The sequence below is a fragment of the Halococcus sp. AFM35 genome (assembly GCF_051195015.1).
In the GTDB taxonomy this organism is placed as follows: domain Archaea; phylum Halobacteriota; class Halobacteria; order Halobacteriales; family Halococcaceae; genus Halococcus.
On the sequence record NZ_JBNTJU010000002.1, the window covers coordinates 1 to 56,463 of the forward strand.

General features: G+C 65.1%; 53 protein-coding genes (1 of these 53 only partly in view). 25 read left to right on the top strand and 28 right to left on the bottom strand.

What is annotated here, in order from left to right:
- Positions 1–228: 228 nt before the first annotated feature.
- Positions 229–741, top strand: coding sequence for a DMT family transporter (locus tag ACQUQO_RS01695; protein ID WP_435076211.1), 513 nt, complete (start codon positions 229–231; stop codon positions 739–741).
- 251 nt (positions 742–992) lie between these two features.
- Entirely contained in the window at positions 993–1,139 is a 147-nt protein-coding gene (locus ACQUQO_RS01700; RefSeq protein ID WP_435076212.1) for a hypothetical protein, read from the top strand.
- 534 nt (positions 1,140–1,673) lie between these two features.
- Here ACQUQO_RS01700 and ACQUQO_RS01705 read toward each other — a convergent pair.
- Positions 1,674–1,952, bottom strand: coding sequence for a hypothetical protein (locus tag ACQUQO_RS01705; protein ID WP_435076213.1), 279 nt, complete (start codon positions 1,950–1,952; stop codon positions 1,674–1,676).
- A 337-nt stretch (positions 1,953–2,289) separates the two neighbouring features.
- Here ACQUQO_RS01705 and ACQUQO_RS01710 point away from each other — a divergent pair, with 337 nt between their 5' ends.
- The 4 genes from ACQUQO_RS01710 (at position 2,290) to aglF (ending at position 5,217) form a co-directional block, all read left to right on the top strand.
- Entirely contained in the window at positions 2,290–2,547 is a 258-nt protein-coding gene (locus ACQUQO_RS01710) for a hypothetical protein (RefSeq protein ID WP_435076453.1), read from the top strand.
- A 21-nt stretch (positions 2,548–2,568) separates the two neighbouring features.
- Entirely contained in the window at positions 2,569–2,823 is a 255-nt protein-coding gene (locus ACQUQO_RS01715; RefSeq protein WP_435076214.1) for a hypothetical protein, read from the top strand.
- Positions 2,824–3,640: 817 nt separating this feature from the next.
- Positions 3,641–4,084, top strand: a complete 444-nt coding sequence (locus ACQUQO_RS01720; RefSeq protein WP_435076215.1) for an alpha/beta hydrolase — start codon at positions 3,641–3,643, stop codon at positions 4,082–4,084.
- Between the two features lie 350 nt (positions 4,085–4,434).
- Positions 4,435–5,217 (top strand): UTP--glucose-1-phosphate uridylyltransferase AglF, encoded by a 783-nt coding sequence (gene aglF / locus ACQUQO_RS01725; protein WP_435076216.1) that lies wholly within the window; start codon positions 4,435–4,437, stop codon positions 5,215–5,217.
- On the opposite strand, the gene ACQUQO_RS01730 is transcribed toward aglF, so the two are convergent.
- From ACQUQO_RS01730 to ACQUQO_RS01750, 5 genes are all read right to left on the bottom strand, one after another.
- On the bottom strand, positions 5,218–6,189 hold the full coding sequence (locus ACQUQO_RS01730; protein WP_435076217.1) for an NAD-dependent epimerase/dehydratase family protein: 972 nt from the start codon (positions 6,187–6,189) through the stop codon (positions 5,218–5,220). It abuts the gene before it with no gap.
- Positions 6,186–7,112 carry an NAD-dependent epimerase/dehydratase family protein gene (locus ACQUQO_RS01735; protein ID WP_435076218.1) on the bottom strand — a complete coding sequence of 309 codons (927 nt, stop codon included), beginning with the start codon at positions 7,110–7,112 and terminating at the stop codon, positions 6,186–6,188. The genes ACQUQO_RS01730 and ACQUQO_RS01735 overlap by 4 nt, the downstream gene beginning before the upstream one ends.
- Entirely contained in the window at positions 7,109–8,275 is a 1,167-nt protein-coding gene (locus ACQUQO_RS01740) for an NAD-dependent epimerase/dehydratase family protein (RefSeq protein ID WP_435076219.1), read from the bottom strand. The genes ACQUQO_RS01735 and ACQUQO_RS01740 overlap by 4 nt, the downstream gene beginning before the upstream one ends.
- Before the next feature lie 159 nt (positions 8,276–8,434).
- A complete protein-coding gene (gene glmS, locus ACQUQO_RS01745) occupies positions 8,435–10,222 on the bottom strand; it encodes a glutamine--fructose-6-phosphate transaminase (isomerizing) (protein ID WP_435076220.1) in 1,788 nt (595 codons plus the stop codon).
- Entirely contained in the window at positions 10,222–11,421 is a 1,200-nt protein-coding gene (locus ACQUQO_RS01750) for a sugar phosphate nucleotidyltransferase (protein WP_435076221.1), read from the bottom strand. Before ACQUQO_RS01750 ends, glmS begins: the two co-directional genes overlap by 1 nt.
- 95 nt (positions 11,422–11,516) lie before the next feature.
- Here ACQUQO_RS01750 and ACQUQO_RS01755 point away from each other — a divergent pair, with 95 nt between their 5' ends.
- Positions 11,517–13,025 (top strand): lipopolysaccharide biosynthesis protein, encoded by a 1,509-nt coding sequence (locus ACQUQO_RS01755; protein WP_435076222.1) that lies wholly within the window; start codon positions 11,517–11,519, stop codon positions 13,023–13,025.
- Here the strand turns inward: ACQUQO_RS01755 and ACQUQO_RS01760 are convergent, their stop codons facing one another.
- Positions 13,026–14,567, bottom strand: a complete 1,542-nt coding sequence (locus ACQUQO_RS01760) for an aldehyde dehydrogenase family protein (protein WP_435076223.1) — start codon at positions 14,565–14,567, stop codon at positions 13,026–13,028. It abuts the gene before it with no gap.
- A 110-nt stretch (positions 14,568–14,677) separates the two neighbouring features.
- Between ACQUQO_RS01760 and ACQUQO_RS01765 the strand changes: the two genes are divergently transcribed.
- From ACQUQO_RS01765 to rnhB, 3 genes are read left to right on the top strand one after another with little or no spacing between them, the layout of a single operon-like run.
- Complete coding sequence (locus ACQUQO_RS01765; protein WP_435076224.1) at positions 14,678–15,979, top strand: tRNA pseudouridine(54/55) synthase Pus10; 1,302 nt, start codon at positions 14,678–14,680, stop codon at positions 15,977–15,979.
- A 39-nt stretch (positions 15,980–16,018) separates the two neighbouring features.
- Positions 16,019–16,159, top strand: coding sequence for a hypothetical protein (locus ACQUQO_RS01770; RefSeq protein ID WP_435076225.1), 141 nt, complete (start codon positions 16,019–16,021; stop codon positions 16,157–16,159).
- A 49-nt stretch (positions 16,160–16,208) separates the two neighbouring features.
- Positions 16,209–16,838, top strand: coding sequence for a ribonuclease HII (gene rnhB / locus ACQUQO_RS01775; protein WP_435076227.1), 630 nt, complete (start codon positions 16,209–16,211; stop codon positions 16,836–16,838).
- 699 nt (positions 16,839–17,537) lie between these two features.
- Here the strand turns inward: rnhB and ACQUQO_RS01780 are convergent.
- The 4 genes from ACQUQO_RS01780 to ACQUQO_RS01795 form a co-directional block, all read right to left on the bottom strand.
- Positions 17,538–19,175, bottom strand: a complete 1,638-nt coding sequence (locus tag ACQUQO_RS01780; RefSeq protein WP_435076228.1) for a preprotein translocase subunit SecD — start codon at positions 19,173–19,175, stop codon at positions 17,538–17,540.
- Complete coding sequence (secF, locus tag ACQUQO_RS01785; RefSeq protein WP_435076229.1) at positions 19,172–20,035, bottom strand: protein translocase subunit SecF; 864 nt, start codon at positions 20,033–20,035, stop codon at positions 19,172–19,174. The genes ACQUQO_RS01780 and secF overlap by 4 nt, the downstream gene beginning before the upstream one ends.
- A 100-nt stretch (positions 20,036–20,135) precedes the next feature.
- Positions 20,136–20,603 (bottom strand): DUF5812 family protein, encoded by a 468-nt coding sequence (locus ACQUQO_RS01790; protein WP_435076230.1) that lies wholly within the window; start codon positions 20,601–20,603, stop codon positions 20,136–20,138.
- A 50-nt stretch (positions 20,604–20,653) separates the two neighbouring features.
- Positions 20,654–21,205 carry a hypothetical protein gene (locus ACQUQO_RS01795; RefSeq protein WP_435076231.1) on the bottom strand — a complete coding sequence of 184 codons (552 nt, stop codon included), beginning with the start codon at positions 21,203–21,205 and terminating at the stop codon, positions 20,654–20,656.
- 75 nt (positions 21,206–21,280) lie between these two features.
- Between ACQUQO_RS01795 and ACQUQO_RS01800 the strand changes: the two genes are divergently transcribed.
- The gene (locus ACQUQO_RS01800) at positions 21,281–22,564 is read left to right on the top strand and encodes a glucose-6-phosphate isomerase (RefSeq protein ID WP_435076232.1); all 1,284 of its coding nucleotides are present in this window, start codon (positions 21,281–21,283) and stop codon (positions 22,562–22,564) included.
- A 52-nt stretch (positions 22,565–22,616) separates the two neighbouring features.
- A complete protein-coding gene (locus ACQUQO_RS01805) occupies positions 22,617–23,411 on the top strand; it encodes a CPBP family intramembrane glutamic endopeptidase (RefSeq protein WP_435076233.1) in 795 nt (264 codons plus the stop codon).
- Here ACQUQO_RS01805 and ACQUQO_RS01810 read toward each other — a convergent pair.
- Both ACQUQO_RS01810 and ACQUQO_RS01815 read right to left on the bottom strand, forming a co-directional pair.
- Positions 23,406–23,864, bottom strand: a complete 459-nt coding sequence (locus ACQUQO_RS01810; RefSeq protein ID WP_435076234.1) for an NOB1 family endonuclease — start codon at positions 23,862–23,864, stop codon at positions 23,406–23,408. The genes ACQUQO_RS01805 and ACQUQO_RS01810 overlap by 6 nt on opposite strands.
- Positions 23,864–24,106, bottom strand: a complete 243-nt coding sequence (locus ACQUQO_RS01815) for a PRC-barrel domain-containing protein (protein WP_435076235.1) — start codon at positions 24,104–24,106, stop codon at positions 23,864–23,866. The genes ACQUQO_RS01810 and ACQUQO_RS01815 overlap by 1 nt, the downstream gene beginning before the upstream one ends.
- Positions 24,107–24,241: 135 nt before the next feature.
- Between ACQUQO_RS01815 and infB the strand changes: the two genes are divergently transcribed.
- Both infB and ACQUQO_RS01825 read left to right on the top strand, forming a co-directional pair.
- Complete coding sequence (gene infB / locus ACQUQO_RS01820; protein ID WP_435076236.1) at positions 24,242–26,056, top strand: translation initiation factor IF-2; 1,815 nt, start codon at positions 24,242–24,244, stop codon at positions 26,054–26,056.
- Between the two features lie 57 nt (positions 26,057–26,113).
- Positions 26,114–26,356, top strand: a complete 243-nt coding sequence (locus ACQUQO_RS01825) for a hypothetical protein (RefSeq protein WP_435076237.1) — start codon at positions 26,114–26,116, stop codon at positions 26,354–26,356.
- Positions 26,357–26,460: 104 nt separating this feature from the next.
- On the opposite strand, the gene ACQUQO_RS01830 is transcribed toward ACQUQO_RS01825, so the two are convergent.
- The 4 genes from ACQUQO_RS01830 to pepF form a co-directional block, all read right to left on the bottom strand.
- On the bottom strand, positions 26,461–26,805 hold the full coding sequence (locus ACQUQO_RS01830; RefSeq protein ID WP_435076450.1) for a DUF5811 family protein: 345 nt from the start codon (positions 26,803–26,805) through the stop codon (positions 26,461–26,463).
- Positions 26,806–26,920: 115 nt separating this feature from the next.
- Positions 26,921–27,385 (bottom strand): pyruvoyl-dependent arginine decarboxylase, encoded by a 465-nt coding sequence (locus ACQUQO_RS01835; RefSeq protein ID WP_435076238.1) that lies wholly within the window; start codon positions 27,383–27,385, stop codon positions 26,921–26,923.
- Between the two features lie 42 nt (positions 27,386–27,427).
- The gene (gene pan2 / locus ACQUQO_RS01840; RefSeq protein WP_435076239.1) at positions 27,428–28,645 is read right to left on the bottom strand and encodes a proteasome-activating nucleotidase Pan2; all 1,218 of its coding nucleotides are present in this window, start codon (positions 28,643–28,645) and stop codon (positions 27,428–27,430) included.
- Between the two features lie 53 nt (positions 28,646–28,698).
- Entirely contained in the window at positions 28,699–30,489 is a 1,791-nt protein-coding gene (gene pepF, locus ACQUQO_RS01845) for an oligoendopeptidase F (protein WP_435076240.1), read from the bottom strand.
- Positions 30,490–30,588: 99 nt separating this feature from the next.
- On the opposite strand from pepF, the gene ACQUQO_RS01850 reads away from it, so the two are divergent.
- Entirely contained in the window at positions 30,589–31,008 is a 420-nt protein-coding gene (locus ACQUQO_RS01850) for a DUF7575 domain-containing protein (RefSeq protein ID WP_435076241.1), read from the top strand.
- Positions 31,009–31,015: 7 nt separating this feature from the next.
- Here ACQUQO_RS01850 and truA read toward each other — a convergent pair whose 3' ends face one another.
- A complete protein-coding gene (truA, locus tag ACQUQO_RS01855; RefSeq protein ID WP_435076242.1) occupies positions 31,016–31,816 on the bottom strand; it encodes a tRNA pseudouridine(38-40) synthase TruA in 801 nt (266 codons plus the stop codon).
- Between the two features lie 174 nt (positions 31,817–31,990).
- On the opposite strand from truA, the gene ACQUQO_RS01860 reads away from it, so the two are divergent.
- On the top strand, positions 31,991–33,277 hold the full coding sequence (locus ACQUQO_RS01860; RefSeq protein ID WP_435076243.1) for an MFS transporter: 1,287 nt from the start codon (positions 31,991–31,993) through the stop codon (positions 33,275–33,277).
- A 4-nt stretch (positions 33,278–33,281) separates the two neighbouring features.
- On the opposite strand, the gene hisS is transcribed toward ACQUQO_RS01860, so the two are convergent.
- The 8 genes from hisS to lipA all read right to left on the bottom strand — a co-directional run bounded on the left by hisS (position 33,282) and on the right by lipA (position 42,639).
- Entirely contained in the window at positions 33,282–34,556 is a 1,275-nt protein-coding gene (gene hisS / locus ACQUQO_RS01865) for a histidine--tRNA ligase (protein ID WP_435076244.1), read from the bottom strand.
- Between the two features lie 91 nt (positions 34,557–34,647).
- Positions 34,648–34,995 (bottom strand): DNA-binding protein, encoded by a 348-nt coding sequence (locus ACQUQO_RS01870; RefSeq protein WP_435076245.1) that lies wholly within the window; start codon positions 34,993–34,995, stop codon positions 34,648–34,650.
- 86 nt (positions 34,996–35,081) lie between these two features.
- On the bottom strand, positions 35,082–36,506 hold the full coding sequence (gene lpdA, locus ACQUQO_RS01875) for a dihydrolipoyl dehydrogenase (protein ID WP_435076246.1): 1,425 nt from the start codon (positions 36,504–36,506) through the stop codon (positions 35,082–35,084).
- A gap of 50 nt (positions 36,507–36,556) precedes the next feature.
- Positions 36,557–38,065, bottom strand: coding sequence for a dihydrolipoamide acetyltransferase family protein (locus ACQUQO_RS01880; RefSeq protein ID WP_435076247.1), 1,509 nt, complete (start codon positions 38,063–38,065; stop codon positions 36,557–36,559).
- On the bottom strand, positions 38,066–39,076 hold the full coding sequence (locus ACQUQO_RS01885) for an alpha-ketoacid dehydrogenase subunit beta (RefSeq protein WP_435076248.1): 1,011 nt from the start codon (positions 39,074–39,076) through the stop codon (positions 38,066–38,068).
- On the bottom strand, positions 39,073–40,176 hold the full coding sequence (gene pdhA, locus ACQUQO_RS01890; protein ID WP_435076249.1) for a pyruvate dehydrogenase (acetyl-transferring) E1 component subunit alpha: 1,104 nt from the start codon (positions 40,174–40,176) through the stop codon (positions 39,073–39,075). Before pdhA ends, ACQUQO_RS01885 begins: the two co-directional genes overlap by 4 nt.
- 425 nt (positions 40,177–40,601) lie before the next feature.
- Positions 40,602–41,453: a VOC family protein gene (locus ACQUQO_RS01895; RefSeq protein ID WP_435076250.1), complete on the bottom strand. Its 852-nt coding sequence runs from the start codon at positions 41,451–41,453 to the stop codon at positions 40,602–40,604.
- Positions 41,454–41,475: 22 nt separating this feature from the next.
- A complete protein-coding gene (lipA, locus tag ACQUQO_RS01900; RefSeq protein WP_435076251.1) occupies positions 41,476–42,639 on the bottom strand; it encodes a lipoyl synthase in 1,164 nt (387 codons plus the stop codon).
- Here lipA and ACQUQO_RS01905 point away from each other — a divergent pair.
- From ACQUQO_RS01905 to ACQUQO_RS01935, 7 genes are all read left to right on the top strand, one after another.
- Complete coding sequence (locus ACQUQO_RS01905) at positions 42,536–42,967, top strand: CBS domain-containing protein (RefSeq protein ID WP_435076252.1); 432 nt, start codon at positions 42,536–42,538, stop codon at positions 42,965–42,967. The genes lipA and ACQUQO_RS01905 overlap by 104 nt on opposite strands.
- A gap of 80 nt (positions 42,968–43,047) precedes the next feature.
- Positions 43,048–44,457, top strand: coding sequence for an MATE family efflux transporter (locus ACQUQO_RS01910; protein ID WP_435076253.1), 1,410 nt, complete (start codon positions 43,048–43,050; stop codon positions 44,455–44,457).
- Positions 44,458–44,497: 40 nt separating this feature from the next.
- Positions 44,498–44,941, top strand: coding sequence for a hypothetical protein (locus ACQUQO_RS01915; protein ID WP_435076254.1), 444 nt, complete (start codon positions 44,498–44,500; stop codon positions 44,939–44,941).
- A 202-nt stretch (positions 44,942–45,143) separates the two neighbouring features.
- Complete coding sequence (locus tag ACQUQO_RS01920) at positions 45,144–47,471, top strand: DEAD/DEAH box helicase (protein ID WP_435076255.1); 2,328 nt, start codon at positions 45,144–45,146, stop codon at positions 47,469–47,471.
- Positions 47,472–47,510: 39 nt separating this feature from the next.
- Positions 47,511–48,242, top strand: coding sequence for a topoisomerase DNA-binding C4 zinc finger domain-containing protein (locus tag ACQUQO_RS01925; RefSeq protein WP_435076451.1), 732 nt, complete (start codon positions 47,511–47,513; stop codon positions 48,240–48,242).
- Positions 48,243–48,311: 69 nt separating this feature from the next.
- Positions 48,312–49,337 (top strand): tRNA-intron lyase, encoded by a 1,026-nt coding sequence (gene endA / locus ACQUQO_RS01930; RefSeq protein WP_435076256.1) that lies wholly within the window; start codon positions 48,312–48,314, stop codon positions 49,335–49,337.
- Positions 49,334–50,896: a tryptophan--tRNA ligase gene (locus tag ACQUQO_RS01935; RefSeq protein ID WP_435076257.1), complete on the top strand. Its 1,563-nt coding sequence runs from the start codon at positions 49,334–49,336 to the stop codon at positions 50,894–50,896. Before endA ends, ACQUQO_RS01935 begins: the two co-directional genes overlap by 4 nt.
- 157 nt (positions 50,897–51,053) lie before the next feature.
- On the opposite strand, the gene ACQUQO_RS01940 is transcribed toward ACQUQO_RS01935, so the two are convergent.
- Positions 51,054–52,118, bottom strand: a complete 1,065-nt coding sequence (locus ACQUQO_RS01940) for a ferredoxin--NADP reductase (protein ID WP_435076258.1) — start codon at positions 52,116–52,118, stop codon at positions 51,054–51,056.
- A gap of 277 nt (positions 52,119–52,395) precedes the next feature.
- Between ACQUQO_RS01940 and ACQUQO_RS01945 the strand changes: the two genes are divergently transcribed.
- Together ACQUQO_RS01945 and pheT are read left to right on the top strand one after the other, a co-directional pair.
- On the top strand, positions 52,396–53,895 hold the full coding sequence (locus tag ACQUQO_RS01945) for a phenylalanine--tRNA ligase subunit alpha (protein WP_435076259.1): 1,500 nt from the start codon (positions 52,396–52,398) through the stop codon (positions 53,893–53,895).
- Positions 53,896–55,608, top strand: a complete 1,713-nt coding sequence (gene pheT / locus ACQUQO_RS01950) for a phenylalanine--tRNA ligase subunit beta (protein ID WP_435076260.1) — start codon at positions 53,896–53,898, stop codon at positions 55,606–55,608. It begins immediately after the preceding gene.
- On the opposite strand, the gene ACQUQO_RS01955 is transcribed toward pheT, so the two are convergent.
- Positions 55,609–56,463, bottom strand: the 3' portion of a protein-coding gene (locus ACQUQO_RS01955; RefSeq protein ID WP_435076261.1) for a quinone-dependent dihydroorotate dehydrogenase. 195 nt of this gene lie beyond the right edge of the window; 855 of the gene's 1,050 nt are visible here — the last part of the coding sequence; its start codon lies off the right edge, out of view — the gene reads right to left on this strand; it ends in the stop codon at positions 55,609–55,611. It abuts the gene before it with no gap.

Here is a 56,463-nt window from a genome sequence, read left to right on the forward strand (position 1 = left end):
GATGTTCGCTATCTCGAACATCGAACAAGTTTGTGAGAAGCTGTGATCACCGCGCCGTCCCCCTATTCAACACAGCAGTGAAACCAGCTCTGAAACGCCTGAATCAGACCGAGTGGGACGAGACCGTTCAATGTCTTCTCTTCCGTTTCGTGCATGAACAGCGAGTAGGAGCGGTCAGTATTTCACTCCCGTTGTAGACACCGCCGTATCGTTCCCCCGATAGAGCACTTGGCCAGACGGGAGTTGGTCGGTCTTGGAATCGGGTTCGGCGGAATCGTTCTCGTCGCCCGTCCTTCGCTATCCCAACTCAGCGGCGGGGCGGGTGGCGAGTCGGTGGTCTTTCTCGGGGCTTTCTGTTTCGCACTCGGCAGCGTCATCACTCAGCGCGTGACTACCTCGCTGCCTATTGAAACACACCAAGCGTGGGCGATGGGTATCGGCGCACTGCTCATTCACATCAGTAGCCTAACTCTCGGGGAGTCGGTAGCAGCAGTGCAGTGGACGAGCGAAGCGATAGGGGCCTTGTTCTATCTGGTCATCGTACCGAGCGGTCTCGGATTTCTCTGCTATTTCAAGATACTCGACCGGTTCGGCTCTGCCCAAGCCAATCTGGTTACGAACGCGAGCCCTATCTTTGCCGCCCTCGTCGGTTGGGTCGCCCTTGGTGAGGGGGTGAGTCTCCTCACCATCGGTGGCTTTGCGGTGATTTTGGTCGGGTTGCTCTTAATAGTGAGAGCGTAGCAACAGGCCGAGGACAGCTAAAACGTGTCGTGCTCGGGGATACAGTATGTTAGTATCATTTTTGGGGTGTTTAGAGGGCTTCAGCACCTATGGTGAGACATGGCGCGTCACCGACGCCCCATAGGAGGTAGTTCCCGCACCGAGCGGGAGAATTGGCTACCGATCGGCGGAATCGATGTCGCCGTCGATCGTGTCAGTGCCATCGCCGCCAACATCGTCAATGCAGCAACGGCACTTCGGAGGGAACGATTATGACGCTCGCGTTTATCGGGGTTGTATTCCTGTTCGTGTGGTTCGGGATCAGCCTCGCCATCCTCGGAGGGTTCGCCTACGGTCTCTACTGGATTGTCAGCAAATGGAACGATGACAGCACGGCTGCTGACAAAGTCGACCGTTGACATCAGACCTCAGTCGCCCGTGTTTGTCTCTTCATCGGGAAGGCCAATAGACAGCGTGTGAGTGCCCGCCCCGAAGGTTCGTGTTTCGCTGTCGGCGAACTCCTGGTGGGCTTCTGTTGTGGGGACTCCCTGGCCCGACCTTCTCATCGCTCGCAAGAGTGAGCGTCAGCGACTCGCCCTCAGCAACGCTGAACGTTGTCCTTGTGGTGCCGTTTGCAACCGTGATGTTGTGGCTTTTGATCCGATTAGCCATCCTCGTCGGTGATGAACTCGCTCTCGGAACGCCGCGTGATTGGTTCGTCGCTACTTCCGTACGCGAACCGAATCAATTGGTCGCTCCCGTAGGTGCCGTTCGGCCGCGGAGGTTCTCAATCGGCCCGCCAACCACGAAGTCTACTCTTACCTGTCCCGGTTCGAGCTGATAAGGATACCGAGCGAGCAAGGTGCGGAAGGCGACAAGAACAGGCGGTGTGAATCAGCCCGTACGAACTGATCGACGAAACGAGGTGCTCCACTCAGCTTGACCTCGGAATTTTACCTGCTAATCGAGTCAGAGAACAGCACGCGAACGACCGCGCGGTAGTCGCGGTCGTTCGTCCACCGCGAGAAGGTTGAGGCGGCCATGTACGCCATCTGATCGTGAGTATCGGTTTTTTCGGCGAGTTCAGCCAGCGAATCAGAGGGATTGATTCCCTCGAAAGCGCCGATCCTGAGATGGTTGTCGAAGTCGTGTTTCTCGTTGTAGACGCCGATATCGAACTGTTCAACAATGAACTCGCTGCTCGACGGCGTCGAGCAGCGAGTAGAATTCACTCGCAGTGGTCGGTGATCGGTGAGACTCGTCAGGGACCGTTGGCTTCGGTGACCGCCTCGTCTGGGATTCGACCGTGCTTGCCATCAGTCCGGACGTGACGGGCTCACGCCGGCTTTAAATAGTCGAAACGGGACAGGCTGGACGAATCGACGAGCTACCAACGAGTGGCTCACGACGTGGATCGACGACTTCGGATACTACGTTCCATATCGGGATATTTCCGAGTATCGTTGAGGCTTCGGACGTGAGCAGTAGAACGACCACAGGCGTCGTTTCATTCGAAACGTGGTATCTGGCAGGGCAGCGTTTTCATGCGTGCAGGCGAGAGGGATGGATATGAGTGCGCCGTTCGGGGCGACCTGGGGAACGCTGATCGAGCGCTGTGAGGAACTCCCCGAGGACGCCACGCTCATCACGCCGCTGTCGACTGGGCGATTCCGGGTGACGGGGCATCAGATCGTGACGGATTGGGAGTACTGGATACAAGCTCCAGAGAATACCGTTGTCTTCGCAACTCGCTCGGAACTCGTTGAACGTCTCGTAGTCTTTGAACAGCTTCGTTTCGTGCCACTGGCTCTTGCTGATAGTTGCTGATTCCAGTTGCGTGGCGTCGATATGTTCGGTAGTGAACGCCTCGGCGACAGAACTCTCGAGTTCGACCGTGAGCTGGTAAACCATCCTGTCGCTCGTCTCTCCGAGGAGAGTCGCCTCTGTGACTTCATCGAGCGCCGAGAGTTCCGCTTCGGAGACATCGTCGTCGAGGTCGAATTGTACGCTAAATGTCCGCACATCCGTGTCAAGACAGAGCGCGTGAACGCATTCTACTTCATCGGGTTGCAGTGTCTCCGCGATGCTAACGAGGGGGAGTGAGGGCGAACGGAGAACGAATTCAGTCGTGATGTTCATTGCGCATGGCTCCGCGGACGGTTAAAAATCCGGACGCCTCAGACCATGTGTTCGGATACACTAGATCCCGACCCGGCTCGTGGGTACAACAAACGTCTGCGTCAGCCATCGACTGAGAAAATCGCTGCAGAGATGGCCGTTTCGCAACCCTCTCTGGACGGACTTCTCTGCCAAGCCGAGGGAGGGGGGGGGGGGGTCAACTCCTTTCGTCTACCCGTGGCTCGCAAGGGTACTTAAACACTCTTTCCCAGATAGGGTTGAACCTATGCCACTCTCTCCCCTCGTTTCTGATGATGTCTGTTGATAACGGACTGAACCGGAGGGAGGGGTTGAGAACGTGCGCTTCCCAAGTAAGAGTATGACGCTTGCGGGGCAACTCTATGCCCCGGAGAATCCGTCTTCGACACCGCTTCCGGCCATCGTGGTCGGGAACCAGACAACCGCAGTGAAGGAGCAGTCGCCGGCCATATATGCCCAGCGGCTGGTCGAGGAGGGGTATCATGTTCACCTTCGACGCGGCCTATCAGGGCGAGAGCGAGGGCGAGCCCCACGGCTTGGAAGACCCGTTCCAGCGCGCCGAGGACTTCCGCAGCACCGTATCGTACCTGACGACCCGAGACGATGTCGACCCCGAGCGGATCGGTGTGCTCGGCATCTGCGGCTCGGGCGGCTACGCCCCGTACGCTGCACAGACCGACCACCGGATGAAGGCCATGGCAACCGTCAGCGCAGCGGATGTCCCGAGCTTCTTCCGGGATCCCGACCCAAGGGATACCAGCAGATGGTCGAGCAAGCGGGGGCGTTGCGCACCCAGGAGGCCGTCGGTTTCCCAGCCGAACTGGTCAGTACACTGCCGGGGCCCGACGAGGTCGACGACTCAACTCCTGCAACTATCCGCGAACTCGTCGACTACTACAAGACCTCCCGTGGCCGTCACCCCCGTGCGACCAATATGTGGGTGGCCCGCAGCGCCGACCTGCTCGATCAGTTCGACCCGTACGCCGACGTCGACAAGATCGCTCCGCGACCGCTGGTGATGATCGCCGGTACTGAGGCATCCACGCTGCCCCACAGTGAAGATGCGATTGAACAGGCCGGAGAGAACGCCGAGATCTTCACGATCGAGGGCGCGACGCACGTCGACCTCTACGATAGGGACAAGTACGTCACCCCGGCCGTGGACAAGCTGACCGAATTCTTCGATCAGTACCTGGCCAACGCCTAACGCAGCGGGCACAGGGGGCTGAGCCGTGACCACGTAGATTAGTCCCCTCGAACCCGCCGACCCGAGCGCGCCGAGCTCGATTTCCTCCCCTCCCCTCGTCGAGATCGAGCAACAGCGTGTACATCTCTTCGAGCACAACCTATCGATTACCCGCTCGACGCCTTTTCGGGAGTCCTGAACGAGTACCCCGACAGTCAATCGAATCCGGTACCACTCCGAATCATAAGCAAACAGGTGGTTTGTAGAAATCCAAACGCTTGATCTCTGGCCAGCAGTGGTTGCTATCACCATTACTGGTTTATCATGCGAGTGACGACAGATATTTGCGACGGCCACCGCGTTATAGGCCCATGAAAGCCGTCGTGCTGGCCGCCGGCGAGGGAACCCGCCTCAGGCCGCTGACCGAGGACAAACCCAAGGGGATGGTCGAGGTCGATGACGAACCCATCCTCACACACTGTTTCGAGCAACTGGTCGAACTGGGCGCGAGCGAGCTGCTCGTCGTCGTGGGCTATCGGAAGGAAGCCATCATCGAACACTACGGCGACGAGTTCGAGGGTGTCCCCATCACCTACACCCACCAGCGCGAACAGGCCGGACTGGCCCACGCCCTCCTCACCGTCGAAGAGCACATCGATGAGGACTTCATGCTCATCCTCGGCGACAACGTCTTCAATGCGAACCTCACGGACGTCGTCGACCGCCAGCGCGAGGACCGCGCCGACGCGGCCTTCCTCGTCGAGGAAGTCCCGATGGAGGAGGCGAACAGGTACGGCGTCTGTGACACGAACGACTACGGCGAGGTCACCGACGTCATCGAGAAACCCGACGACCCGCCCACAAATCTCGTGCTCACGGGATTCTACACCTTCACGCCCGCCATCTTCCACGCCTGCCATCTCGTCCAGCCCTCCGCCCGCGGCGAGTACGAACTCTCCGAGGCCGTCGACCTGCTGCTGCGCTCGGGGCGGACCATCGACGCCGTGCGGATGGACGGCTGGCGAATCGATGTCGGCTATCCCGAGGACAGGGACGAGGCTGAGCGCCGACTTCGGGCCGCACGCGACGACCTCGAAGCGGATGCCGGGACCGAGGGCGAGGCGAGCACCGAAACCGTCGATACCGAGGAGTAACTACGGCCGCAGCCGCTCTCGCACCGTGTCTTCGAGCGAGTGTTCGACGCGCCAGCCGAGCGTCTCGTGCGTTCGCGTCGCATCGACCGGGAATCGGTCGACCAGCGTCTCGCCCGTCCGGGGATTTTCGACCAGTTCGACGTCGACGTCGATGTCCCGTTCTTCGCTCGCGACGCGGGCGACGAGTTCGGCGATGTCCATCACGCTCGGGTCTTCATCGCTGGCAAGTTCGTATTTCTCGACGCCCGTCTTGTCGGCGGCGAGCTGATCGACCATCCGCTCGGCGCTTCTGACGTACGCGCGAGCGACGTCCTCCACGTGGATGTAGTTGCGCGACTGGCTGCCCGGCTCGTAGACGGTGAGCGTCTCGCCGGCGAGCGCCCGGTCGAGGAAGAAATTCGTGACCGTGCCCTTCGAGACGCGCTCACCGCCTATCTCGTGGTCGCCGTAGAGATTGGACTTCAAGAAGAGATGGGCCGGAAACGCACCCTCGGCGAGCCCCTCGATGGCGCGTTCGTTCAGGAGTTTCGTTCGGCCGTACCAGTTGAGCGGGTCCCGTGGATGGTCGACGGTGATGGGGAACTCCTCGGGGTCGCCGACCGTCGCCATGCTGAACGGGAAGACCAGTCCCGTCCCCGTCTTCCGGCAGTACCACGCCACGTTCTCGGTGCCCTGCACGTTGACCTCGTAGGCGAGGTCCTGATTGTCCTCGCAGTCGGGCACGCCCGAGAGTGCCGCGAGATGCATTACGATGTCCGCACCGTCGAGTGCGCGCTCCAGCCGTCCGCGGTCACGGACGTCGACGTGTTCGACCGTCACGTCGCCGACCTCTCGAACATCGCCCAGATAGAAGTTGTCGAGCGCCGTCACGGTCCAGTCGGGGTGGTCGTTGCGGAGGTGTTTGACCACACAGCTCCCGATGTAGCCCGCTGCACCCGTTACGGCGATAGCGGGTGCATCGCCCGCACTCATCCGCGGAACCTCCGGGCGAGGTCGCGGACGCCCTCGTCGAGCGAGTAGTCGAGTTCGAAGCCCGTCTCGGCCACGCGGTCGAAGTTCACGTGATAGGAGGGACCGGGATGTTCGTCTTCGAGGTATGTCACGTCAACCGCATCGATTGCCTCGCTAATGAGTGTGGCGACGCCGCTGATTCGGTAGTTCTCCGCGTTCGCACCGACGTTGTAGACGGGTTTCGACCAGTCTTCCGGTTCGAGCGCCGCCGCGCGGTAGGCGCGTGCGGCGTCCCGCACGTGGATGAACGGCCGCCAGTTCGAGCCATCGCCGTAGACCGTCAGGGGGCGGCCGGTGAGCGCGCGGAAGACGAACTGGTTGACGACGAGGTTGAAGCGGATACCCGGTGCGTCGCCGTAGACGGTGCTCAGCCGCAGCGCCGTCCCGCTCAATCCATGTTCGTCGGCGTACTCGGCGAGGAGGCTCTCGGATTCGTGTTTGGTCTCCGCATACGGGTTTATCGGGTCCGGCTCGGTCCCCTCGTCGATGTCGGTGCTCGTCGCGCGGCCGTAGATATTGCACGAGGAAGCGAGCACGACGCGCCCGACGCCCACCTTCCCGGCGGCGGTGAGCACGTTGCGCGTGCCCTCCAGATTGGTCGCGTAGGTCTCCTTGCGGCGGTCGTGGGTGCTGTCCGCGCCGGTGATGGCCGCGAGATGAACCACAGCATCCACCCCACGAGCCGCGCTCTCGACGTCGCCGTACTCGCGGACGTCGCCCTGCCGAAATTCGATGTCCTCGACACAGCCCATCAGATGCCGTGGCGACCCCGACGAGAGGTCATCGAACACGACCACCCGGCCCACGCGGTCGTCGTCGGCCAACAGCGGGACGAGCGCGCTGCCGATGTAGCCACAGCCGCCGGTGACGAGCAGGTCGGTCACGATTCGAGCACGTCCGGCAGGAAGCGGTCTTCGTGGGCTTCGATGACCGCCTTCCGACTGTTCATCGTGCCAACCACTTCGTCCATTCCCGCCTCGAAGTCGACCGACCCCCCGTCGATGAGGTGGTCGTATCGTTCGTGGGCGATCTCCATCTCGTGTGTCTCGTCCTCGTCGCGCGGGTTTTCGACGTGCTCGACATCGACATCGAGACCGTGCTCGTCGCCGACCGCCGCGATGGTCTCGGCGATTTCGACGATGCTGATGGCGCGTGTGGTCTGGTTGTAGACGGTGTGGGCGTCGGGTCGGTCGTCGGGGTCTGTGAGTGCGAGCCGCGCGAGTCCCTCGACGGCGTCCTCCAGACTGACGAACGGCTTTCGCTGCTCGCCCCTGCCGTAGACTGTCAGGGGATAGCCCGCGACCGCTTGGGCCGCAAACCGGTGGGCGACGACGCCGAAGTAGTAATCGAAGTCAAGGCGCGTCGCGAGGCGTTCGTCCGCGCGCGTCTCGTCGGTCCCGGAGCCATAGACGATGGCCGTTCGCACGTCGCTCACGGGGATGTCGAACTGGTCATGAGCCAGTCGCAGGTTCGCCGCGTCGTGGCTCTTGGTGAGGTGATACCAGCTGCCGGCCATCGCCGGGAAGGGCACGGCGTCGCGCCCTCCCTGATGTTCCATCGTCGCGCCTCCCTCCGGAATCGGGAACTCGGGTGCGCCGTAGACACCCGTGGTGGTGGTCTCGATGAAGTGGGTGTCGACGAGTCCGGCCTCGTGGAGACCCCAGACGAGGTTTCGCGTCGCCTGCATGTTGTTGTGCTGGGTCTCGTTGGCCCGCTCGCCGTTTATCTGGGAATAGGGCGCGGAGGGTTGGGCGGCGGTGTGGACGATTGCACGCGGCTCGTGGACCGCGAGCAGTCGGTCGACGAAATCACGGTCTTTGAGGTCGCCCTCAACGAACGAGAGGTTCGCGTAACCCTGCTCCTCGGCGGCCGCCATTCGGTCGTCCATCGAGGCGACCGCTGTGGCACTTTTTGCCCCGACCGAGGCGACCCACTCGCGGCGGGCGAAGTTGTCGACACAGAGCACCCGCTCATCGGTTCGGTCGGCGATTCTGAGCGCGGTCGGCCAACCGACGTAGCCGTCGGCCCCGGTGACGATGATGGACATGAGTTACTCGCTATCCGAGTAACTTGGTGGCTGGATAAAAATCTTTGTACCCTCACCCTCCCGTCGGCCAGCGACGCACGGTCGCCTGACTTGCCGGTGGACACAACGGCCGTCACGAGTGGACTGACGGCAACGAAAACGGCTGCTCGGTGTGGGCGCTTACTCGACGGTGACGCTTTTGGCGAGATTGCGGGGTTTGTCGATGGAGCGGCCGAGCTTGTCCGCGGTGTGGTAGGCCAGCAGTTGAAGCTGGACGTTGGCGAGGACCGCGGCGGTCCGGGGATGCGTTTCGGGGATTTCGAGTACGTGGTCGGCATACCGCTCGACGTCCGACTGGCCATCCGTGACGGCGATGACGGGCGCGTTGCGCGCCTCGACCTCCTTGACGTTGCCGACGGTCTTGTTCGCGAGTTCGCCGTCGCCGGTGGCGATGGCGATGACGGGGGTGTTTTCGGTCACCAGCGCGAGCGGGCCGTGTTTGAGCTCGCCCGCCGCGAAGCCCTCGGCGTGGCGGTAGGTGATCTCCTTGAGTTTGAGCGCGCCTTCGAGCGCCACGGGATAGTTCATCCCGCGACCGATGAAGAAGTATGCACTCGCATCGAGATACGCCTCCGCGACCGCCTCGGCGGTCGAGTCGTCGATGACCTCTTGGACTGTGCTCGGAAGGTCACGCAGCGCGCCGAGGGTCTCCCGGTCGTGGTCGTCGGTGGCCGCGAGCGCGAAGAGGTTGAGCGCCGCCAGTTGGGAGGCGAAGGTCTTCGAGGCCGCGACGCCGATCTCCGGCCCCGCGCGGATGTAGAGGGTGTGGTCGCACTCGCGGGAGACGGTCGACCCCACGACGTTCGTGAGTGCGAGCGTGTGCGCACCCCGCCGTCTGGCCTCCCGGAGCGCGCTCAGCGTGTCGGCGGTCTCGCCGCTCTGGGTGACGCCGACGACGAGCGAATCACCTATCGGCGGTGGCGAGGTGACGTACTCGCTGGCCAGAAACGCCTGCGCGGGGATGCCCGCCTCGCGGAACAGCTCCGCGCCGTACAGCGCCGCGTGATAGGAGGTACCACAGGCGACGAACTGCACGCTTGCGGGACTGACGCCGGCGAGTTCCTCCAGTTCGACCTGTCCGCCGAGTTCGTCGACGCGCCCGCGCAGACACTGCCGGAGTGCCCGGGGCTGTTCGTGAATCTCCTTCAGCATGAAGTGGTCGTACCCACTTTTCCCCGTCTCCTCGGCGTCCCACTCGACGGTGTTGATGGTCTTTTCGACCGGTTCGCCCTCGACCGTCGAGACCGTCCAGCCGTCGGCGTCGATGCGTGCGAGTTCGCCGTCGGCCAGATAGACCACGCGGTCGGTGAACTCCCGGAAGGCGGGCACGTCGCTCGCGAGGTAGGTCGCATCGTCGTCGATGCCGAGAACCAACGGCGAGTCCTGTCGCGTACAGAACACCGCGTCGCTGCCGGCGAAGACGGCGGCGATGGCGTAGCTCCCTTCGATACGTTCCATCGCCGCGCGGAAGGCTGCCTCGGGACTCGCGCCGTCGGCGAGCGCCGATTCGATGAGGTGGGGGACCACTTCGGTGTCGGTGTCGCTCAGGAACTCGTGGCCCGCCGCCGTGAGTTCGTCCTTCACCTCCTGGAAGTTCTCGATGATGCCGTTGTGAATGACCGCCACTTGCCCCTCGCAGTCGGCGTGAGGGTGGGAGTTGCGGTCGCTCGGCGGGCCATGCGTACTCCAGCGGGTGTGACCGATGCCGACGGGACCGGAAAGCGTCGTCCCGTCGAGTGCGTTCTCCAGATTACTGAGTTCGCCCTCGCGCTTTTCGATTTCTACTGTGCCATTGGCGAGCGCGACGCCCGCCGAGTCGTAGCCGCGGTATTCGAGCTTCGAGAGACCGTGCATCAACACGTCGAGGGTCTCGTTGGACCGGCCGACGCAGCCGACGATGCCACACATCAGCCCAACACCTCCGCGTCGGCGGGTATCTCGCCGCGCGCCCGTACCCCCGCATACAGGCGTGCACCCGGCCCGACCAGCGTGCCGGGTTCGAGTGTGACCCCGCCACCCGTATCGACTCGGTCGGCGACGACTGCCCCGAGCGAGCGGTCCTCGTGAACGTGCGTGCCGATGCGGACGTCGGTCTGGCCGCCGGGCACGAGGGTGCCCGCCCCGAGCGTCACGTCCTGGCCGGCAACACAGTCCAGAATCGTGCTCCCCGGCCCGACGCGCGTGTCGCCATCCAAAACTGTGCGCTCGACGGTCGCGTTCGCTTCCACAGTCACATTGCGCCCGAGCGCGACGTCCGGACCCACCACTGCACCGGGACCGACCTCACAGTCCGGACCGACCACCACGGGCGCTTGTAGCGTCGCGGCCTCGTGGACGAGCGACGTGTCATCGACCCAGACACCCTGTTTTCGAGCGGGTTCGTCGACGCGACCGCGCGCGAGAATCTCCCGGGTCACAGTCAAGAGGTCCCACGGATAGGTTGCGTGTGGCGAGAGCCCCTCGACGCGCACCCCACGGACGTCCTCGCCCTCGTCGATGAGGCGACCGAGCGTATCGGGCAATTGGAGTTCGCCGTCGCGGCGCGCGGTCGCCTCGATGGCGTCGAAAATTTCGGTGTGAAAGGCATAGACGCCGGCGTTGATGAGACGGTAGTCGTCCGAATCGGGTTTTTCGACGATCTCGTCGATGCGGCCCTCGTGGAGGGCGACCGCGCCGTAGCGGCGCACGTCGCGGTGTTCGAGCACGCCGAGCGTGGCGGCGGCGTCGGGATGACCCTCGAACTCGGCGACGACGTCGGTGACTAGCCCGGAGTCGAGTACCCTATCGCCGTTGACGAGCAAGAACGGCTCGTCGACGGCCGAGCGGGCCTGCAGGAGGGCGTGACCGCTGCCGAGCTGTTTGTCCTGAACCACGTACTCAAGCGGTGTGTCGCGGTAGGTCGGGCCGAAGTGCTCCTGGACGCGGTCGCGCTTGTAGCCGATGACCACGGTAATGTGCTCGATGCCGGCGTCGATGAGCGCGTCGAAGACGTAGCCGAGGATCGGCCGGTTCGCCGCGGGCAGCATCGGTTTCGGGCGGTTGTGCGTCAGCGGGCGGAGGCGATTTCCCTCCCCGGCCGCGAGGACGACGGCGGTGCGAACGCTCATTGGGTTCCATCTACGGGGAGACGATTTCAACGTTCTGGCTGGCATCGGGGAACTGACTCCGACGATGCTTTGAACGCCGGCCCGGAATCGCTCGCGTGTCCATCAGGGGCGTCGTCACCCTCGTCCGGCGCGCGCTCGCACCGGGCGAGGACCTCACCGAGCGCGCGGTCACCAGCGGCGTCTGGGTCGCGCTCACGAACGTCCTCGACCGCGCCCTCCAACTCGCGATGGTCCTGTTCGTCGCGCGGCTCATCGGTCCCGACTCCTATGGCGTGATGGCGTTCGCGCTCGTGGTCATGAGCGCGCTAACGCAACTCTCTCGACTCGGCATCGACGCCGCACTCATCCAGCGCGAGGACGACGATGTCGATGCCTACCTCGATACGGCGTGGGTCATGCAGAACACGCGCGGCATGCTCGTCGCCGTCGTTTTGTTCGTGAGCGCGCCGCTGGCCGCAGGATTTTTCGACGAACCGCAACTCACGCCCGTCCTCCGAGTCCTTGCACTCTCGCCGCTGCTCTCGGGGCTCCAGAATCCGGGACTGATGTATCTCAAGAAAGACCTCCGGTTCGACAAGCAGTTCGTTTACACCCTGAGCGGCACGGTTTTTTACGTCATCGTCGCGGTGAGCTACGCGCTGGCTACCCGTTCGGTCTGGGCGCTCGTCTTCGGGCTCGTGGCCAGCGATTTCGTCCGGCTCGTGGCCTCGTACCTCGTCGACAACTATCGGCCGTGGCCGCGTTTCGACCCTGCTCTTGCTCGGGAGTTGTTCGGCTATGGAAGGTGGATTTTCGCCTCCGGCGTCGTCCTTTTTCTCATCATGCAGGGCGATGACGCCTTCGTCGGGTGGTATCTGGGGGGAGCCGTGCTCGCCTTCTACCAACTGGCCTACCGCGTCTCGAACGCGCCCGCGACCGAGGTCACCCAGACGATTTCGAGCGTCGTCTTTCCCACGTATGCGAAGATGCAGAGCGACGACCGCCAACTCAGGGACGGCTTCTTTAAAACTGTGCAGCTCACCACCTTCGTCTCCTTTCCGGTCGCGGTCGGCATCGCCGCCGTCGCTCCCACCTTCGTCGAGACCTTCCTCACCGAGCAGTGGGCCGGGATGGTCCCGCTGATTCAGTTGCTCGCGGCGTGGGGACTGCTGCGCTCGCTGGGAGCGACCACCGGCCCGCTCTTTCAGGCCATCGGCAAGCCCGATATCCCGACGAAGATTCAGTTCGGCAAGTTGGTGATCATCGCGGCGCTCATCTACCCCGCCACGGCGCGCTACGGCGCGGTCGGCACGGGACTGGTCATCGTCGGCAACTCGCTGCTGTTCTCCGAGCCGGTCGCGACGTATCTGGCGACGCGGGCGGTCGATGGCTCCTATGCGCGCCTGCTCCGTCTCATCGCCTACCCCGCCCTCGCCAGCGCTCTCATGGGGCTGGCCGTGGTCGCCGTCCATCGTGCGGGTATCGCCACGGGCGTCGTCGAGTTCGTTCTCCTCGTGGCCGTCGGCGTCGCCGCCTATACTGCGCTGGTGCTCGCACTCGAACGGCTCTCGGGCTACGACAGCGTGGCGCTCTGCTGGCGGCTGGCCCGCACCGTCGTCTCGTAGTCACCCCATCCGCGGCAATCCGCCGAAGTTCATCATCACCGATTTCGTCCGAGTGTACTCCTCGTAGGTCTCTTCTGCGAGTTCGCGACCCAGTCCCGACTGCTTGTAGCCGCCGTGGGGCACGGGTTCAAAGAGGTCGTTGTAGGTGTTTATCCATACTGTTCCGGCTTCGAGTTCGTCGGCCACGCTGTGGGCGGTTTCGAGGTCCTCGGTCCAGACGGCCGATGCCAGCCCGTACTGGGTGTCGTTGGCCTGTGCGAGCATCTCCTCTTCGTCGCTCCATTCGAGTACCGACAGCACCGGCCCGAAGACCTCCTCGCAGGCCACAGTATTGTCGTTTTCGACGTCCTCGATGATGGTCGGTTCGACGAAGGGTGCCCCGTCGAGGTCGGGGTCGTCGGGCGCACTGCCGCCATACCTGACCGTCGCGCCCTCGGCTTTCGCGGTCTCGACGTACGAAAGGACTTCCTCACGGTGGTCGCCGTCCACGAGCGGTCCCATGTCAGTCCGACCTTCGAGCGGGTCGCCGACGGTGAGGCCCGCAGTGCGCTCCTCGAACAGCTCCATGAACTCCTCGTAGACGTCCTCGTGGAGGAACATCCGTGAGCCGGCGGTGCACTGCTCGCCCTGATTGAACCAGATGCTGATGACCGCGCCCTCGACGGCCTTCTCCAAATCGGCGTCGGGATAGATGATGTTGGGACTCTTGCCACCGAGTTCGAGCGACACGGGGGTGATGGTCTCGGCGGCGTTTTTCATGACGTGCTCGCCGGCCCGCGTCGAGCCGGTGAGTGAGAGCTTGTCGATATTGTGGTGGGACGTGATGGCGTCGCCGACCTCGCTCCCGGAACCGGTGACGACGTTCACGGCACCCGAGGGGAGCACCGAATCCACCACGTTGGCGATTTCGAGCGTCGAGAGCGCCGCGCGCGAGGAGGGTTTGAAGACGACTGTGTTGCCGGCGGCGAGTGCGGGGGCCATCTTCCAGCCGACGAACATCGCGGGGAAGTTCCACGCGCTGATCTGCCCCACGACGCCGTGTGGCTCGGCTTTGGTGTAGGTGAGCTTTTCCGACCCCATCGGCGGGAGTCGCCCCTCCGATTCGGTGCGGGCCAGACTCGCAAAGAATCGGAACTGCTCGACCATGATGGTCGCATCGACGAACGCCGAGTGCTGGTTGGCCTTGCCCATCTCCAAACTGTCGATGCGGGCGATACGGAGCTTCTCGTCTTCGAGTTCGTCGGCCACCTCCAACAGGAGGTCAGAGCGTTGTCGGGGGGATTTCTGGCTCCAACTTCCCTCGAAGGTCTCGCGCGCGCTCGCCACCGCCCGGTCGACGTCCTCGGGCGTCCCGCGCTGGAAGCGTGCCAGCTCTTCGCCCGTGGTGGCGTCGATTGCGGTCATCGTTTCGCCGCTTTCGGACCCGACCCACTTGCCGTCGATGAGGTGGCCGTATTCGTCCTCGGTGATGGCGTCGTCGGCCGTACTGCGATGCTTTTCGACGATGTCCTCGCTCACGCGGCCGGTGTGTTCTCCCTGCATGCTGCGTTCACGGAGAGCGTGGTCCTGTATAGCCATTCCCGCGGCTATACAGGGTGGTTTACGGACCCGTGAATCACAACACGTGAGTGTCCCGCGCGCGTTTCGCTCCCATGTCCACCCTCGACGACGCGCGGGCCGTCCTCGACAACGGTCCCGTCTGTGATTCCTGTCTCGGGCGCGTCTTCGCCGACCGGAGTTTCGGTCTCACGAACGACGAACGCGGCCGCGCCCTCCGAGTCACGAGCGCGCTCGATGCGGACGAACCGTTCAAACAATCCGAGTCGTGCTGGGTCTGTGAGGGCGCATGCGACCGCTTCGACGCATGGGCCGAGCGAGCGGTCGAATCGCTTGCCGGCATCGAGTTCGCCACCTATCAAGTCGGCACGCGCGTCCCGCCGCTCATCGAGGAGAACGACCGCCTGCTGCGCGAAGAGAGCGACCTGCCCATCGATGCCGGCGAGTCGTTCAAATCCGCGCTGAACCGCGAGGTCGGCAAGCGCGTCGGCGAGCGCACGGGGACGGAAGTGGATTTCGAGCGGCCGGACGTGCTCGCGCTTCTCAACCTCGAACGTGGTGACGTCGATATCCAGGTGAATCCGGCGTTCGTCTATGGTCGCTACCGGAAGCTCGAACGTGGGATTCCACAGACCGAGTGGCCCTGTCGGGAGTGTGGCGGTGGCGGCACGCAACTGGCCGCCGACGGCGGCGAGAAACCCTGTGAGCACTGCGGCGGCAGCGGCTACCTCTACGACGAGAGCGTCGAGGAACTCACCGCGCCCGTAGTGAGGGAGGCGATGGACGGCTCCGAGGCCGTCTTTCACGGCGCAGGGCGCGAAGACGTCGATGCCAGAATGATGGGTACCGGCCGACCGTTCGTCATCGAGGTCAAACACCCACAGCGGCGTGCGGTCGATACCGACGCACTCGAAGCCGACATCGACGAGTTCGCCGACGGCACAGTCGAGGTCGAGGGGCTGGAGCGCGCGACCCACGGGATGGTCGAGCGCGTGAAGGAACTCGACGCGCACAAGACCTATTCCATGGCTGTGGAATTCGCCGAACCGGTGGAGGGGGTGGCGTTCGCCGACGCGCTCGCTGCACTCGATGGCGCGCGAATCGAACAGCACACGCCAAACCGGGTCGACCACCGGCGGGCGAGTCGAACCCGCGAGCGCGATGTCTACGAAATCGAGGGGGAAATCGACGATGAACGCCACGCAACCGTCGAACTTCGCGGAGCCGGCGGTCTCTACGTCAAGGAGCTGATGAGTGGCGACGAAGGGCGGACGGAACCGAGCCTCGCGGGCCTATTGGGTATCGACTGCGAGGTGACGGCCCTCGACGTGCTCGCGGTGGCGGGCGAAGACGAGGACTTCGCCGACCCCGAGTACCTCATCGAGCCGAGCGATTAAGTGACTCCATGCTGTATGGTGGCATGGAGGTATCGACCGATGTGCCACCACCGCAGAACCGAGGACACGCGGCTGTACGAGGACAGCGAGCACGAGAACCTCCCGGAGTGGGCGCTCGAAGAGGAAGACGCCGATACCGACGAGGAACCGGAGCCGTTCGCGCCCGGCGCAGCCGACTGAACCACCCGTTTTTGCGAACCGCTTTGTATCCGCCGCGCGAGCCACCGGTATGTTCGGCGTCGATGAGGCGGGGCGCGGCCCCGTATTGGGGTCGCTGTTCGTCGCGTGCGTCAGCGCCGACGCCGACGCGCTGCACGAGGGTATCGACGACTCGAAACGACTCGCGCCCGCCCGCCGCGAGACGCTGGCCGCCGAATTGCGCGCCGACGAGCGGGTTTCGGTCGGCGTTGTCGACGTTACGCCCGCCGAAATCGACGACGGGGGCCTGAACGAACTCACGGTCGCGGCGATGGCCGACGCCATCGATTCCGTGGTACTCGATGGTCGCTCGGGCGTGGTCGATGCCTGCGACACCGACGCGGCGCGGTTCGGCCAGCGGGTCATATCGGAAACCACTGCCGAGGTGGACATCACGGCCGAACACGGAGCCGACGAGTCTCACGACCACGTCGGTGCGGCGAGCATCGTCGCCAAGGTCGCCCGTGACGCACACATCGCCGACCTCGCTGCCAAGCACGGCGCGCTGGGCAGCGGCTATCCGGGCGACCCGAACACTCGAAGATTCCTTCGGGAGTACGTCCGCGAGCACGGCGACCTCCCGCCGTTTGCGCGCGCGTCGTGGCAGACCAGCCGCGATGTCCTCGACGCGGCCGCCCAGTCCGAACTGGCCGAGTTCTAGAACCCACTTTTTTCTGTGCTACGAGACGGCGAAGCCGTCTCGGCATCCTCAAAAGAGCCGACGGCTCTTTTGGACGGGGCGATTCCGAAGGAATCGCTTGCAGTCGGCGCGACGCGCCGACGACCTCGCGGGACCTTCGGTCCCGCTCAGTGACGAAAGGCGCAAAGCGCCTTTCGAACCACCTCGGGTCGGCGAACGAAGTGAGCCGATCACTCTCTGCTCACGGGCGCGGAGCGTCCTCAGAAGCCTTCGGCTTCTGATGGGCTGCACGAGAGCGAAGCTCTCGTGAACGCCCGTTCGCACGGCACGAGGGACCTCCGGTCCCTCGCTGGTCGCAAAAACCTGTTCTGCCGAACGAAGTGAGGTCGTTCGAAACGGCGATAGCGAGGCGGCGGAGCCGCCTCGAACCGTTGGCGCGGCTCCGCCGCGCCAAGAAACCGTTTCGTGATGACGACAATCTTCGATTTTCGAACCACAGAGCTTGGAAGAGCGAAGCTCTTCCCGTGGAGGAAAAAGAGCCGCTCACTCGCTTCGCTCGTTCGCGGTTCGATAACTGCACTCCCGCTACCGCACCGCCCACATACCTCCCCAACCGATTCGCTCGCCCCGTTCGCTTCGCTCACATCGCTCACTCATCCCTCGCACGGGTCGCGCCATTCGACGCTCCCGCGCGCCAGACTGCTCGATTTTCCTGCCGATTCAGGTGTCGGTGAGTAGCCGGCGGAGCACGTTGCCGTAGGCCGGGCGCGTGATGAGCACGCCGATGAGCACGCCGACGATGGTGATGATGGCGAACCCGCGGAGGTCACCCAGCGAGAGCACTGCGAGCGGACTCATGGCAACGATGGTCGTCGCGGCGGCCGCGCCGATGACCCAGAAGGCCTTCCGGAAGCGACTCTGGAACACCCTTCCAGTGTTGACGTCGCTCTGGAGGATTTCGTCGGCGATTATCACCAAATCGTCCACCCCGGTACCGATGACGGCGATGAAGCCCGCGATGTGCGAGAGGTCGAGCGCTAACCCGACGGTGGCGGCAAACCCGAGTAGGATGAACACCTCCGCAATCCCGGTCAGCAACATCGGCACCGCCACCCGCGGCTCGCGATACCTGACGAAGATCGCCACGCTGACGGCGAGTACGGCGATAAGCCCCGTGACGAGCGAGAGGAACTTGAACCGCTGGGCGACGCTCGGCAGGATGTACTGGCTCGTGCCCGCTTCGAGGTTGAGCGGTGCGGGCAGCGCTCCTGCCTGCAGATCGACCTGCAAGCTCTGGGCTTCCGAGACGTTCTGCGCAGAGGTTTGATACTGGGGGCGATTCACGAACTCGCCGCTGGCGAACTGCCGGGCGAGACCGGGATTCTGCGGGGTGCCCGGCGCGATGCCGGCCGCATACACCACTTCGCCGTCACGGACGGTCAAGAGGCAGTAGCCACCCCCGCCTCGCTCGAACTGACAGGTCCCTGCATTCGCGGGGTTGGCGAACCCGAACCGCTGCATCGCCTGCGTGAACGGACCGGCTGCTTGGTCGGTCAGCGTCACCGGGACGACTGGCTCGCCGGTCTGTTGGTCCTGCTGGACGGTCCCGACCGACTGGAAGGCCTGCTGACTCGGCAGCACGGTCACGTTGCAGGTGTTCGGGCCGGTTCCACCGCTCGCGTTCCCGCTGGCGTTCGCCCCGATGGGTCCCTCGCAGTAGCTCGGCGTCCGATTCCCCTCGACTGGGAAGTACGCGACGATCTGCACCTGTCCTTGGTCTGCCACCAACTCACGGACCTCCGAGCGGTTTTGATTGGGGACCGCTATCTGGATGTAGCGCTGACCGCCGGTGGCCACAGTTTGAACGGTGCCACCGGACAGCCCGGATTCGCTGATCTTGTTGCTCAGCACCTCGACGGCCGTCTCGTAGGTCTGTTCGGTCAGCCCGTTGCGGATATCGTCTTGCTGGACGCTATAGCCGGCCGACTGGAGCGCGCTGGCAAATTCACGCTGGGAGACGTTCTTCGAGTACACCTCGACGGTGGCGCTGCCGTTGCCGGTGCGTACCTGCACGTCGGTCACCGAGAGGTTCAGTTCGCTTGCGACCTGTGAGGTGAGATTCCCCTCCGCCCGGGGACCGACGTCGACGTTCTCGGCGGTGAGACCCGACAGCGGTGCGCGAATCCGTGTCCCACCCGAGAGGTCCAGTCCATACTGGAGGTTCGTCGGCCCGCTCGTGACGTTCGCGTTCGTGGCGTTCGCCGCAGCCCCGCCACCGAGTCCGGGCGCGAACAGCGCAACGGCGGCCGCGAGGACGAAGACCACCAACAGGACGATGCGCCAGTTGTCCCGTATCATCGCGCGACCCCCTCGAACTTGTACCAGCGGAGTAGACTCACGTTCAGCAGGTAGGTGTTCATCAAATCGACTGCAAGTCCCATCACGAGCACGATGCCGACCTCAGAGAGCAGCGGAATGTTGAAGACGTACTTCGAGGCGACGACCGCCATCACCGCCATCGCCGACATCGAGGTCAGCGTCATCGTCACCCCCGTGCGCCGCGCGCGGTAGGCACTCTCGTAGAAATCGCCGCGGCGCTTGAGGACGTGGTTGTTGAGCAGGATGTCCGAGTCGACGCTGTAGCCGATGAGCATCAGGAGGGCGGCCACAGTACCCAAGGAGAGTTCGATGCCGAAGAGGTTCATCAGCGCGAGCGGCACCACGATATCTGAAAACGCCGACAGGATGACCGCAATCGAGGGGACGAAGCTCCGAAACAGGACGAACACGAGCAGCGCCATCCCGATGAACGCAGCGAGCAGGCCCAGCAGGCCGAGCCGCTGGGTCTCGGCCCCGAAGCTCGCGGAGGTCTCCTGGACGGACTGGACGGTATAGCCCGCCGCTCGCGCGTCGGCGGTGAGCGCGTCGGTGTTCGTCGACTGGAAGGTGACGATGTAGGTGTTCGTCCTGCTGGTCGGCGTGACCGATTCCGGCTGCACCGCAAAGGCGTTCCCGACCTGTGCCTGCGGGACCTGTGCCGTGATCTGGAGTTCGGTGCCGCCGGTGAATGCGATGCCGGGCGTCACCGGTGCGCCGGTCATGAGATACCAGCCGGCGAGAACGAAGAGCGCGAGGACGAGCACCGCCACCGGCACCATCGCGAGCTGGCGGTCGGTGTACTCGGTGTAATCGATTGTCGGTACGTCGAGCGCGGCCATGTCGTGCGGTCCGGACAGCCGGTGAATAAACGTTTGTATGTCGTTTCCCGGTCAACGCTCGCCGGTTCGACCGGTCGGCGGCTGCCGGAACGACGCCCGCTCACGGCAGATACCGCACCGCGACGACGCCCGCCTCCGCGTCCGAACGGACTTCGACCCGGTTCACGCCGAGCCGTGCCGCGCGCACGAGCGTCGCCTCGTCGTCGAGGACGTCCTCGGCGGTCTCGTCGACGCGCTCGCTCGGCACTGTGAGCACGTGAATCTCGCCGATGCCGGCGCGCTCGCGGGTCGACAGCTCGCCGGTTTCCTGTGCTTCGGCGAGTTCGCGTTCCTGCGTCGTCGGCGGCTCCTCGCTGTGTTCGGTCGATAGCGAGCGCCGCTCGTCGCAGTCGGTGAGTTCCCACGCGAGTTCGAGCGAGCCGGCGGGTGCAATCGTTCCCTCGACGGCGTCGCCCGCATCGAGACCGGGATTCGTGGCGAGCGTGTGGACCTGTCCGTCGGCCGTGTCGTGCAGCACCGCCGACTCGTCGTCGGCGTGGGTGACCAGAAACGTGCTCTCGGTTTCCATACCTTCCCTTCGAGCGCGGCACGATTGGCTCTTTCAGTTCGCCGTGTCGCTCAACGCAGCAACCGATGTGTCAGATAAATATCCACGGCAGCAGCGACCGGCGGGACCAATCCCCAAATCCCCGGCAGTGCGTAGAGAAACGCGACCACTCCCGCGAGTGCACCACTCACTGGCTGCTGTTGGGCTGCCGGTATCGTGATCACCACTCCGACATAGAGCGCGGCGAAGAAGAGGTAGCCCGCGAGCGCGAGGCTCGCGTCGTAGCGCTTCTCGTCGCCGACGCGCCGGTGGCGGCGCGCGACGAACAGGATGGGCGCGAGCAGCGGGCCGACGACGGCCAATCCGACGAGCACGAAAAACGCCCGCGAGAGCGTCAGCGACCCACCGCCCGCGGTCGCCGTCCGCGAGACGAGCGTGACGAGCGCGAGCGCTATCAAAACCGTCACGACCAGCGCCACGAGCCCGCCGACGACGACGTACGATTTGAACAGCCACGACCGGCTCGACCCGAGCGCGTACGGGATCGCCCCGAACAGTCCGGCGTAGGCCTCCTCGTCCGGTCCGTTCGCCCCGTCCGGTTCCTCGACGCTCGCCTCGGTCATATTTCTCCGGAGGGCGACGGGGCGATTAAACGCCGTGGTCGGCAACGATTTGGGGACGGCCCCGTCAGGAGTGATATGCGAATCGACATCGGCAACGCCCTCGCCGCCGAGGCCTCGCCCGGCGTCTCCCGTGACGCACTTGAGCGCCTCGACGAGCGGGTGGCGCGCGCCCACGACCGTATCGAGCGCGGACGACACGGTGACGAGTTCGGCTACGCCGCGCTGAACCTCCCCGCGACGACCGACGCCGACGACATCACCGAAACTGTCGCTCCCGTGAGCGATGCGGCGTACGTGCTCGTCGTCGGCATCGGCGGGAGCGCGCTCGGCGCGGCCACCATCGCCGAGGCGCTCGGTGACTCACGAATTCTGACGCTCGACAACGTCGACCCCGACCACGTATCGGAAGTGCTCTCGCTACTCCCGCTTGCCGAGACGGCCGTGACGGTCGTCTCGCGGTCCGGCACCACCGCCGAGACGCTGGCGAACTTTCTGGTGGTTCGGGAGGCGTTCACCGAGGCGGGCGTCGACTGGACCGAACAGGTAGTAACGATAACGGGCGATTCCGGCCCGCTGCACGAGTTGGCCGACCGCCACGACCTGCCCACACTCGCCGTTCCGGCGGGCGTCCCCGGTCGTTTTTCGGCGCTCTCACCCGTGGGTCTGGCCCCGGCGGCCATCCGCGGCCACGACATTGCGGCGATTCTCGACGGCGGGGCGCGCGCGGCGGACCTCTCGCCCTCGCTCTTCGAGACGCCAGCCTACGCCTATGGAACTGTGGCCTATGCGCTCGACATGCGTGGCGCGGCGGTCAACGCGATGATGCCCTACGCCGAATCGCTCGAATCGTTCGCCGAGTGGTTTGCACAGTTATGGGCCGAGAGCCTCGGTAAGGATGGGCTGGGGCAGCTCCCGACGAGGGCGCTCGGCGCGACCGACCAGCACTCACAGCTCCAGCGCTATCGCGCGGGTCCCCGAAACACGCTCGTCACGCTCGTCCGCCCACGCGAGCGCGCAGAAATCCGCGTCCCCGAGACCGACCACGCGGACCTCACCTCTCTCGGCGACACAGGACTGGGCGAACTCCTCGATGCCGAGTTCGAAGCCACCGAGGCAAGCCTCGCCGAGGCCGGCCGTCCCTCCGTGCGCATCGAACTCGACAGGGTGGACGAGGCAGGTATCGGCGAGCTGCTCTACACGATGGAGACCGCCTGCGTACTTGCGGGCGAGTTGTATGGAATCGAGACGTTCACCCAGCCGGCCGTCGAGTGGGGCAAGCGCGCGGCCCGCGGGCTGGTCGGCGAGGACAACGAGGAAAGCGAAGCCGTCGCCGAGAAGACCCGACTCGTCGTCGAGTAGCGCTCGAAAAGCGGAGGACGTATGACGAACCGGCGACGAATGCCCGCACGCAATGGCAGCCGAACACGCCGATGCCGGCGGACGCGACTGGCGTGACTACCTGCTTGCCTTCTCTGTCGCGCTCGGACTTGCCGCCGGGGGATTTCTACTCGCAAACCTGCTCTCGATACCCCTCGTCATCGTCTTCTCGGTCATCGACACGAGTCTCCGGAGCGCCGTTGGCACCGCCGCCTCGACGCTCGTGCAGGGCATCGCGTTCGTCCTCGTCGTGCTCGGTTACATGCGCTACGGCGACCATCCCCGATTGCTCGATATCCGATGGCCCTCGCTGTCGAGGCTTCGTCGAACTCTCCGGGACGCCGGCTGGGTCGTCGCCGGCTTCGTCGTTCTGCTTATCGCCTCGCAAGCCGTTGGACTCGTGCTCCAGCAGTTCGGTCTCGCGCCCGGAACCAACCGCGTGGTCGACGCCGTGCGCGCGGACCCGACGCTCGCGCTGTATCTGGTCGTCCTCTCGTTTCTTGCGACCGGGCCGGGCGAGGAGGTACTGTTCCGCGGCGGCGTTCAGGGCGTCCTCCGACGCGTGCTCTCGCCGGTGGGGGCCGTTATCGGGTCGAGCGCGCTGTTCGGGCTCGCCCACGTCACGGCCATCGTCGCCGCAAGCGGCGCGGGCGGGGTCTGGGGCTACGTCGTCTCGACGTTCGTGCTCGGAATCGTCCTCGGCGCGCTCTACGAATACACCGACAACCTGCTGGTTCCAATTCTCGTCCACGGTGCGTACAACGCCGTCCTGTTCGTCCAGCTCTATCTCGTCGAGACGAGCAGTCTGGGATTTTTGCCCACGTTATGAGGGGTTCTTCCGGGTGAGGTCGCTGCCACAGATCGGACAGCGCTCCTTGTTCTCGTCGAAGGTACGACCACAGCCCTGACACTGGAAGTCCCAGTCACGTTGCTCGGTGATGCCCTCGCGGGCGATGAACTCCACGTGGATATCGAGGCGCTCGGCGACGTTTTGCATGGCGTAGTCGTCGGTTACTAACTTCGCATCGAGTTCGAAGGCCGCCGCGAGGAGTTCGATGTCGGTCCCTGAAAGTTCGTCCCTGTCCCCGCTCTCGCTCGCGGCGCGCTCGATGCGGCCGACGACGGCCTCCTCTGGCACATGGATGTACATCCCTGCCCCTTCGAGGGCGTCGAAGCGGTAGGAACTCTCGCCATCGAGTTCGTTCTCGACGGCTGGCACGGTCGCAATGTCATTGCCGGCGTCGTACTCGTTGATGAACGCCGAGGCGTCGAGGATCTCCATCAGCGGTCGACGACGATGTGGTCTTTGACCGCCTGCACGCGACCGATGGCGACGGCGTATCTTCCCTTGTCGTCGCGTTCGAGGTCGACCTGTTCAGTGGTCTCGCTGCGTGGCGTGATGAGCAGGTCGCCCAACTGTCCGGTTTCGGGGTTCATCGTCAGCGTCGAGAGCGTGCCCAGTTCCGTTCCATCGGAGCCGATGACGGCCTTGTCGATGAGCTTCCGTGCGAGTACGTCCGGCATACCCGCCCTACTGTGGCCGGCCGTTATAAACACCACGGAGGGACGGACACAGCGACCGGTTTTCGTCCCGCGTGACGACGCGCTTAACTGTCGTGGCCGCTTCCGGACGATAACGACCTTTCTCGGGTGAATGCCATGTCGGATACACACACGGACGCGGATGCCGCAGGCGACACAGCCACGCTTCGCACGCCAATCGTCGCCGTTCTCGGCCACGTCGACCACGGCAAGACGACCCTCTTGGACCGGATTCGTGGCTCCACCGTGACGGAGGGCGAGGCGGGCGCGATAACCCAGCACATCGGTGCGACCGCCGTCCCCCTCGAAACGGTCTCGGAGCTTGCGGGCAGCCTCGTCGACCCGACGGATTTCGACCTTCCTGGACTCCTGTTCATCGACACACCCGGCCATCACTCCTTTTCGACACTGCGCTCCCGCGGGGGTGCGCTCGCGGACATCGCCGTGCTCGTCGTCGACGTGAACGATGGCTTCCAGCCCCAGACCATCGAGGCCATCGACATCCTTCGGCGGACGGAAACCCCCTTCGTGGTGGCGGCGAACAAGATCGACACCGTGCCGGGCTGGAATCCACAGGAAAACAGCCCGATTCAGGGGAGCTACGACGCCCAGTCCGACCGCGCGCGCGAGACGCTCGACGAACGACTGTACGAACTCATCGGCGAACTGTCCGAACACGACTTCTCGGCGGACATGTACTGGCGCGTGCAGAATTTCGCCAACAACGTCGGCGTCGTGCCGACGAGCGCCGAGACTGGCGAGGGGATTCCAGACGTGCTCACAGTCCTCATGGGTCTCTCACAGCGCTATCTCAAGGACGCGATGGCAATCGATAGCGAGGGACCGGGCGCTGGCACGGTGTTGGAGGTCAAAGAGCAGAAGGGATTCGGCACCGCCATCGACGTGGTGCTGTATGACGGCACGGTGCGCGCCGACGACACGATAGTGGTCGGTGGCATGGGCGACCCAATCGTGACCGACGTGCGCGCGCTGCTCCAGCCGCGGCCGCTCGCCGAGATACGAACGGAAAAGCGGTTCGAGCAGGTCGATGCGGTGAGCGCGGCGGCCGGTCTCAAGATCGCCGCGCCCGACCTCGACGACGCGATGGCCGGCGCGCCCGTTCGTGTCGTTCGTGACCGCTCGCGCGAGGAGGTCCTCGAAGAGGTCCGAGAGGAACTCGCGGCCATCGGCGTCACCACCGAGGAGGAGGGTGTCGTGGTCAAAGCCGACACGCTGGGGAGTCTGGAGGCGGTCGCGAACGCGCTCGAAGAGGCCGAAATCCCCATCGTCCGCGCGGAGGTCGGCGACGTCGCGCCGCGCGACGTCACGGTGGCGAGCACCGCCGCCGAGGAGCACCACGAGACGATTCTGGCCTTTGCGGTGGACGTCCTCGACAACGCCGAAGCACAGGCCGACGAGAGCGGCGTCCGCGTCTTCGAGAGCGACGTCATCTATCGGCTGGTCGAGGAGTACGAGGAGTTCATCGAAGAGCGCGAGCGCAGCCAGCAGGACACCATCCTCGAAAATATCTCCCGGCCCGCCCGCTTCCGGCTGCTGCCCGACCACACCTTCCGCCAGAACGACCCCGCGGTGGTCGGTGTCGAGGTCATGACGGGGACGCTGAAACGCAACGCGAACGTCGTGAACTTCGAGGGCAACGAACCCGAGCGCCGCGGGCAGGTCAAAGGGATTCAAGAGCAGGGCGAGGACGTCGCACAGGCTCGCGCGGGCGAGCGCGTCAGCGTCGCCATCGACGGCCCGACGGTGGGCCGCCAAATCGAGGAGGGCGACGAACTCTGGTCGGAGATTCCCGAAAAGCACGCCAAGGTGCTCGAACAGGAACTCACCGAGGACATCCCGGCCGACGAACTCGAAGCCTTACATGTGTATCTCGACAAACAGCGCCAGCGCGACCCCTTCTGGGGGAAATGAGCCAGCGCGCACCCAGTAATAATATTTAATTACCCGGCGGTCGTCGTTCGGGACACGATGAACCGTTCACGTCAATCCGACGACGGGGATTCGGTCGTCGAAACCGTCCGCGAGCGCCGGCCGACGGTCGCGCCCGCCGACCTCCTGCTCACCACCTTGCCCGCCCTCCTGCTCGCAGGCTGGGCGGCCGGCGTGCTCTCGGCGCTGTCGGTGTCGGTGGCGCTCGCCATCGGCACGTTGCCGGCGCTCGGCATAGTCGGCTACGCGCTCTTTTACGACCCGCCGAACGGCTGCGTCTGATGGGACTGCTGTGAGTGTCTTCGCAAGATCGTTGACTGACGAGCTTGGGTTTCACGAACCGTTCTTTCGCCATGGCGGTATGGAATCACAACAGTCCCTGTGAGTCAGCGGGCGACCGGCGTGATGCCGTCCGAGACCGCCTGCTTCACCTGAAGGGCAGCGCTTGCGGCGAGCTGTCTGGCGACCTCGGTCCTGTCCTCTTCGGCGATACCTTCGTTCAGGTCCTCGAAGTCGGGCGTGAAGCCGGCGCTGACGGCCGCGCCGACCGGCGGTTGAACCGCAATCGTGCCCTGCGGGCCGTCCGTGCCGGCGATTATCTGCGCGCCGACGACGTACTCGTCGGGGAGATATTCACGAGTTCGGGCGGCCACGGTGTCGAGACCGGCCTGCAACGCGCGGCGCTGCTCGACCGAGAGGTCCGCGTCCGCCGTGTTGATGCTCGCTCCCATCGGTGTGCTATCGTTCATGAGAAAGACATCGACGGTTAGGGGCGACGCACTCAAAAGCCTCCCGCTATCGACACCCAGCCTCGTCCGCCGAGCCGCATCGACGGTGACGGGCGCGCTATATCGGCTCGCTATCGCCGTAGATGCCGAGGACGACCGCCGTCGCGTACGGTCCCTCGGCTGTCGTGTGTGCGGTCACGATGCGCTCGTCCGCGAACGGCCACTCGCGGAGCGCACGCCCGGACTCCAGACCGGCTGCCACGCGCTCGCGGACGGTTTCGGGGTCGGTGCCGGTCGCCTCGTAGAACAGTCCGCGACCCCCTGCGGTCGTCGTCCAGCCGAGACCGGCCGCCGCGTCCTCGCCCTCCCTGCTCGTGGTGCGCGCCTCGACGACGGTGAGACGCTCGCCGACCGGGCCGAGGTCCGGAGCACTGTCGAGGACATCGACGGTGCTGTCGTCGGGAATCACCGACGACACGGTAGTGATGTTGTAGTTGTGGACGCCCGCAGCGGCCAGCGCGGCGTCGTAGGCCGCGACCGCCGTCGGGCCGGTACCGGTGCCGGTGACGACTCGAATCTGCATAACCGGAAAAAGTGATTATCGGCGGGTGAGCGTTCCGGTTTCTCAGAGGAACGCCACGGGGTCGGCGGCGGTGTCGTCCTCGGTGATCTTCGCGAAGGCGTCCTCGAAATCGCTCATCCGCACCTCGCGGCGGTCGTCGCGGACGGCGAACATCCCGGCCTCGGTCGTCAGGCTTTCGATCTCCGCACCGCTGAAGTCGTCGGCCATTGCCGCGAGTGCGTCGAACTCGACGTCCTCGGCGAGGTTCATCCCACGGGTGTGGATGGCGAATATCTTCTCGCGGCCCTCGGCAGCGGGTTTGGGCACCTCGATGAGGCGGTCGAAGCGACCCGGCCGGAGGATGGCCCTGTCGAGCATGTCGAAGCGGTTCGTCGCGGCGATGATGGAGACGTCGCCGCGCTCCTCGAAGCCGTCCATCTCGTTGAGCAGCTGCATCATCGTCCGCTGGACCTCGGCGTCGCCGGAGGTCTTCGAGTCCGTTCGTTCGGAGGCGACGGCGTCGATCTCGTCGATGAAGATGACGGCGGGTTCGTGTTCGCTCGCCAACTCGAAGAGATCGCGGACGAGGCGCGCGCCCTCGCCGATGAACTTGCGAACGAGTTCGGAGCCGGCCATCTTGATGAAGGTCGCATCGGTCTCGTTGGCGACGGCTTTGGCGAGCATCGTTTTACCTGTGCCGGGCGGACCGTGCAGCAGCACGCCGGTCGGTGGCTCGATACCAACAGTATCGAACCGTTCGGGGTCGACCAGCGGCATCTCGACGGCTTCCCTGACCTCGCGAATCTGGTCGTCGATACCGCCGATGTCGGCGTAGCTCACCGCCGGTCGGTTCTCCACCTGCATCGCCTGTGCGCGCACGTCGGTCTCGCTGTCGAGCGGGCGCTGGACGCTGAACGAATCGTTGACCGCGACGCGGTCGCCGCTTTCGAGGTCGTCGGCGAGTCCCGGCGAAATCTCGGTGAGGACTTCCTGGTTGTTGCCGTGCTGTCTGACGATTGCCCCCTCGTCGGTGAGTTCCTCGACGGTGGCGACGTACAGCGAGGAGGTCTTGAGCGCCTCGTTCTCGCGCTGAAGCTTCTCGGTTTCCGCCGATAGCTCCTCGCGTTCGGTCTCGGCCTCCTCAAGCCGGTCAGCGAGTTCGTCGTGGACCTCGGAGATGCTTTCGAGGTGCTCGGCGAGCGCATCGAGGCGCTCGTCGTCGCTCAGTTCGGGGTCGAGGTCGAGCCGCGGTCGGTCTGGGAGGGAGGGACTGTGGGACATTCGTCACCCCTAATAGCGTCTCTGCGTTAAAAGTGGTTTTGGGTTCGGGGTCTTTATGCCACCTCAGCGAACTCGGTCAGGGCGTCGTCGTAGGCCCCAAACGCCGCCTCGATGGGGTCTGCGGTGGTCATGTCGACGCCCGCCTCGCAGAGCAGTTCGATTGGATAGCCATGTGACCCGGAGGCGAGGAAGTCCCGATAGGGCTTCGCGGCGTCTTCGCCCTCCTCGCGGATGCGTTCGGCGAGTGCGACCGCCGCCGAAATCCCGGTCGCGTACTGATAGACGTAAAAGGGCCGATAGAAGTGTGGAATCCGCATCCACTCGCGGGAAATGCGGTCGTCGATGGCCGCGTTTCGATAATAATCGCTCTTGAGTCCTCCATAGATGTCGTCGAGGCGGTCGGGCGTGAGCGCCTCGCCAGCCTCGGTGAGTTCGTGGGTTTCGAGTTCGAATTCGGCGAACATCGTCTGGCGGACGAGCGTCGCGCGGAAGCGTTCGAGGTACTCGTTGAGGACGTGCCGGCGGAAGGACTCGTCCTCGACGGTATCGAGCAGGTGCTGGGTCAGGAGCGCTTCATTGACTGTGGAAGCGATTTCGGCGACGAAAATCTCGTAGTCCCCGTAGATATAGGGCTGGGCCTCGCTCGCCAGTTCGGAATGTAGCGAGTGGCCGAGTTCGTGGGCGAGGGTGTACATCGAGGCGATGTCGTCCTGATAGTTCATCAAAATATATGGCTGTGAATCGTAGGTCCCGCCGGAGTACGCCCCCGACTGCTTGCCCTGATTCTCGTAGACATCGACCCAGCGGGAGTCGAGACCCTCGCTGAGTTTCTCCTGATATTCCTCGCCCAGCGGCGCGACCGCGTCCGTGACGTGCGCTTTGGCGTCCTCGTAGGGCACTTCGGGGCTCTCGGAGTCGACCATCGGCATGTAGAGGTCCCACATCCGTAGCTCGTCGACGCCGAGGCGCTCGCGTTTGAGGTCGGCGTGGCGGTTCAGGACATCGAGGTTCCCCCGCACGGTGTCGACCAGCGTGTCATAGACTTCGATTGGGATATTCGCACCGTCGAGGGCGGCCTCGCGCGCGGTGTCGTAGTGGCGCGCTTCGGCGAGTTTCACGTCGGCCTTGACGCTGTTGCGGTGGGCCGTCCCGACCGCGTTGCGCACCGTCTCCCACTCGTCGTAGAACTGCTCGTACACGTCCCGCCGGAACTCGCGGTCGGGGCGTTTCTGGAGCTTCGTGAAGTTGCTCAGCGAGATTTCGACCGCCTCGCCGTCGGGGTCTTCAACGACGGGAAACTCCATGTCGGCGTTCGTGAGCATGTCGTAGACCTCGCTCGCCGCACCGGTGACCTCGCCGAGGTCAGCCAGCAGTGCCTCGATTTCGGCCGAGCGAGTGTGTGGCTTCATCCGCAACACGTCGTCGAAGTAGTGCTCGTACGTTTCGAGTGCTGGCTCCTCCTCGGTCATCGCCTCCAGCTCCTCGTGCGTGCAGTCCTGAAGCGCGGGGTCGATGAAACTCGCCGCGCTCGATGCGTCGGTCGCCAGCGATTGCGCCCGCGCGGTGAGCGCCTGATACTGCTGGTCGGTGGTGTCCTCGTCACGGCGCATCCGCGCGTACGAAATGACGTTCGAGAGCTCTCTGAACAGCTCCTCGCGCGTTTCGAGCGTCGCCAGCAAGGTTTCGCCGTCCTCGGTCGCTTGCCCCTCGTAGGCTTCGAGGTCTCCAACGAGTTCCTCGACCTCCTCGTAGGCCGCCTCCCAGTCCTCGTCGGTGGCATAGAGGTTCGTCAAGTCCCACGTGTACTCGGTGTCGATGTCGCTCCGTTCGGGAACCGAACTCATGGGGAGAATACGGCGACGAAGCGGGGTAAACTTTCTCAAACCGGCGGTGCGACCATCCGGAGCGAAAGACTGAATAATGAATAACTGTTCAGTCAAGGTATGGCGCAGACTCGTTCGCGCAAACGACCGTGGCTCGCCGCGCTGCTGTCGGCCATCGCGCCCGCATTCGGCCATCTCTACCTCCGGCGGTGGCTCCGGGCGCTCGGCTGGGTCGGCCTCACGATGCTTTCGAGCACGTTCGTCCCCGACGCGACGCTCGATGCGCTCGTTTCGGGGCACTCGTTCGCGTGGCTCGACGCCGCGCCGCTGCTCGCGGTCTCGCTGCTCAGCGTGCTCGACGCCTACCGGCTCGCGGTCGTCAACAACTACCTCCTCCGCGTGCGGAGCGCCGGCGCAGGGATGGCGGTCTGTCCCGACTGTGGCCGGCCGGTCGAGGAGGGACTGAGTTTCTGCCAGTGGTGTGGGACGACCCTCGATAGTGCGAGCGCCGACGAACCCGCCCGCCACGACGTCCAGTAACTCTCTTTTACTCGATCCGTTGCTCGATCTCGCCAGCGACCCGTGCTCGTGTTGCAGCCTCGGTACGTACGCTTTCGAACAGTTCCTGCGCGCTCGCGGCGGCTTCGTCATCGACTCGAAAGTCGAGGTCGGGATAGGAAACGCCAGTAAGGACGAGCGGCGCGGCCGGCGCGGGAGCGATGCCGTCCGGTCCCGAGAGCACTTCTCCGGAGAGCACGCGGTCGATTTTCGAGGGCGCGGTCTCGCCGGTCGCCACCGAATGGAGGAGCGTGACGATGCGGCGGACGAGCTGGCGCGAGAAGCCGCCAGCGCGGAGCGTCACGACCAGAAAATCGCCGTCGCGCTCGCTGTCGCCGCCGAGCCTGCGGACGGTGTTGTAATTGTCTGGCGTGAGGTTATGGAAATCGTGTTCGCCGGAGAGCCGTGCCAATGCTGCGTTCGCCCGCTCGACATCCGCTTCCGGGGCGTGAAGATGGTAGGTGTATTCGCGCGAGGCGGCGTCGTGGGTGGCGTGAAATTCCTCGGCGTCGGCGTGTGCCCACGCGCGAACCGTTTCCGGGAGTTCGCCGTTGAGCGCCCGCGGCGTGAGCCACGCTGGCGACTCGAAGCCGACGGTTTGGGCGACCGCCGACACGCCCCTATCGGTTCGGCCCGCGGCGGCGTAGCCCGGTGGCTTTTCGCCGTTCTTATCGAATACGCTCAGCTCACGGAGGGCATCGAACACCGCCCCCTCGACCGTCGGGACCGTGGGCTGGCGCTGAAAGCCGTAGTACGGACGGCCATCGTAGGCGAGCCGGAACGCACGCATCGGCCTCGATTTCGTCCCGATGGCCTTCGCTCCACCGAAGCATGCTTGGCCGAAGGATTCATACGCGCACGGGACTGACCGTTTAGTCAGATAGATGTTTTCCGAACTGATTCGACACAGAGAACCGAGACGGCCGTCCGTTGGAGCAGCGCGGTCCGAACGCGCGGGTCGGCAGTGAACGCCATCAACGAGTATCTCGGGGTCAACCGCGAGGTGCTCGCGCTCGCCATCGCCCGGATGGCCGACGCGGTGGGCAACTCCTTTCTCATCGTCGTCCTCCCCCTCTATATCGCCAGCGGCACCATCGAGGGCGGGGCGGGCGGTCTCGGCGTCTCGCTGCTCACGGGCCTCATCCTCTCGGCGTTTGGCTTCTTCAACAGCGCGCTCCAGCCCTTCGCTGGCCGCCTCTCGGACAGACTCGGCAAGCGAAAGGTGTTCGTCCTCGGCGGGTTGGCACTGCTCGCGGTGGCGAACTTCACGTACTCGCTGGCATCGAGCTACTGGATGCTGCTCGCCATCCGAGCCGCACAGGGCATCGGCGCGTCGCTGACCATCGTCGCGACGATTGCGCTGGTCAACGAACTCGCCGACGATTCCTCCCGTGGCGGGAACATGGGTACCTTCAACACCTTCCGTCTTCTGGGATTCGGGACCGGTCCCATCGTCGCTGGCTCGGTCGTCGGTGGCGGTCCGTACTCGCTCTTCGGACTGTCGATAACGGGCTTCGAGGCGGCCTTCTACATTGCCACCGTCTCGGCGATAGTGAGCATCGTGCTCGTCACGCTGCTCGTCCACGACCCTGACATCGAGCGCTCGCCAGACGACGAGGACACCTCGATTGCGGTGCTCGACCACGATTCGGATGGACTGCTCGACCCCGTGTTCACCCTCGGGGTCGCCTCGCTGTTCATGGCCATCGGCATCGCCCTGCTGTCGGCCATCGAACCGCAGGTCAACGCCCGTCTCGGACAGGGTGCACAGCTGTTCGGCATCGAGTTCTCCGCGTTCATCCTGATGCAGGTGCTCCTTCAGGCCCCCATCGGCCGCGCGAGCGATAAGTACGGCCGCAAACCGTTCATCCTCGTCGGGCTGGTGTTGCTCGTACCGGCCACGCTCGTGCAGGGGCTCGTGGTCGCGCCGTGGCAAATGATTCTCGCCCGCTCCGCACAGGGTGTCGCGGGCGCGCTCGTGTTCGCGCCGGCGCTCGCGCTCGCGGGCGACCTCGCGAGCAGGGGCGCATCGGGGACACAGTTGTCGGTGCTCACGATGTCGTTCGGTCTCGGTACCGCCATCGGCCCGCTGGCGTCGGGATTTCTCGTCCGCTTTGGCTACGTCACGCCGTTCGCCTTCGGCGCGGCGCTCGCCGCCCTCGGTTTCGTCCTCGTCTACACGCAGGTCCACGAGACGGTTGCCGTCGACGCCGAATCACCTGCCGCCTCGGCTCCGACGCCACAGGATTAGCCGCTCACTCCTCGGGGAACTCCGCGACCGGCACCTGTCGCTGCTCGCCCGAGTCCATCTCCTTCAGCGTGACCTGCTCCTCGGCGAGGTCCTGTTCGCCGACGATCACAGTTATTTCGGCACCGATGGAATCGGCGTACTCCAACTGTGCGCCGAAGCTCCGGTCGGCGACGTCGGTCTCGACGACGTGGCCACGCTCGCGCAGGTCGCGGGTGATGCGAGCAGCCGTCTCACGGGTGTCGCCCACTTGGAGCACGTAGTAGTCGGTCGCGGTGGTTTCTTCGGGCCAGACGCCGGCGCGCTCACAGAGCAGCGAGAGGGGTGCCAGCCCGAGCGCGACGCCGACCGCCGGCGTCGACTGGCCGCCGAATCCCTCGATGAGGTCGTCGTAGCGACCACCGCCGAACACCGACCGACTCACCTCGCCGGTGGTGTCGAAACACTCGAAGACCACCCCAGTGTAGTAATCGAGGCCGCGTGCGGTGTCGAGCGAGAGCGTACAATACTCGCGCGCGCCGAGGTCCGCAGTCACGTCGAGTACGTCCTGGAGGTTCCCGACCGCGTTTTCGACGCGTTCGGTGTCGGCGAATGCCACGAGTTCGTCCAGATTCTCCTCCTCGGTTTCGAGCAACTCGTCGAACGCCTCGGCCTGTGCTTCCGAGAGGCCCGCATCGGCAAGCAGCGCGTGGTACTCGCCGACGGCGAGCTTGTCGCGTTTGTCGACCGCACGGATGGCCGCTTCGGTGTCAACGCTCGCATCGAACGACTCCAACAGCCCACCCAGAATGTCGCGGTGGCTCACGCGGAACTCGAAGTCCGCGCCCGTGAGACCGAGTTCGGTGAGCGCGTCGGCGGCGTAGGCGAGGACTTCGGCGTCGGCGATTGGCTCTCCCGACCCGAAGACGTCGACATTCGTCTGATAGAACTCCCGAAAGCGACCCTGCTGGACCGCCTCGTAGCGCCAGAACGGTCGCGTCGAGACCCACTTGATTGGTTTGGCGAGTTCCTGCTGTTTTTCGACGACCATCCGCGCGACAGTTGGAGTGAGTTCGGGCGTCATCGCCACCTCGCGCCCGCCGTGGTCGGTGAAATTGTACAGCTCCTCGACGATCTCCTCGCCGCTCTTGTCGGCGTACATCTCCGTGCGTTCGAGCGCCGGCGTCCCGATTTCGCGGAAACCGTAGCGCCGGGCGACCCCTTCGATGTCGTCGATGACCGCCCGACGCGCGCTCATCGTGCCGGGGTAGAAATCACGGAAGCCCTTGATGCGGTCGTACATACCGTTCGGTGGCGGTATGCGGTGTTTACCCTTACGGAATACGTACTGTGCGAGCGAAACGACCGCGTTCGTGCCGTGAGCCCCTACTGTGTTACCGATGCTTGATGTCGAAACTTTTCTGGTCGGGTTTGAGTTCCTGCAGGAGCTGTTTCATCTGCTCTTCGTCGATCTGGTCACCGAGCCGCCCGCTGCGGGCGAGCGCGAACACCTGCTGTTCGACCTGCTCGCCGAAGTCGGGTTTGGACATCTTCACCGAGTTGAGCCGCTGTCGCGCGCCGTCGGTGAGGTTCTGCCGGAGCACGGCCGACTTCTGGGCCTCGGCCTGTTCTTGTTGAGCTTGTCTGGCCTCCTCGTTCTGTCCGCCACCCTGCTGCTGTTCTTTGAGCTGTTCGAGCTTCTGCTTGCGCAGTTCTTCGATGTCCTCCTCGGAGCCGCTCATACGCCACATTGTGGCTACCCGAACAAAAACCCGGCGGACGTCGTGGTTGCTCGATTTTCGGAGTCACGCGAACCCGTGACGTTCGCTCACCGATTCAGCGTGTGAATCGCCCTGCCGTGTGCGTTCTCGACGGCCTCCTTCACCGTCTCGCCGAGGGTGGGATGGGTGTGGATGGTCGCCGCGATGTCTTCCAGTGTTGCGCCCATCTCGATGGCCAATCCGAATTCGGCGATCATCTCGGAAGCCTCCGGCGCGACGATCTGTGCACCGAGGACGAACCCGGCATCGTCGTCGGCGACCACGCGGACGAACCCGTCGGTCTCGCCCAGCGTGAGCGCGCGCCCGCTGGCCTGCATCGGCATCTCGCCGACCACAGGGGAGAACCCGGCTTCCTCGGCCTCGCTCTCGGTCATCCCCACCGTGCCGATTTCGGGGTCGGTGAACACGGCCGCAGGCACGGTTTGATAGTCGAGCGCCGACGGTTCGCCGGCGATGACCTCGGCGGCGACCTCGCCCTCCTTCATTCCCTTGTGTGCGAGCATCGGCTCGCCGGCGACGTCGCCCACGGCGAAGATGCTCTCGATGTCGGTCCGTGCGCGGTCGTCAGTTTCGAGGAAGCCCCCATTACTGGGGTCGAGACCCACGGCATCGAGGTCGAGCGTATCCGTGACGGGTTCGCGCCCGACCGCGACGAGTGCCTTCTCCGCGCCGAACTCCGAGACCTCACCCTCGTCGTTTTCGGTTTTGACGGTGATGCCGTCCCCGGACTCCTCCCACTCGCTCGCGCCCTCGCCGAAGTGAAAGTCGATGCCCAACTCCTCGGCACGGCTCTTGACGACGCGCGCGACGTCCTCTTCGTAGGCCGGCAGTACCGAATCGAGCATCTCCACCACGGTGACGTCGGCCCCGAGTTTGGCGAACACGGTCGAGAGTTCCATCCCGATGTAGCCCGCACCCACCACGACGAGACTCTCCGGGACCGCATCGAGCGCGAGCGCTTCGCGCGAGGAGATGACGTGCTCGCCGTCGAATTCGAAGTTCGGAATTTCGACCGGGCGCGAGCCGGTGGCGACGATTGCGTGCTCGAACTCGATGGTTTCCGAACCCTGTCCCTCGCCGTCGTGGGCGACTCGCACCGTATTCTCGCCGGCGAACTCCGCGCGCCCCTCGACGAGATTCACGCCGTTGGCCTTGCAGAGCTTCTCGACGCCGCCCGTGAGCTGGTCCACGACGTCGTCCTTCCAGCTCACCATCCCCGCGAGGTCGACGGCGGGGTCGGCGTGGATGCCCATCTCCTCGGCCGCGCTGGCCTCGTGGGCGACGTCGGTCGCCGAGATGAGCGCTTTCGAGGGGATGCAGCCGTGATTCAGGCAGGTCCCGCCGTAGGCCTCTTTCTCGACGAGCGTGACGTCCAAATCGAGCTGTCCGGCGCGGATGGCGGCGACGTACCCACCGGGTCCCGCGCCGATAATCAGTACCTCGGTCCCTGTCGTGACGTCTCCGACGACCATACCGAACGCAGACGCGCGGGCGTGAAAAATGAGTGGGGTCCTGCGGCCAGCTACACTTCCAGCAGCAGCCGTTGTGGGTTTTGCAGGAACTCCTCGACGCGGTTGGTGAACTGCGCTGCGATGGCCCCGTCGATGACGCGGTGGTCGATAGAGAGCGAGAGCGTCATCACCTGCCGCGGAACGACCTCCCCATCCACGACTCTGGGTTTCTCCTTGATGGCTCCGAGCGCGAGGATCGCCACTTCCGGGTGGTTGACGATGGGCGTGGCGTACTCGCCGCCGATGGCCCCGACGTTGGTGATGGTGAAGGTCCCGCCCTGCATCTCCTCTCGGGAAATCGAACGCTCGCGGGCCTTTTCGACCAGTTCGTTCATCTCCGAGGCCAACTGGAGCATATTCTTCCCGTCGGCGTTCTCGATGACGGGCACCATTAGCCCGGCATCGGTCGCGGTCGCCACGCCGATGTTGTAGTACTTCTTCTGGACGATTTCCTCGCTGTCCTCGTCGAGCATGGCGTTGACCATCGGGAACTCCCGGAGTGCGGCCACACAGGCCTTCATGACGAACGGCATGTACGAGAGACCGATGCCGCGCTCGTCGGCCACTTCCTTGAGTTCCGCCCGTGCCTCGACCAGTTCGGTGACATCGACCTCGTCGTGGTGGGTCACGTGGGGAGCGGTGTACTTCGAGCGCGCCATCTGCTGGCCGATGGTCCGGCGCACGCCCCGGTAGGGAATCCGCTCCTCCTCGCCCGACTCGGCGAGCGCCTCCCGGTCGGCGTCTTGGGCGGCCTGCTGGGCTTCGGCGTAGGACTCGACGGCCGCTGGCGTGACGAACGCCTCGCCGTTGCGCTCCTCGCCGGTCGGTACGGCATCGATATCGACGCCAGCGTCCTCGGCCAGTTTCCGCGTCGCGGGCGCGGCGAGCGTGCGGTCGCGGTCGGCGGCCGACTCGCTCGCTACCGACCCGCTCGCCGGCGATGGTATGCCGTCCCCGGTGGATTCGTCGTTCCCGATGCTCGTGACGGCCGGCTCCGGCGAGTCGTCGCTCCCGTCGCCACCCGTTTCGTCCGTCCCGCCTTCGGCAGCCGCACGCACGTCGCGCTCGCTCACCCGGCCGCCGGGACCGGAGCCGTCGACAGTATCGATATCGACGCCGAGTTCGCGCGCCAGCCGCCGCGCGCTCGGCGCGGCGAAGACGCGCCCGCTCGCCGTCGACGTCTCCTCGTCCGTCGTCTCCGCTTCAGTCGCCGATGTGTCCGCCTCCGCGGCATCCGTTTCCGCCGGCTCCCCAGAGGTCGCTGCCTCGGTTTCGGTATCGCCTTCCTCGGCGAAGGTGATTATCACGGTGCCGACCGGCACCATCTCGCCCGCTGCGGCGTGGATTTCCTGCACGCTGCCGTTCACCGGAGAGGGGACCTCCACGACTGCCTTGTCGGTTTCGACCTCGGCGACAGGTTGGTCCTCTTCGACCGTGTCGCCCTCCTCGACCAGCCACTCGACGATTTCTCCCTCGGCGACGCCCTCGCCCACGTCCGGGAGTTCGAACTCGCGGACCATTCAGAACTCCGCGGCCTCCCGGATGCCCCCTTCGATGCGGGCGGCTTCGGGCAGGTAGTAGTCTTCGAGCGCGTACAGCGGGAACGGCGTATCGAAGCCCGTGACGCGCGTTATCGGTGCTTCCTGATACATGAGAGCCTCCTCCTGAATCGTGGCGGTGATCTCGCCGGCCAAGCCTCCAGTCTTGGGTGCCTCGTGGACGACCGCCGCCCGGCCCGTTTTCTTGAACGATTCCACGATTGCCTCGTCGTCGAGCGGCGAGAGCGTGCGCAAATCCACGACCTCGCAGTCGATGCCCTCCTCGGCGAGCGTCTCGGCCGCGTCCATCGTCGGACGGGTCATCGCGCCCCACGTGAACACCGATATATCGCTTCCTTCCCGACGGACGGCGGCCTCGCCGAGCGGAACAGTATAGGACTCGTTGGGCACTTCTTCCCTGAAGGCACGGTAGATGAGCTTCGGTTCGAGAAAGAGCACGGGGTCGGGGTCGCGAATCGCGGCGGCGAGCAGCCCCTTCGTGTCGTAGGGTGTGCTCGGAATCACGACCTTCAACCCCGCTTCGTGGACGAAAAACGCCTCCTTGGACTCGGAGTGGTGTTCCGGCGCACGGATGCCGCCGCCGTAGGGTGCGCGAATCACCATCGAACAGGTGAACCGGCCGCGCGAGCGGTTCCTGAGTCGCGCCGCATGCGAGACGATCTGGTCGAAACCCGGATAGATGAACCCCTGAAACTGGATTTCGGGGACGGGTTTCATCCCGTAGGCGGCCATGCCGATGGACGTCCCGATGATGCCCGATTCGGCCAGCGGCGTGTCGATGACCCGGTTTGCGCCGAACTCGTCGTACAGCCCCTGTGTCGCTCGGAAAACGCCTCCATTCTTGCCGACGTCCTCGCCCAGCACGAGCACGTCGTCGTCCCTCTCCATCTCGCCGGCCAGCCCGTCGCGGACGGCTTGGACGAGCGTCAGGCTCTGTGTCTCTCCGTTCTCCTGCTGTTCTGTCGTGCTCATTCGAGGAGTTCCTCGTCGCCGTGGTCCTCACGCAGGCGTCTGAGATACTGTAGCTGCTGGTCGAGCCGTTTGGGCATCTCGGCGTAGACGTCCGCGAACATCTCCTCGGGGTCGGGTCGCTCGTGGGACTCGGCGGCGTCGATGGCGTCGGCCACCTCGGTCTCGATCCCCTCCTCGATGGCGTCGATACGCTCGTCGTCGAGCAGTCCCTGACTTTCGAGATACGCCTCCAGCCGCGGAATCGGGTCCTTTCGCTTCCACTCCTCGACCTCGTCGTCCTCCCGATAGACCGATGGGTCGTCGGCGGTCGTGTGGGCACCGAAGCGGTACTGGACGGCCTCTATCATCGTCGGCCGCTTCTCGTCCCCGTCGGGGTCTCTGGCCTTCTCGACGGCCTTCTTCGTCGCGCGATAGACCGCGAGCGGGTCCATCCCGTCGACCTGAATCCCCTCGAACCCGTAGGCGTCGGCCTTCTGAGCGAGCGTTTCGCTCGCGGTCTGGCGCTCTCTGGGCACGGAAATCGCCCACTGGTTGTTGTTACAGAAGAAGATGGTTGGGGTGTCGAACACCCCGGCGAAATTCATCGCTTCGTGGAAATCGCCCTCGCTTGTCGCGCCGTCGCCGAAGTAGCACAGGAAGGCCTTGTTCTCGCCCTTCAATTTGGAGGCCCACGCCGCGCCGACCGCGTGGGGGAGTTGGCTCGCAATCGGTACCGCGGGCGTGAAGATATTGGCGTCCTCTTCGTCATATCCCACCTCGTGGCCCATCCAGTAGAGCAATGTTCGTTCGAGCGAGAACCCCTTGATGAGCGACGCGCCGTGTTCGCGATAGCTCGGAAAGAGCCAGTCCTCATCGGCGAGCGCGTGGGCGCTTCCCACCTGTGCACCTTCCTGGCCCGACAGCGGCGGGTAGGTGCCGATGCGGCCCTGTCGTTGGAGCGAGACGGCACGCTGGTCGAAGTGGCGCACCAGCCGCATCTCGCGGTACATCGCGACGAGCAGCTCGTCGTCGATGTCGGGCACCGTCGCGCCGTCGCGTACCTGTCCCTCCTCGTCGAGTACCTCGATGCGCTCTCCCGGGTCGTGCTGTAACGTGCTCACGGGCGGAGCCACCTCGCTGACATATCCACACAATCGATTGCCGCAGTTATATTCTTTTTGTAAAAGGGTTTTTGTGGCTGCCAATCTTGCCGTTCGAACCCACGGAATCGTCCGTGCATACGCTTCACACACGAAAAACACCGATTTCGTCAATAATTCCCTCCTGTCCCGAGCAATCGGAACATCGACCTGCGGTCGGCGGTCCGTTCGTGGCCCATTGGGCGTTCGATGCGGGTGCTCTCGGGAGCCACGATAGGCTCCATACTCCGATCCGTGTCTTCTCCGGCTGCTGCCAGAAACGCCATGTACGATAGCGGGCGCGTACCGGGAACAGGTATCCGCGCCGCCGTCGCTCCCGACTGCGGCCAGAACCATCATCGGCTGACTTCGGATTTAGCCAAAGGCGGATGACGTCGGAGAGTGACTTACGTCTCGACGCGGAGCCGAACCTCGATCTCGTCCGGACCGACGACCGAGATACCGTCATCCGTCTCAGTCACGGTGAACTGACTGCCCGCGACTCGGTCTCGAATCGCCGCAAGCGCCTCCATCTCCGGAAGGACCACTTCGAACCAGGACAGCCCTCTGCCCTCGACTGGTCCCGTCCGGTGGTGCCACGTGTTCGCACCGATATGGTGGTGGTAGTCTCCAGCGGACACGAACGACGCGTCCGGCATGACCGTCTGGACGTCAAACCCGAGAGTGTCGACGTAGAAGTCGCCGAACGTCTCAAGCGAGGTGACTTCGAGATGCACGTGCCCGACATCCGTTCCGACTGGGACGCCTGACTCGCCTGTACCAGCCGCTGCCACCGGTTCGAGGTCGATGGGATAGGTCCCGATTCGGACACGCCCGTCGTCGGCGATGGGCCACTTCTCGCGAGCGAAGTCACGGTAGATTTCGACGCCGTTCCCCTCCGGGTCCGTGAGGTACAACGCCTCACTGACGCCGTGGTCGGACGCCCCGCCGAGCTGCCACCGGTTCCGTATTCGCGCTAACGCGTCACCCAACGCGCCACGCGAGGGGACCCTGAATGCGGTGTGATAGAGTCCCGCTCCCGACCGGTCCCGGGCGAGTGCGTCCTCGTCTCGCTCCAGGATGAGGAGTGGCGTCTCCTTGACACCGAGGATTGCCGTCGTCTCGGAGCGACTGAGGACGCTCAGGCCGACGACCTCTCGGTAAAACTCGGCCGTTTCATCGAGGGCCGACACCCGGAGTGCCGTTCGGCCTATCCGGGTCTCGGACGGAAGCGCGTGTGAATCGGGGTCGGAGTGCATTCTCGTTCGGTCTCCAGCGCCGTTAGGCTGGTCCCGAGGCCGCCCGCGCCGACCGGCGGGCCTGTTCGACCGACTGACCCTCGCCCAGTACGGCCTCGACGAACAGCTCGCCGGCCTTGTACGACGACCGGACCATCGGCCCGCTCGCACAGTACAGGAAGTCGAGTTCCTCCTCGGCGACCGCACGCCACGTCTCGAACTTGTCGGGGTGCACGTAGGACGAAACGTCGAGATGCGAGCGCGATGGCTGGAGGTACTGACCGAGGGTCACGACGTCCACGTCGGCCTCCCGCAGGTCCGAGAGGGTCCGATAGACCTCGTGGTCGTACTCGCCGACGCCGAGCATGATGGAGGTCTTTGTATGGATGGTCGATTCGCGCTCGACCTGTTCGAGCACCGATAACGACTGGGAGTAATTCGCCCGGCGGTCGCGGACGGGCCACTGGAGCCGCTCGACCGTTTCGATGTTGTGGGCAATCACATCGGGATCCGCGTCGATGATCTCTCGAACGAATTCCGGCTCGCCCTGAAAATCCGGAATCAGCACCTCCACGAGAATCTCGGGGTCGCGCTGCTTGATGGCCTCGATGGTGCGGGCGAAGTGGGCGGCCCCGTAGTCGTCGAGGTCGTCGCGGTCCACGCTGGTGAGCACCACGTAATCCAGCCCGATTTCGACGACCGCATCGGCGACGTTTTCCGGCTCGTCGGGGTCGAGTGGCTCCATCCCTCCAGTTTCGACGTCACAGAAGTTACAGCCGCGCGAGCAACGCTCGCCCATCAGCATGAACGTTGCGGTGCCGGGACCACTGCCCGGCCCGTCCCGGCCGGACCAGCACTCGCCCATGTTCGGGCAGTTGGCCTCCTCGCAGACGGTGTGGAGGTCGCGCTCGCGCAGCGTCCGTTTGATGTCGGTGAACTGCTCGCCCGACGGCGGGCGGGTCTTCAGCCACTCGGGCTTGCGGGCGCGACTCATACCCTCCCTCGGGGTTCGCCCGGCAAAAACGTGCGGTTCGTCGGTTCGAACGAATCTTGCCGGAACGACCATTATGGTTAAGTCCGGCGAGCGAGACCCATCACACGCCATGAAGGACACTCCTGTGAGCGATATCATGACCGCGCCGGTGCGGACGGTCGATGGCGAGACGACGGTTGCCGTCGCCGCCCGCGCGCTCACCGAGCAGGGCATCGGCTCGCTCGTCGTCGGCGAGGAGCGCATCGAGGGCATCGTCACCGAGACCGACGTCGTCGGCAGCGTCGCCGAGGGTCTCGACCCGACCGAGACGGCGGTCTCGACACTCATGTCCGAACCGGTCGTCACCATCCGTCCGGACGACAGCGTGGGCACCGCCGGCGAGCGCATGGGCAAAAACACCGTGAAGAAGCTACCCGTCACCGAGGGCGGCCAACCCGTCGGCATCGTCACGACCACTGACCTCGCCCATTTCCTGCCCCAACAGCGCGTCGGGATGTCCGTCCAGCCCGAACCGGACGTGGACAAGGGCGAATACGAGTAACGGCTCGGCGCTTGCCCGGACGACCTGTTTTTCCCGCGACCACGCGAACGATTAACTACGAAGACGAGCGATAGCTACACATGTTCGACGTCTCGCCCGAGGAAATCACCGAGGGGTCGCTCCCGCGCGCGCTCGTCGTGCTCGCGGCACCCCTGCTAGTACAAAACCTCGTGCAGGTCGTCCAGCAGGTCGTCGACCTCTTCTGGCTCGGGCGGCTGAGTTCCACGGCCGTCGCCGCGGTCGGACTCGCGCTGCCCGTCGTCGCCCTGACGTTCGCGCTCGTTATCACCGCGCCGTTCGTCGGCACGCAGATCCTCGTCTCCCAGCGCGTCGGTGGCGATGACGTTCCCGCTGCACGCCGGGCCGCCTTCACCGGTCTCTGGCTCGTCGTCGTATTGGGAATCGTCGGCGGCGCACTCCTCGCCTTTGGCGCGCGCCCGCTGACGGACCTCCTCACGCTCGCCCAACCGGGGGCCGACGGAACGGTCACGAGCCTCGCGGCGACCTATCTCGCGGTGTTCGCGGTCGGGATGCCGCTCGCGGGAGCCAGCGACGCCATCGAGGCGACGTTCATCGGCTGGGGCGACTCGCGCGCGCCGCTGTACGTTTCGGTCGCCACCGTCGGTGTGAATCTCGCGCTCGACCCCGTGTTGATATTCGGCTGGGGACCAGCGCCGGCGCTCGGCGTCCGCGGTGCGGCGCTTGCCACGGTGGCCGGCTTCGGTGCCGGGTTCGTGCTCGCGGCGGCGCTCGCCCTCCGCGGGCGCAACGGCTGGATGTACTCGCGCGCGGCCGCCGTCGTCGATTTCGACGAACTCCGCGAACTCCTCGACGTGGGTGCGCCGGTCGCCGGACAGGGCGTCGTCAGGCAGGTCGTCCGCGTGCTCGTCGTCGCGGTGGCCTTTGCCGCCGGCGGGGCGGCGGGTCTCGCCGCCTATTCGGTCGGTGCGCGAATCGCCGCCATCGCGTTCGTCCCGGCTATCGGATTACAACAAGCGGCCCAGAGTGTCATCGGTCAGAACCTCGGGGCCGAGAGACCGGACCGCGCCCGGCGAGCGACGTATCTCGGGGTCGCTATCGCTGCTGGTGGTCTCGCGGTCATCGGTCTCGTCCAGTGGTTCGTTCCGACCGCGCTCGCCACCGCGTTCGCGCCCGCGTTGACCGAGCGCGCGCTCGAATTCACCGTCGAGTACCTCCGGATTCTCGCCTATGGCTATCCCGCCATCGGCGCGGCCTATCTCTTCGAGGGCGGCTTCAACGGCGCGCGGCGCAGCCGGACGAGTTTCGTCGCCACGCTGCTCCAGTTCTGGGCCGTTCGCCTGCCCATCGCCGCCGGAGCCGGCGTCGTCTTGGGTGTGGGGGTCGTCGCGGTCTTCTGGGCCGTGACGCTCTCGAACATCGCCGCCGCCGTCGGTCTCTGGCTCTACTATCGCCGCGAGACCACGAGTGGAATGCTCGAACGTGCGAGCGAACGCGTCGCCGCCGACTGAGTGGAGACACGCTGATTACGCCGGCGACGCTAGTTCGGCCATGAACACAGCGAGCGCGGACCGACTCCGCCGGGGATGGGAGTATTACCGGCGATACACGAAACAGCGGACGGGCATCCACGCTGCGGCGACGGCGGCGCTCACGGGATTGGGGCTGCTCGCGTATTTCGAGCAGTGGTTCGTCGCCGTCGCCATCGTGGCCTATCTCCTGCCACCCATCTATCTCTACCTCGCTGGCGACGACCTCGCCGAACGCGACCCGCCAGAGAGCGAGCACACCCCACGGCCGGGCGTCGCCGGGGGTCACGATGGCGACGCCGATTCGGATGACATCGATACCGACGCCGATGCTGACGGTGTCGACCGCGATAGCGACGCGGACGGCACCGACGCCGACCGCGACGCGGATGGCTTCGACGGCGATGCCGATGCTGACGGTGCGGACGGGGATGCCGACGGCGCTGACACGGATTTCGACGGATGACGGCCTCACTCGACCGCTCTCATCGCTTCGATGCGGTACGGAAACGCCTTTGCCCGCCCCGTTCGCATGGCTACTCACGTGACTCCCGCCGTTTCACATCGCTCACGATGCGCTCGTCGAACTCACAGGGGGAGGCCGTGAACGCCGTCGTCTCGCTCCGCTCACGACGTACTCGTGGGGACTGCTCCCGGGAGCGATCCGTATGAACGTCGCCGAGGCGGTCCCCGAGTTCGCCGACGCCTTCGCCTTCGAGTCGTTCAATCGGATGCAGCGCGAGGCACTGCCGGCGATTCTCGACAGCGACGAAAACGTCGTCGCCAGCGCGCCCACGGCGTCGGGAAAGACCGCCCTCGCCGAACTCGCCATCTGTAAATGCCTCCAAGCCGGCGGCACGGCCCTGTTCATCGCGCCGCTGCGTGCACTCACCAACGAGAAGGAAAGCGAGTGGGAACGGTTCGAGGAGATGGGGTACTCGGTCTACGTGGTCACCGGCGAGCGCGACCTCAATCCCCACAGGGCAGAGCGCGCGGACATCCTCGTGATGACGCCCGAGAAGGTCGACTCGGCCACGCGAAAGCACGACTCCCCTCGGTATGGCTTCATCACCGACGTGGGCTGCTGTGTCATCGACGAGGTGCACCTGCTCGATTCGGAAAACCGGGGTAGCGTACTCGAAGTCACGATTTCGAGACTGCGCCGGCTCGCGTCCCCACGCATCGTTGCGCTCTCGGCGACGATGCCCAACGTCGAGGAGGTCGCCGACTGGCTCGATGCGCCCTCGGAGACGACCTTCGATTTCGGCCAGGAGTATCGACCCGTTGACCTCGAATCCGGCGTCCGGACCTACACGCACGGCGAGAACGCCTTCGCCGACAAGTACCGCCGACTCTACCGCGCGCTCGATTTGGCCGAGGAACACATCCGCGAGGACGGGCAGGCGCTGGTCTTCGTCGCCTCGCGGCAGGACACGGTGCGCGCTGCCGAGAAAGCACGTGACGAACTCGCCTCGCGGGACGTTCCCATCGGCGCGCGCGGCGACTACGATTTCCACACCGAAACGCAGGCCCTCGAAAACCAGACCCTCCGCAACTCGGCGCTCGATGGCGTTGCCTTCCACCATGCAGGACTGTCGAAATCCGACAAAGACCACGTCGAGCAGTGGTTCCGCGAGGGAAAAATCCAACTTCTGTTTTCGACCTCGACGCTCGCGTGGGGAGTCAACCTCCCTGCACGATGTGTCGTGATTCGAGACACCAAATATCACGACCCCCTCGAAGGCGAGGTCGACATGAGTCCGCTCGACGTGCTCCAGATGCTCGGGCGCGCGGGCCGGCCCGGCTACGACGACGCGGGCTACGCCTACGTGGTCTGTGACGGTGCGGATGCCGAGAAGTACCGAAAACTGCTCCGCGACGGTACGGAGATCGACTCCCATCTCACGGCCGACCTCGATACGCATCTCAACGCCGAGATAGCGATGGGCACCATCGACGACGTGCCGGACGTGATGGCGTGGCTCGAAACCACGTTCGCGTTCGTCCGTGCCCGGAGCAGCGCCGACGAGGGTGCGGTCGAGGCGCTCAGAGGGCGGGTCCGCGAGGCGCTCTCGACGCTCGAAGACCGGGGGTTCGTCGCCGTCGAGGAGGGCCACGTCTCGGCCACCCCGCTCGGAACGCTCACGTCGGCGTACTACCTCAGACTCCCGACCGCCCACCGATTTCATGACCTCGCGGGCTCCGACCCGACGACGAACGCCATCCTCGAAACGGTCGCCCGCAGCGCGGAGTTCGACAGCGTGAACGCCCGCCGGGCCGAGCGTGACGCCATCGAGAGCGTGCTCGATGGACATGGTGGGTTGGACCCCGGCAGACGAAAGGTGCTGGCCATCCTCGCGTCGAGCACGCGCGCGGCGACGCCGAGCGAACTCCGCAGCGACGCGTGGGTCATTCGCCAGAACGCCGTGCGTCTGCTCGCCGCTCTCAGAGCCTTCCTCGACCGCTTCGGCTCCGTGTGGGAGGCCAATCGCGCCTGTCGCGTGGCGGCGCGCGTCGAGAACGGCGTCGGCGAGGCGTCGGTCGCTCTCACCGCCATCGACGGCGTCGGACCGGGCCGGGCGAGCAAACTCGCCGACGAGGGCATCGCTACGCCCGCTGCCGTTGTCGAGGCGGGTGTCGAGGACCTCGTCGCCGTCGGTCTCACGGAGGGCGTCGCCGAGCGAGTCGCCGAGAGCGCGCGCGACCTTCCCGCCCTCTCCATCGACTGGGGGGAATTTCCAGAACGCATCGAACGCGGCGCGAACGAGCTGTGCGAGGTCACCGTCGAGAACGGCGGCGACGGCGCGCGCGCCGGGATTCGCGTGTCGGTCAACGACACCGAGATGACCGCGACGAGTTCGTTTCTGGGGACGGAGACGGTGCCGGCACCGGTCTTCGGCGGCGACCCCGACACGCTCAGGTTCACCGTTGAAGTCGTCTTTCCGGACCTGCCGCTGGCTCCGGTAGCCGAAACCAGAACCGTCTGGGTCGATTGAGGCGTATACTCAAATATGAGGGCGCGAGCATGCCCGCTCATGCCCGACGCCATCCGCGTGTTCGCCGGCGACTGCACTATCACCGTCGAGGGCGAGCGCGAACAGCGCGGCGACGTCGTCGTACTCGTGAAACCCGACGACACAGTATTAGTCCACGACCGCGATGGCTATCGGCCCGCGGCGTGGCTCACCCGTCCCGAGTCGCTCAGCTACGAGGGCACGAGCGGCGGGACGTTCTCGCTGACCGCCACCGACGGCGAGTCGTCGCTCGATGTGGTCGCCAACGGCGAGCACGGTCTCGCGCGCTATCCGGCTTCCGCCGCCGGCAGACCAGTGGGGGACTGTCCCGACTGCGGCGGGGCACTCGTCCGCGCGGACGGCGCGGTGACGTGTCTCGACTGCGAGGCACGATATGGTCTACCGGCGGGCGCAGACGTGCTCGACAGGGCCTGTCGGTCCTGTGGACTGCCGACGATGGTCACGGAGCGCGGGCGTGCGTTCACGCTCTGCATCGACCGTGAGTGCGAATCACTCGACGTCGCAGTGAAAACGGCGTTCGACCGCGAGTGGAGCTGTCCGGACTGTGATGGCGACCTTCGCATCATCAGGAACGGCCAGCTGCTCGCCGGCTGTGAGAACTACCCCGACTGCGACATCGCATTTTCCGTTCCCACGGGCGTCGTCGACGGCGACTGTGGCTGTGGGCTGCCGGCGTTCGATACCGGTGGTCGAAGGCGGTGTCTCGACGCGACCTGCGAGCGCGCCGGCTGAGGCTCGTCGGTCGCTGCGAGCAGCGTGGTCGACCGCAGGCGATTTGTCGCCGCGCGACCCGCTGTCGCTATGGAAGGCACGCTCGACGGCGGCGTCGTCAGAGTCGGCGGCGACGCGCGCCAGCGGTTCTACGATTCCAGTGGCTACGGCCGGCCCGACGGGTCGGGCGTCACGCTCGCGCCGGTCGAGGCCGCCCACCTGCTCTTTCGGGACGACCTCGATGCGGTCGACGGAATGGATCTTCGGGAGTTTCTCGCCGCGACCGACTGTGTGGTCCGCTTTCTCGTCTACAAGGACTTCCGCGAGCGTGGGTTCTACCTCTCGCCCGCGCGTGAGGGCTGGGTGGATGCCGACGACGCACGCTCGACGGTGGACCTCGTGGTCTATCCCCAGGGCAACGGGCCGTGGGACGACGAAATCGCCTACCGCGTGCGCGTCGTTGGCGAGCGCGAGTCGGTGCAGGCGAGCGACCTCGGGGACGTCGTCCTCGCGGTCGTCGACGAGGAGAGCGAACTCACGTATCTCGACACCACACGCCCCGAGATGGTAGGGAGCACCGACTACGAGCCGCCGACAGGGGTCGCTGCCGACCTGCTGGCGGACAGAACCGTGCTCTGGAATCCTCCCGACGACCTCTACGAACAGGCGTTTTATGGCCAGCGCCTCGCCGGCCGCGGGGCCGAGGGCGGGCCGCTCCAACTCTCGCTCGTCGAGACTGCATTCCTCGTGCGCGAGGGAGTGCTCGATATCGATGGCGGAGCCCAAACGGTCCTCGAACGTGGCCGACGAGTCGAGGGCGAGCGATTCGACCGCCGACTCGCCGTCTATGCGGCGCTGCGCCGGTCGGGTCTCGTGCCGAAGACCGGGTTCAAGTTCGGTGCCGATTTCCGAACCTACTCGAACGTCGAATCTGTCGCAAACCTTGGCCACTCGGAGTTCCTCGTGCGCGTGCTTCCCCCCGACTATGCCTTCGGGCCGCGCGAACTCTCGCTCGACGTGCGGCTGGCTGGCGGGGTTCACAAGCGAATGGTTTTTGCGCTGACCCACATGAATGGAGACATCGACTGGCTCGCCGTCGAGCGAATCACACCATGACCGACCCAGACCACGAGCGACGAGCGCCAAAGCGCCTGCTTCCCGACGGAGGAACAGCGACCGGAGCCGACGAGACGACGCTCGACCCGTGGGGGTCCTCGACGGTCGCCGACTACCGCAATCTCTTCGAGGAGTTCGGCATCGAGGCCTTCGACGACGTGCTGCCCGACGTGCCGAGTCCACACTACCTGATGCGCCGGGGGGTCATCTTCGGCCATCGGGGGTACGACCGCGTCGCACGGGCGATGGCAAACGACGAGGAGTTCGCCGTTCTTTCAGGGTGGATGCCGACCGGCGACCCCCACATCGGCCACAAGCTGGTCATCGACGAAATCGTCTGGCACCAACAACGGGGCGGGGACGCCTACGCGCTGATTGCTGACATGGAGGCCCACAGCGCCCGCGGGCTGTCGTGGGCCGAAATCGCTCGCCACACCCGTGAGTACCTGTTGAGCCTCATCGCGCTCGGGTTCGACCCCGAGGAGGGCGAAATCTATCGCCAATCGGAAAACCGCGAGTTGCAGGACCTCGCCTTCGAACTCGGCTCGCAGGCGAACCTCTCGGAGATGCAGGCGCTCTATGGCTTCGATGGCGAGACCAATATCTCACACATGCAGAGCGTCATCACCCAGATGGCGGATATCCTCTATCCCCAGATTGAGGAGCCGAAACCCACCGTGATTCCCGTCGGGCCGGACCAGGACCCCCACGTCCGGCTCTCGCGCGACCTCGCGGCCAGCATGCGGTTTTTCGGCGTCACCGAGGCGTATGCGAGCTTCGAAACCGATACCGACGAACGCGCACTCGTCGCCGAAGCGTACGAGTCGCTCTCTGCGAGCGACGAACCGGTCCGCTGTGTCGAGGCTGCCGACTGGCTCGCCGAATCGGGCGACCCGACCGACGCACGCGCGGGCGCAATCGAGAAACTCCGCGCCGCCGGCAAGGAGCCGCTCAGGCCCCGGACCAGATTCCTCGACCGCAACGCGACCGACGACGCCTTCGAGGCCCTCATCGAGGCAGTCGGGGGCGAAAAGCGCGTCTACGAGGGTCACATCGACAGCTTCAACCTCTCGCGGGAGGAGGCCGAATCGCTCGCGCGCGCGGTCGAAATAGAACACGGCGGCCATGGATTCGTCGCACCCTCCTCCATCTACCACCGCTTCATGACCGGTCTCACGGGTGGAAAGATGTCCTCGTCGGTGCCGGCGAGCCACATCAGCCTGCTCGACGACCCCGAAGAAGGGTATGAAAAAGTGAAGTCCGCGACCACGGGCGGGCGCGAAACGGCCGAAAAACAGCGCGAACTCGGCGGCCGGGCCGACGACTGTCCCGTCTACGAACTCTACAACTACCTGCTCGCCGCCGATGACGACGAGTTCGCCATCCGTGTCTACGAGGAGTGCACCGGCGGCGAGCGCCTCTGTGGCGACTGCAAGGAGCAGGCCGCCGGGTTGATGCGCGACTTTCTGGCTGACCATCAGGAAAAACGCGAAGAAGCAAAGGAGGTTCTCGACGGTCTCGACATCGACCTCGGCGTGGAAACCGAATCAGCGAACTGACTACGCCCCGCTACCGCACCGCGACGGCCACACCCTCCCCAACCGACTGCGCTCCTCGCTCGTTTCACTCGCTGCGGTGCTCATCCCTCGCACGTTCTCCGGCCTGCGGCCGGATTCATCGCGCGCCACCGCGAGAACGAGAGTCCTCTCGCTCGTCTCAGCCGTAACTCTCCTCCTCGTAGTAGAGGTCCGGCACGCCGAGCGGTTCGATGACCTCCCGGACACTTTCGCACATCTCACCGATGCCACAGACATAGACTTCGGCGTTTTCGGGGTCGATACGCGCGTCGATGTCCGTTTTCGTCTCGCTGCCGACGAACTCGGCGATGTCGGGCGGGAGGCTATCGGTATCGACGCAGTCGGGGTCGAGATATTTGAGCAGGGTGTGCTGGACGTACTCGGTCTCGCCGTCCCAGTCGCCGAGGTACTCCTCGCGGCTACAGGTGAACACGGGATGGAAATTCGAGTTTTCGTCGGCGAGCTCGCGGAACTCCTCGCGGTAGGGTAGGTCGTCCTTCCACGACGAACCCACCACAAGCCAGACGTCACGTTCTCGGCCCTCGAACTCGTCGCGGCCCTCCTCGAGGGTGTACTCTATCATGCTTTTGAACGGTGCCGCGCCCGTGCCGGTGGCGACGAAGACGAGGTCTCGGTCGGAGGGGTCTTGGAGCATGAACTCGTCGCCGTACGGCCCGCGAACGAACAGTTCGTCGCCCTCGGCGGTGCTGTCACAGAGGTCCGGCGTGAGTTCCCCGCCCGGAACGCGCCGGATGCAGAGTTCGATCTCGTCACGGTTGGGCGAACTCGCAATCGAGTAGACGCGCGGTTCCTCCTCTTCGTAGCTGATGCGTGCGTACTGGCCCGGCACGAACTCGAAGGGTTCCTCAGGGCGAAAGCGCAGGCGCAACAGCGACGGATACTCACGCTCGGCACGCTCGCGGAGGGTATCGACCTTCGTCGCCATCGCGTCGGCCATCGACGTTGCGCCCGTCGCGGCGAGTTCGTCGATGGCTTCGTCCCACGCCTCGTGGTCGTCGACCACGGTACCGGGTGGGTCGTCGAGCGGTGTTCGCTCGACGAGCGTCTCGCGGTCGGCGTCGAGCACGTTCCCGATCTCGTCGATGCGCTGGCGGTCCATCGCCGCGCGCTCGGTGACGACGGCCGGTTGGTTCTCGATCTCCGCGTCGTCGGCTCGTTCACTGGCAATGCGTTTCGGTGACATCCGTCGTCCGAAGCCTCTCGTTCGACGGTGTTAGCTCTTCGGTAGAACATCGCCGCGCCGAGGCTTCGACCCACAAGGCTTTTGCCAATGACTGCGCCAGTCGGTGGCATGGTTGCTGACCCTCGTTGCGACCGATGTGGAGACCGGCCACGAAGCATCGACACAGGGTTCGGCGTTCACTTTTTCTTCGCGGTCTGAGGAGGGTGGACGCCGCGGTGGCCGAACCCCTCGGCTCCGAGTCGGAACCGTTAGTTGGGCGACCCTCGGTATCCACGACATGAAACTTCCCGAACCACAGGTCGCGGTGCTCGAAGCCGCGAGCGCGAACGAGGCACAGTCCATCGAACAACTGGCCGCGACAACCGGCCTGCCACAGCCGACAGTGAGCGGTGCGGCCTTCGCCCTCGAAGCGGAGGGATTCGTCGACCTCTCCGAGCGCGTCGAGACCGACGCGACGCTCACCGACGAGGGCCGCGAGTACGCACGGTCGGGGCTGCCCGAAATCGAACTCTACGAAGCGGTTCGTGAACGCGGCGGCGAGAGTGACCTCGGCAGTGCCATCGAAAAGTCCGCACTCGACGGCCCGCAGGTCGACATCGCGCTCTCGAACTTCTCCAGGAAGAACTACGGAACAATCGAGAGTGGACAGGTTTCGGCCAATCCCGACGTGAATCCGGAAAAGGACCCCGAGCGACTGGCGCTTTCGGCGCTCGCCGATGGCGAACTCATCGATGACCAGTCGGTGCTCGACCGGCTCGACAGTCGTAATCTCGTCGACCGCGAGGAGCATACCGTCCGCGAGGTTACGCTCACCGACGAGGGCGTCACGGTCCTGATGGAGGGTGTCGAGGCGGCCGATACCGTGGGCCAGCTCACCCCCGAGATGCTTACAACGGGGGGGTGGCGCGACGTCGAGTTCGGCGCGTACAACGTCGCAGCCGACGCCGAGCGCGCAGGGGGTGGGCGTATCCACCCGCTCCGGCGGACCGCAGAGCGCGTGACGGACGTGCTCGTCGGGATGGGATTCGAAGAGATGGACGGCCCGCACGCCGACGCGGAGTTCTGGATCAACGACTGTCTGTTCATGCCACAGGACCATCCCGCCAGAACCCACTGGGACCAGTTCACGCTCTCGGCTCCCGCGGAAATCGACGACCTCCCGGACGAACTGGTCGCGGGCGTCGAGCACGCCCACCGTGAAGGGGTCGGCGAGGACGGCGATGGCTATCACTCGCCGTGGTCGGCGGACATCGCACGGCGACTTTCCCTGCGTGGACACACCACCTCGCTGTCGGCGCGCTACCTTTCGGGGGTCGCGGCTGGAGAACTGGAGCCGCCACAGCGGTTGTTCAGCGTCGAGAAGGTATATCGCAACGACACCCTCGATGCGACCCACCTGCTCGAATTCTTCCAGATAGAGGGGTTGGTGATGGCCGAAAACCTTTCAGTACGGGATTTGATGGGCACCTTCACCGAGTTCTACGAACAGTTCGGCATCACGGACCTGGAGTTCAAACCTACCTACAACCCCTACACGGAGCCGAGCTTCGAGCTGTTCGGCGAACACCCGACGACTGGTGAACTCGTCGAAATCGGCAACTCCGGACTCTTTCGTCCGGAGATGCTCGACCCGCTCGGGGTCGACTGCGACGTGATGGCGTGGGGACTCGCCCTCGAACGCCTTCTCATGTTGACCCACGGCTTCGAGGACATTCGAGACGTGCACGGCACGCTTGTCGACCTCGAGTTCCTGCGGAACGCGGAGGTGGTGTATTAGATGCCCGTCGTCGACGTCGACCCTGACGAACTCCGGCGGTTCACCGGCCACGACGAGAAGGACGACGACGAACTCCTCGCCGACCTGTTCGAGTTGGGTCTCGAATTCGAGGGCGAGACCGAGGATGGACTGTTCCAATTGGAGTTCGAGGCCGACAGGCTCGATAGGCTCTCCGTCGAGGGAGTCGCGCGCTCGCTGCGCTATCAGTACGGCGACGACAGTGGCGTGTACGTCCCGTCGACGAACGACCCCGACTGGACCATCGAGGTCGAGGAGAGCGTGCCGGACGAACGCCCCTACGTCACCGGCGCGGTGATTCGTGGGCTGGACCTCGACGAGGCGAGTCTCGACTCGCTGATTCAGTTGCAGGAAAAGCTCCACGCGACGATGGGCCGCGGGCGCGCGAAGGGGGCCATCGGCATCCACGACCTGACGATGCTGAAGGGCCAGAGCCGGAGGGACGGGGAGCAAAACTCCATCAGCTATCGCGGTATCGGCCCTGCCGAAGACAGTTTCGTCCCGCTCGACAGCGATAGAGAACTCACGCCAGAGGAGGTGCTCGTCGAGCATCCGACGGGAGAGACCTACGCCCCTCTCCTCGACGGTTACGACCGCTATCCAGCCATCTACGACGACCTCGGGCTGTTCTCGTTTCCGCCGGTCATCAACGGGCGGCGAACCGAGGTCGATGCGGGCAGCCGGGAGCTGTTCGTCGAACTCACGGGCACCGACCAGTGGACCATCGACCGGATGTGCAACATCATCTGCTACGCGCTCGACGCGCGCGCGGCGACCATCGAGCGCGTGAACGTCGCATACCCCGACCGCACGCTCGACCGGCCCGATTTCGCGGTGGACGAGAAAACCGTCTCTCACGAGCGCATCGAGCGCGCACTCGGGGTCGACTTCGACGAGCGAGAGGTGATAGACCTGCTCGAACGGGCGGGTCTCGACGCCGAGAGCGACTCGGAGGACGGCCCGCTCACCTACTCCGTCTCGATACCCCCCTATCGGACCGACGTGCTCCATCCCGTCGACGTCATCGACGACATCGGGCGGGCGTACGGATTCAACGAGTTGGAACCGCGGTATCCCGACGTGAGTACCGTCGGCGGCCGCCACGAGCGCTCGCGCCACGAGCGGGCGATTCGGGAGACGCTCGTGGGGCTTGGCTTCGAGGACCTGCTGAACTTCCATCTCGTCGGCGAGACCGAAAACTTCGCCCGGATGAACCTCTCGACGGACGACGACGCCCTCGGGGCCACAGACCCCGCGACCATCGCCGAGCCGTACAGCCGCGACTACGAAATCGTTCGGACGTGGGCGCTGCCCTCGCTGCTGATAGTCCTTGAGAACAACACCCATCGACAGTATCCACAGGACCTCGCCGAGGTCGGTCTGGCCGCCCACGTCGATACCGCCAAGAACACCAACGTCGCCGAGGAGCGCCGCGTCGCCGGCGTGCTCGCGCGGACGGACGCTTCCTACGAAGACGCGAAATCCCGACTGGCGGCGCTCGCGCGAGCGTTCGATGTGGCACTGGAAACGCCGGCGACCGACCATCCCTCGTTCATCGAGGGCCGTGCCGCGAGCGTGCTGCTCGATGGTGAGCGTGCGGGCGTCGTCGGTGAACTCCACCCGAATGTGCTGGTCGAGCACGGGCTGGAGGTCCCCGTGGTGGGATTCGAGTTCCGTGCCGACGCACTGCGATAATCACAGGTCCGCACCGACCGCGTCCGTGACCGACGCGAAGCCGTCGCGCTCCAACCGTTCGAGCAGGCCACGGTTGATGTCGCGCGCGATGGCTGGTCCACGATAGATGAGTCCGGTGTAGAGCTGTACCAGCGACGCGCCGGCTCGAACCTTCCGGTAGGCTCCTTCGGCGCTCGATACGCCGCCGACGCCGATCACAGGGATGTCGGTCCGTTTGGCGACGAATTTCACCATCCGGGTCGCGCGTGCTTCGAGCGGCTCCCCGGAGAGTCCGCCCTCCTCGGTACGGTTTTCGCTGCGGAGCGACGCCGCCCGTTCGGTGGTGGTGTTCGTGGCGATGACGCCGTCGAGGGCCAGTTCCTCGGCGACGGCGAGCGCCTCCTCGATGGCGTCATCGGTGAGGTCCGGCGAGAGCTTCACGAGCAACGGGCTCGCGCCGACGTCCTGGAGCGTCCCGAGGATGCGCTCCAGATGCTCGCGGTTCTGGAGGTCGCGCAGCCCCGGGGTGTTCGGGCTGGAGACGTTCACCACGAAGTAGTCGCCCGCCGCACAGTGTTCGTAGGAGTAGCGGTAATCCGCCGGTGCCTCGTCGAGCGGCGTCGCCTTCGATTTCCCGATGTTGACGCCAACCGGAACATCGACGCGCGCACGCGTGAGTCGGTCGCCGATGCGGTCGGCACCGTGGTTGTTGAATCCCATCCGGTTGACGAGTGCCTCGTCTGCCGGGAGCCGGAAGAGTCGCGGGCGCGGGTTTCCTTCCTGTGGCTCGGCGGTGACGCCGCCGATCTCGACGTGGCCGAAGCCGAGCTTCGAGAGCGTGCGCGGGACTTCGGCGTTCTTGTCGAAACCAGCAGC

Coding starts and splice junctions, on each gene's coding strand:
- ACQUQO_RS01870 (WP_435076245.1), bottom strand. CDS start 34,995: ATGAGCGGCTCCGAGGAGGACATCGAAGAACTGCGCAAGCAGAAGCTC.
- ACQUQO_RS01850 (WP_435076241.1), top strand. CDS start 30,589: ATGGCGCAGACTCGTTCGCGCAAACGACCGTGGCTCGCCGCGCTGCTG.
- ACQUQO_RS01710 (WP_435076453.1), top strand. CDS start 2,290: ATGAGTGCGCCGTTCGGGGCGACCTGGGGAACGCTGATCGAGCGCTGT.
- infB (WP_435076236.1), top strand. CDS start 24,242: ATGTCGGATACACACACGGACGCGGATGCCGCAGGCGACACAGCCACG.
- pheT (WP_435076260.1), top strand. CDS start 53,896: ATGCCCGTCGTCGACGTCGACCCTGACGAACTCCGGCGGTTCACCGGC.
- ACQUQO_RS01885 (WP_435076248.1), bottom strand. CDS start 39,076: ATGAGCACGACAGAACAGCAGGAGAACGGAGAGACACAGAGCCTGACG.
- ACQUQO_RS01940 (WP_435076258.1), bottom strand. CDS start 52,118: ATGTCACCGAAACGCATTGCCAGTGAACGAGCCGACGACGCGGAGATC.
- ACQUQO_RS01815 (WP_435076235.1), bottom strand. CDS start 24,106: ATGCCGGACGTACTCGCACGGAAGCTCATCGACAAGGCCGTCATCGGC.
- hisS (WP_435076244.1), bottom strand. CDS start 34,556: ATGTACGACCGCATCAAGGGCTTCCGTGATTTCTACCCCGGCACGATG.
- glmS (WP_435076220.1), bottom strand. CDS start 10,222: ATGTGTGGCATCGTCGGCTGCGTCGGCCGGTCCAACGAGACCCTCGAC.
- ACQUQO_RS01750 (WP_435076221.1), bottom strand. CDS start 11,421: ATGAGCGTTCGCACCGCCGTCGTCCTCGCGGCCGGGGAGGGAAATCGC.
- ACQUQO_RS01740 (WP_435076219.1), bottom strand. CDS start 8,275: ATGTCCATCATCGTCACCGGGGCCGACGGCTACGTCGGTTGGCCGACC.
- ACQUQO_RS01825 (WP_435076237.1), top strand. CDS start 26,114: ATGAACCGTTCACGTCAATCCGACGACGGGGATTCGGTCGTCGAAACC.
- ACQUQO_RS01895 (WP_435076250.1), bottom strand. CDS start 41,453: ATGCACTCCGACCCCGATTCACACGCGCTTCCGTCCGAGACCCGGATA.
- endA (WP_435076256.1), top strand. CDS start 48,312: ATGGAAGGCACGCTCGACGGCGGCGTCGTCAGAGTCGGCGGCGACGCG.
- secF (WP_435076229.1), bottom strand. CDS start 20,035: ATGGCCGCGCTCGACGTACCGACAATCGATTACACCGAGTACACCGAC.
- ACQUQO_RS01760 (WP_435076223.1), bottom strand. CDS start 14,567: ATGCAGGGAGAACACACCGGCCGCGTGAGCGAGGACATCGTCGAAAAG.
- ACQUQO_RS01720 (WP_435076215.1), top strand. CDS start 3,641: ATGGTCGAGCAAGCGGGGGCGTTGCGCACCCAGGAGGCCGTCGGTTTC.
- ACQUQO_RS01800 (WP_435076232.1), top strand. CDS start 21,281: ATGCGAATCGACATCGGCAACGCCCTCGCCGCCGAGGCCTCGCCCGGC.
- ACQUQO_RS01765 (WP_435076224.1), top strand. CDS start 14,678: ATGTCCACCCTCGACGACGCGCGGGCCGTCCTCGACAACGGTCCCGTC.
- ACQUQO_RS01935 (WP_435076257.1), top strand. CDS start 49,334: ATGACCGACCCAGACCACGAGCGACGAGCGCCAAAGCGCCTGCTTCCC.
- ACQUQO_RS01910 (WP_435076253.1), top strand. CDS start 43,048: ATGTTCGACGTCTCGCCCGAGGAAATCACCGAGGGGTCGCTCCCGCGC.
- ACQUQO_RS01920 (WP_435076255.1), top strand. CDS start 45,144: ATGAACGTCGCCGAGGCGGTCCCCGAGTTCGCCGACGCCTTCGCCTTC.
- ACQUQO_RS01795 (WP_435076231.1), bottom strand. CDS start 21,205: ATGACCGAGGCGAGCGTCGAGGAACCGGACGGGGCGAACGGACCGGAC.
- truA (WP_435076242.1), bottom strand. CDS start 31,816: ATGCGTGCGTTCCGGCTCGCCTACGATGGCCGTCCGTACTACGGCTTT.
- rnhB (WP_435076227.1), top strand. CDS start 16,209: ATGTTCGGCGTCGATGAGGCGGGGCGCGGCCCCGTATTGGGGTCGCTG.
- ACQUQO_RS01770 (WP_435076225.1), top strand. CDS start 16,019: ATGTGCCACCACCGCAGAACCGAGGACACGCGGCTGTACGAGGACAGC.
- pan2 (WP_435076239.1), bottom strand. CDS start 28,645: ATGTCCCACAGTCCCTCCCTCCCAGACCGACCGCGGCTCGACCTCGAC.
- ACQUQO_RS01830 (WP_435076450.1), bottom strand. CDS start 26,805: ATGGGAGCGAGCATCAACACGGCGGACGCGGACCTCTCGGTCGAGCAG.
- ACQUQO_RS01810 (WP_435076234.1), bottom strand. CDS start 23,864: ATGGAGATCCTCGACGCCTCGGCGTTCATCAACGAGTACGACGCCGGC.
- aglF (WP_435076216.1), top strand. CDS start 4,435: ATGAAAGCCGTCGTGCTGGCCGCCGGCGAGGGAACCCGCCTCAGGCCG.
- lpdA (WP_435076246.1), bottom strand. CDS start 36,506: ATGGTCGTCGGAGACGTCACGACAGGGACCGAGGTACTGATTATCGGC.
- ACQUQO_RS01780 (WP_435076228.1), bottom strand. CDS start 19,175: ATGATACGGGACAACTGGCGCATCGTCCTGTTGGTGGTCTTCGTCCTC.
- ACQUQO_RS01730 (WP_435076217.1), bottom strand. CDS start 6,189: ATGAGTGCGGGCGATGCACCCGCTATCGCCGTAACGGGTGCAGCGGGC.
- ACQUQO_RS01790 (WP_435076230.1), bottom strand. CDS start 20,603: ATGGAAACCGAGAGCACGTTTCTGGTCACCCACGCCGACGACGAGTCG.
- ACQUQO_RS01925 (WP_435076451.1), top strand. CDS start 47,511: ATGCCCGACGCCATCCGCGTGTTCGCCGGCGACTGCACTATCACCGTC.
- ACQUQO_RS01945 (WP_435076259.1), top strand. CDS start 52,396: ATGAAACTTCCCGAACCACAGGTCGCGGTGCTCGAAGCCGCGAGCGCG.
- ACQUQO_RS01880 (WP_435076247.1), bottom strand. CDS start 38,065: ATGGTCCGCGAGTTCGAACTCCCGGACGTGGGCGAGGGCGTCGCCGAG.
- ACQUQO_RS01905 (WP_435076252.1), top strand. CDS start 42,536: ATGAAGGACACTCCTGTGAGCGATATCATGACCGCGCCGGTGCGGACG.
- ACQUQO_RS01835 (WP_435076238.1), bottom strand. CDS start 27,385: ATGCAGATTCGAGTCGTCACCGGCACCGGTACCGGCCCGACGGCGGTC.
- ACQUQO_RS01805 (WP_435076233.1), top strand. CDS start 22,617: ATGGCAGCCGAACACGCCGATGCCGGCGGACGCGACTGGCGTGACTAC.
- pepF (WP_435076240.1), bottom strand. CDS start 30,489: ATGAGTTCGGTTCCCGAACGGAGCGACATCGACACCGAGTACACGTGG.
- lipA (WP_435076251.1), bottom strand. CDS start 42,639: ATGCCCTGCTCGGTGAGCGCGCGGGCGGCGACGGCAACCGTCGTCTCG.
- ACQUQO_RS01700 (WP_435076212.1), top strand. CDS start 993: ATGACGCTCGCGTTTATCGGGGTTGTATTCCTGTTCGTGTGGTTCGGG.
- ACQUQO_RS01715 (WP_435076214.1), top strand. CDS start 2,569: ATGTTCGGTAGTGAACGCCTCGGCGACAGAACTCTCGAGTTCGACCGT.
- ACQUQO_RS01915 (WP_435076254.1), top strand. CDS start 44,498: ATGAACACAGCGAGCGCGGACCGACTCCGCCGGGGATGGGAGTATTAC.